This window comes from Streptomyces sp. NPDC044984 (assembly GCF_040646935.1).
Taxonomy (GTDB): Bacteria; Actinomycetota; Actinomycetes; order Streptomycetales; family Streptomycetaceae; genus Streptomyces.
Window position 1 is genome coordinate 1 of sequence record NZ_JBEZBE010000042.1, and the last position, 56,814, is coordinate 56,814.

General features: G+C 73.2%; 51 protein-coding genes and 1 rRNA gene (1 of these 52 only partly in view). 36 read left to right on the forward strand and 16 right to left on the reverse strand.

Translation table 11 applies throughout. The features are described 5' to 3' along the window. Positions 1–92: ribosomal RNA gene (gene rrf, locus AB0A94_RS33010) — 5S ribosomal RNA — on the forward strand; the annotation flags it as partial. A gap of 86 nt (positions 93–178) precedes the next feature. On the opposite strand, the gene AB0A94_RS33015 is transcribed toward rrf, so the two are convergent. Further along, entirely contained in the window at positions 179–1,069 is an 891-nt protein-coding gene (locus AB0A94_RS33015; RefSeq protein WP_361749959.1) for a hypothetical protein, read from the reverse strand. A gap of 60 nt (positions 1,070–1,129) precedes the next feature. Here AB0A94_RS33015 and AB0A94_RS33020 point away from each other — a divergent pair, with 60 nt between their 5' ends. Further along, positions 1,130–1,852, forward strand: coding sequence for a hypothetical protein (locus tag AB0A94_RS33020; protein ID WP_361749947.1), 723 nt, complete (start codon positions 1,130–1,132; stop codon positions 1,850–1,852). Between the two features lie 58 nt (positions 1,853–1,910). Here AB0A94_RS33020 and AB0A94_RS33025 read toward each other — a convergent pair whose 3' ends face one another. Continuing rightward, positions 1,911–3,200, reverse strand: a complete 1,290-nt coding sequence (locus AB0A94_RS33025) for a DUF1015 domain-containing protein (RefSeq protein ID WP_361749816.1) — start codon at positions 3,198–3,200, stop codon at positions 1,911–1,913. Positions 3,201–3,273: 73 nt separating this feature from the next. On the opposite strand from AB0A94_RS33025, the gene AB0A94_RS33030 reads away from it, so the two are divergent. From AB0A94_RS33030 to AB0A94_RS33045, 4 genes are all read left to right on the forward strand, one after another. Then, a complete protein-coding gene (locus AB0A94_RS33030; protein WP_361749819.1) occupies positions 3,274–4,302 on the forward strand; it encodes an HAD hydrolase-like protein in 1,029 nt (342 codons plus the stop codon). A 152-nt stretch (positions 4,303–4,454) separates the two neighbouring features. Further along, the gene (locus tag AB0A94_RS33035) at positions 4,455–5,498 is read left to right on the forward strand and encodes an iron chelate uptake ABC transporter family permease subunit (RefSeq protein ID WP_361749822.1); all 1,044 of its coding nucleotides are present in this window, start codon (positions 4,455–4,457) and stop codon (positions 5,496–5,498) included. After that, positions 5,495–6,532, forward strand: a complete 1,038-nt coding sequence (locus AB0A94_RS33040) for an iron chelate uptake ABC transporter family permease subunit (protein ID WP_361749824.1) — start codon at positions 5,495–5,497, stop codon at positions 6,530–6,532. The genes AB0A94_RS33035 and AB0A94_RS33040 overlap by 4 nt, the downstream gene beginning before the upstream one ends. Then, positions 6,529–7,410 carry an ABC transporter ATP-binding protein gene (locus tag AB0A94_RS33045; RefSeq protein WP_361749827.1) on the forward strand — a complete coding sequence of 294 codons (882 nt, stop codon included), beginning with the start codon at positions 6,529–6,531 and terminating at the stop codon, positions 7,408–7,410. The genes AB0A94_RS33040 and AB0A94_RS33045 overlap by 4 nt, the downstream gene beginning before the upstream one ends. Here the strand turns inward: AB0A94_RS33045 and AB0A94_RS33050 are convergent. Then, on the reverse strand, positions 7,394–7,741 hold the full coding sequence (locus tag AB0A94_RS33050) for a sterol-binding protein (RefSeq protein ID WP_361749830.1): 348 nt from the start codon (positions 7,739–7,741) through the stop codon (positions 7,394–7,396). The two genes, AB0A94_RS33045 and AB0A94_RS33050, sit on opposite strands and share 17 nt — an antisense overlap. Positions 7,742–7,783: 42 nt before the next feature. On the opposite strand from AB0A94_RS33050, the gene AB0A94_RS33055 reads away from it, so the two are divergent. The 5 genes from AB0A94_RS33055 (at position 7,784) to AB0A94_RS33075 (ending at position 13,043) form a co-directional block, all read left to right on the forward strand. Then, entirely contained in the window at positions 7,784–8,071 is a 288-nt protein-coding gene (locus AB0A94_RS33055; RefSeq protein WP_361749833.1) for a hypothetical protein, read from the forward strand. A gap of 7 nt (positions 8,072–8,078) precedes the next feature. Further along, positions 8,079–8,894 carry a TlyA family RNA methyltransferase gene (locus tag AB0A94_RS33060; RefSeq protein ID WP_361749836.1) on the forward strand — a complete coding sequence of 272 codons (816 nt, stop codon included), beginning with the start codon at positions 8,079–8,081 and terminating at the stop codon, positions 8,892–8,894. Further along, positions 8,891–9,796, forward strand: coding sequence for an NAD kinase (locus AB0A94_RS33065; protein ID WP_361749839.1), 906 nt, complete (start codon positions 8,891–8,893; stop codon positions 9,794–9,796). The genes AB0A94_RS33060 and AB0A94_RS33065 overlap by 4 nt, the downstream gene beginning before the upstream one ends. Before the next feature lie 187 nt (positions 9,797–9,983). Further along, entirely contained in the window at positions 9,984–11,726 is a 1,743-nt protein-coding gene (gene recN, locus AB0A94_RS33070) for a DNA repair protein RecN (RefSeq protein WP_361749842.1), read from the forward strand. 195 nt (positions 11,727–11,921) lie between these two features. Further along, positions 11,922–13,043, forward strand: a complete 1,122-nt coding sequence (locus AB0A94_RS33075; protein ID WP_361749845.1) for a glycosyltransferase family 4 protein — start codon at positions 11,922–11,924, stop codon at positions 13,041–13,043. 15 nt (positions 13,044–13,058) lie between these two features. Here the strand turns inward: AB0A94_RS33075 and AB0A94_RS33080 are convergent, their stop codons facing one another. Beyond that, a complete protein-coding gene (locus tag AB0A94_RS33080) occupies positions 13,059–14,690 on the reverse strand; it encodes a PucR family transcriptional regulator (RefSeq protein WP_361749848.1) in 1,632 nt (543 codons plus the stop codon). Between the two features lie 275 nt (positions 14,691–14,965). After that, positions 14,966–16,768 (reverse strand): glycoside hydrolase family 15 protein, encoded by a 1,803-nt coding sequence (locus tag AB0A94_RS33085; protein ID WP_361749950.1) that lies wholly within the window; start codon positions 16,766–16,768, stop codon positions 14,966–14,968. Between the two features lie 461 nt (positions 16,769–17,229). Here AB0A94_RS33085 and AB0A94_RS33090 point away from each other — a divergent pair, with 461 nt between their 5' ends. The 12 genes from AB0A94_RS33090 (at position 17,230) to AB0A94_RS33145 (ending at position 31,007) form a co-directional block, all read left to right on the forward strand. Further along, the gene (locus tag AB0A94_RS33090; protein WP_361749851.1) at positions 17,230–18,897 is read left to right on the forward strand and encodes a CTP synthase; all 1,668 of its coding nucleotides are present in this window, start codon (positions 17,230–17,232) and stop codon (positions 18,895–18,897) included. 109 nt (positions 18,898–19,006) lie between these two features. Beyond that, entirely contained in the window at positions 19,007–19,633 is a 627-nt protein-coding gene (locus tag AB0A94_RS33095; protein WP_361749854.1) for an NUDIX hydrolase, read from the forward strand. A gap of 163 nt (positions 19,634–19,796) precedes the next feature. Then, positions 19,797–21,854 (forward strand): tetratricopeptide repeat protein, encoded by a 2,058-nt coding sequence (locus AB0A94_RS33100; protein WP_361749857.1) that lies wholly within the window; start codon positions 19,797–19,799, stop codon positions 21,852–21,854. 145 nt (positions 21,855–21,999) lie between these two features. Further along, positions 22,000–23,115, forward strand: coding sequence for an alanine dehydrogenase (gene ald, locus AB0A94_RS33105; RefSeq protein ID WP_361749953.1), 1,116 nt, complete (start codon positions 22,000–22,002; stop codon positions 23,113–23,115). 411 nt (positions 23,116–23,526) lie between these two features. Continuing rightward, positions 23,527–24,663, forward strand: coding sequence for a ParA family protein (locus AB0A94_RS33110; RefSeq protein WP_361749860.1), 1,137 nt, complete (start codon positions 23,527–23,529; stop codon positions 24,661–24,663). After that, positions 24,648–25,202 (forward strand): hypothetical protein, encoded by a 555-nt coding sequence (locus AB0A94_RS33115; protein ID WP_361749863.1) that lies wholly within the window; start codon positions 24,648–24,650, stop codon positions 25,200–25,202. Before AB0A94_RS33110 ends, AB0A94_RS33115 begins: the two co-directional genes overlap by 16 nt. A gap of 18 nt (positions 25,203–25,220) precedes the next feature. Next, entirely contained in the window at positions 25,221–26,609 is a 1,389-nt protein-coding gene (locus tag AB0A94_RS33120; protein ID WP_361749866.1) for a segregation/condensation protein A, read from the forward strand. Continuing rightward, positions 26,606–27,259 (forward strand): SMC-Scp complex subunit ScpB, encoded by a 654-nt coding sequence (gene scpB, locus AB0A94_RS33125; RefSeq protein WP_361749869.1) that lies wholly within the window; start codon positions 26,606–26,608, stop codon positions 27,257–27,259. Before AB0A94_RS33120 ends, scpB begins: the two co-directional genes overlap by 4 nt. After that, on the forward strand, positions 27,259–28,374 hold the full coding sequence (locus AB0A94_RS33130) for a pseudouridine synthase (protein WP_361749872.1): 1,116 nt from the start codon (positions 27,259–27,261) through the stop codon (positions 28,372–28,374). The genes scpB and AB0A94_RS33130 overlap by 1 nt, the downstream gene beginning before the upstream one ends. Positions 28,375–28,506: 132 nt before the next feature. Beyond that, a complete protein-coding gene (locus AB0A94_RS33135; protein WP_361749875.1) occupies positions 28,507–29,226 on the forward strand; it encodes an NUDIX domain-containing protein in 720 nt (239 codons plus the stop codon). Next, a complete protein-coding gene (locus tag AB0A94_RS33140; protein ID WP_361749878.1) occupies positions 29,223–30,251 on the forward strand; it encodes an ADP-ribosylglycohydrolase family protein in 1,029 nt (342 codons plus the stop codon). The genes AB0A94_RS33135 and AB0A94_RS33140 overlap by 4 nt, the downstream gene beginning before the upstream one ends. Positions 30,252–30,254: 3 nt before the next feature. Then, positions 30,255–31,007 carry a nucleotidyltransferase domain-containing protein gene (locus AB0A94_RS33145; protein WP_361749881.1) on the forward strand — a complete coding sequence of 251 codons (753 nt, stop codon included), beginning with the start codon at positions 30,255–30,257 and terminating at the stop codon, positions 31,005–31,007. Here the strand turns inward: AB0A94_RS33145 and AB0A94_RS33150 are convergent. Beyond that, positions 30,933–31,676, reverse strand: a complete 744-nt coding sequence (locus AB0A94_RS33150; RefSeq protein ID WP_361749884.1) for a nucleotidyltransferase domain-containing protein — start codon at positions 31,674–31,676, stop codon at positions 30,933–30,935. The two genes, AB0A94_RS33145 and AB0A94_RS33150, sit on opposite strands and share 75 nt — an antisense overlap. 22 nt (positions 31,677–31,698) lie before the next feature. Further along, on the reverse strand, positions 31,699–32,124 hold the full coding sequence (locus tag AB0A94_RS33155; RefSeq protein WP_361749887.1) for a Rieske (2Fe-2S) protein: 426 nt from the start codon (positions 32,122–32,124) through the stop codon (positions 31,699–31,701). 197 nt (positions 32,125–32,321) lie between these two features. Here AB0A94_RS33155 and aroH point away from each other — a divergent pair, with 197 nt between their 5' ends. The 5 genes from aroH (at position 32,322) to der (ending at position 36,825) form a co-directional block, all read left to right on the forward strand. After that, positions 32,322–32,684 carry a chorismate mutase gene (gene aroH, locus AB0A94_RS33160; protein ID WP_361749890.1) on the forward strand — a complete coding sequence of 121 codons (363 nt, stop codon included), beginning with the start codon at positions 32,322–32,324 and terminating at the stop codon, positions 32,682–32,684. After that, positions 32,681–33,766: a prephenate dehydrogenase gene (locus tag AB0A94_RS33165; protein ID WP_361749893.1), complete on the forward strand. Its 1,086-nt coding sequence runs from the start codon at positions 32,681–32,683 to the stop codon at positions 33,764–33,766. Before aroH ends, AB0A94_RS33165 begins: the two co-directional genes overlap by 4 nt. Before the next feature lie 156 nt (positions 33,767–33,922). After that, positions 33,923–34,609 (forward strand): (d)CMP kinase, encoded by a 687-nt coding sequence (cmk, locus tag AB0A94_RS33170; protein WP_361749895.1) that lies wholly within the window; start codon positions 33,923–33,925, stop codon positions 34,607–34,609. Then, entirely contained in the window at positions 34,606–35,253 is a 648-nt protein-coding gene (locus AB0A94_RS33175; protein WP_361749897.1) for a lysophospholipid acyltransferase family protein, read from the forward strand. The genes cmk and AB0A94_RS33175 overlap by 4 nt, the downstream gene beginning before the upstream one ends. Positions 35,254–35,331: 78 nt before the next feature. After that, positions 35,332–36,825, forward strand: coding sequence for a ribosome biogenesis GTPase Der (der, locus tag AB0A94_RS33180; protein ID WP_361749900.1), 1,494 nt, complete (start codon positions 35,332–35,334; stop codon positions 36,823–36,825). A gap of 60 nt (positions 36,826–36,885) precedes the next feature. Here the strand turns inward: der and AB0A94_RS33185 are convergent, their stop codons facing one another. Together AB0A94_RS33185 and AB0A94_RS33190 are read right to left on the reverse strand one after the other, a co-directional pair. Then, on the reverse strand, positions 36,886–37,266 hold the full coding sequence (locus tag AB0A94_RS33185) for a hypothetical protein (RefSeq protein ID WP_361749903.1): 381 nt from the start codon (positions 37,264–37,266) through the stop codon (positions 36,886–36,888). A gap of 98 nt (positions 37,267–37,364) precedes the next feature. Then, positions 37,365–38,147, reverse strand: coding sequence for a hypothetical protein (locus AB0A94_RS33190; protein ID WP_361749906.1), 783 nt, complete (start codon positions 38,145–38,147; stop codon positions 37,365–37,367). Between the two features lie 539 nt (positions 38,148–38,686). Here AB0A94_RS33190 and AB0A94_RS33195 point away from each other — a divergent pair. Further along, positions 38,687–39,334, forward strand: coding sequence for a transglycosylase family protein (locus AB0A94_RS33195; protein ID WP_361749909.1), 648 nt, complete (start codon positions 38,687–38,689; stop codon positions 39,332–39,334). Between the two features lie 51 nt (positions 39,335–39,385). Here the strand turns inward: AB0A94_RS33195 and AB0A94_RS33200 are convergent, their stop codons facing one another. The 3 genes from AB0A94_RS33200 to AB0A94_RS33210 are packed head-to-tail and all read right to left on the reverse strand — an operon-like array spanning position 39,386 to position 43,624. Next, positions 39,386–40,048, reverse strand: a complete 663-nt coding sequence (locus tag AB0A94_RS33200) for an ATP-binding cassette domain-containing protein (protein WP_361749912.1) — start codon at positions 40,046–40,048, stop codon at positions 39,386–39,388. After that, positions 40,045–43,158, reverse strand: coding sequence for an ATP-binding cassette domain-containing protein (locus AB0A94_RS33205; protein ID WP_361749915.1), 3,114 nt, complete (start codon positions 43,156–43,158; stop codon positions 40,045–40,047). The genes AB0A94_RS33200 and AB0A94_RS33205 overlap by 4 nt, the downstream gene beginning before the upstream one ends. A 10-nt stretch (positions 43,159–43,168) precedes the next feature. Beyond that, the gene (locus tag AB0A94_RS33210) at positions 43,169–43,624 is read right to left on the reverse strand and encodes a hypothetical protein (protein ID WP_361749918.1); all 456 of its coding nucleotides are present in this window, start codon (positions 43,622–43,624) and stop codon (positions 43,169–43,171) included. 82 nt (positions 43,625–43,706) lie between these two features. Here AB0A94_RS33210 and AB0A94_RS33215 point away from each other — a divergent pair, with 82 nt between their 5' ends. Beyond that, complete coding sequence (locus AB0A94_RS33215) at positions 43,707–44,273, forward strand: hypothetical protein (RefSeq protein ID WP_361749956.1); 567 nt, start codon at positions 43,707–43,709, stop codon at positions 44,271–44,273. Beyond that, positions 44,242–45,540 carry an ABC transporter substrate-binding protein gene (locus AB0A94_RS33220; RefSeq protein ID WP_361749921.1) on the forward strand — a complete coding sequence of 433 codons (1,299 nt, stop codon included), beginning with the start codon at positions 44,242–44,244 and terminating at the stop codon, positions 45,538–45,540. The genes AB0A94_RS33215 and AB0A94_RS33220 overlap by 32 nt, the downstream gene beginning before the upstream one ends. Before the next feature lie 212 nt (positions 45,541–45,752). Here the strand turns inward: AB0A94_RS33220 and ctaD are convergent, their stop codons facing one another. After that, a complete protein-coding gene (gene ctaD, locus AB0A94_RS33225) occupies positions 45,753–47,444 on the reverse strand; it encodes a cytochrome c oxidase subunit I (RefSeq protein ID WP_361749923.1) in 1,692 nt (563 codons plus the stop codon). Positions 47,445–47,868: 424 nt separating this feature from the next. On the opposite strand from ctaD, the gene AB0A94_RS33230 reads away from it, so the two are divergent. Then, the gene (locus tag AB0A94_RS33230) at positions 47,869–48,084 is read left to right on the forward strand and encodes an I78 family peptidase inhibitor (protein WP_361749926.1); all 216 of its coding nucleotides are present in this window, start codon (positions 47,869–47,871) and stop codon (positions 48,082–48,084) included. Between the two features lie 72 nt (positions 48,085–48,156). On the opposite strand, the gene AB0A94_RS33235 is transcribed toward AB0A94_RS33230, so the two are convergent. Together AB0A94_RS33235 and AB0A94_RS33240 are read right to left on the reverse strand one after the other, a co-directional pair. Next, positions 48,157–49,158, reverse strand: coding sequence for a phosphatase PAP2 family protein (locus AB0A94_RS33235; RefSeq protein WP_361749929.1), 1,002 nt, complete (start codon positions 49,156–49,158; stop codon positions 48,157–48,159). A gap of 238 nt (positions 49,159–49,396) precedes the next feature. Further along, entirely contained in the window at positions 49,397–50,782 is a 1,386-nt protein-coding gene (locus AB0A94_RS33240; RefSeq protein WP_361749932.1) for a glycosyltransferase family 39 protein, read from the reverse strand. Between the two features lie 262 nt (positions 50,783–51,044). On the opposite strand from AB0A94_RS33240, the gene AB0A94_RS33245 reads away from it, so the two are divergent. Then, entirely contained in the window at positions 51,045–52,646 is a 1,602-nt protein-coding gene (locus AB0A94_RS33245) for an MFS transporter (RefSeq protein WP_361749935.1), read from the forward strand. Between the two features lie 110 nt (positions 52,647–52,756). Beyond that, a complete protein-coding gene (locus AB0A94_RS33250) occupies positions 52,757–53,947 on the forward strand; it encodes an acyl-CoA dehydrogenase family protein (RefSeq protein WP_361749938.1) in 1,191 nt (396 codons plus the stop codon). Positions 53,948–53,983: 36 nt separating this feature from the next. On the opposite strand, the gene AB0A94_RS33255 is transcribed toward AB0A94_RS33250, so the two are convergent. Beyond that, positions 53,984–54,421: a cell division protein SepF gene (locus AB0A94_RS33255; protein ID WP_217130399.1), complete on the reverse strand. Its 438-nt coding sequence runs from the start codon at positions 54,419–54,421 to the stop codon at positions 53,984–53,986. 300 nt (positions 54,422–54,721) lie between these two features. Between AB0A94_RS33255 and AB0A94_RS33260 the strand changes: the two genes are divergently transcribed. Further along, on the forward strand, positions 54,722–55,918 hold the full coding sequence (locus AB0A94_RS33260) for a DUF5685 family protein (RefSeq protein ID WP_361749941.1): 1,197 nt from the start codon (positions 54,722–54,724) through the stop codon (positions 55,916–55,918). A gap of 300 nt (positions 55,919–56,218) precedes the next feature. After that, on the forward strand, positions 56,219–56,814 hold the 5' portion of the coding sequence (locus tag AB0A94_RS33265; protein WP_361749944.1) for a S1 family peptidase. Its footprint extends 310 nt past the window's final position; the window shows 596 of its 906 coding nt (coding positions 1–596); the start codon lies at positions 56,219–56,221; its stop codon lies beyond the right edge, outside the window.

Below are 56,814 nucleotides of genomic sequence, written 5' to 3' on the forward strand. Positions count from 1 at the left end.
CGCCCGGTTACATTCCGAACCCGGAAGCTAAGCCTTACAGCGCCGATGGTACTGCAGGGGGGACCCTGTGGGAGAGTAGGACGCCGCCGAACAATCTTTGGAAGGACCCCTGGTCACCAGCGTTCAGCTGGGGCCAGGGGTCCTTTTTTATTTATGCTTGCAGTACCGAAGACAGGAGTCACCGATGTCCACCAACTCTTCCGACGACCGACCGGAACGCGATCAGCGGCGACGGGACAGTGGTGACCGTCCTGAGCGCTCCGACCGTGGTGGCCAGCGTGGCGGCGGCCCTGGTCGAGGCAATGACCGCGACCGTGGCTTCCGGCGGGACGACCGTGCCGGTGGCCGGCCGGAACGTGGTGGTTTCCGCGGACGGGACGACAACCGTGGCGGTGAGCGCGGTGGTTACCGTGGCCGTGACGACCGTCGTGACGACAGCCGCGGTGGCGAGCGTGGTGGTTTCCGTCGGGATGACGACCGGGGTTACGGCCGCCGCGACGACCGACGCGACGACCGACGCGACGACCGGCGCGACGGCGAGCGCGGTGGCTTCCGTCGCGAGGACAGCCGTGGCCGTGACGACCGCGGTGGTTTCCGTGGCCGTGACGACAGCCGTGGCGGTGAGCGTGGTGGCTTCCGTCGTGAGGACAGCCGTGGCCGTGACGACCGCGGTGGTTTCCGTGCCCGTGACGACCGTCGCGACGACCGGCGAGGTGACGAGCGCGGTGGTTTCCACCGTGACGACACTCGTGGTGGGGAGCGTGGTGGCTTCCGTCGTGAGGACAGCCGTGGCGGGGGCCGGGGAGACTTCCGTCGCGACGACAGTCGCGGTGGTGAGCGCGGTGGTTTCCGCGGCCGTGACGACCGTCGTGACGACAGCCGCGGTGGCGAGCGTGGTGGCTTCCGTCGGGATGACGACCGGGGTTACGGCCGCCGCGACGACCGGCGCGATGACCGGCGCGACGGCGAGCGCGGTGGCTTCCGTGGCCGTGACGACCGCGGGCGTGGGCCTCGGCGTGACGACCGTGGTGGGCGGCCCGGTGGGTTCCGGGGGCGGGACGACCGGCACGGTGGCGGGCGGTTCCGTGAGGACCGGGACCGCGACCGGGACCGTGAGCCGATCAAGCGGCTGCCGATCCCCGAGGACGTCACGGGCGAGGAGATCGACAAGGACGTACGGCAGGAGCTGCAGAGCCTGCCCAAGACGCTCGCGGAGGACGTCGCCAAGAACCTGGTGATGGTGGCCCGGCTGATCGACGAGGACCCCGAGGGCGCGTACGGCTACTCCAGGGTGGCCCTGCGGCTGGCGTCGCGTGTCGCCGCCGTACGGGAGGCCGCCGGGTTCGCCGCGTACGCGAACCAGAAGTACGCCGAGGCGCTCGCCGAGTTCCGGGCCGCGCGACGGATGACCGGGACCGTGGAGCTGTGGCCCCTCATGGCCGACTGCGAGCGCGGGCTCGGCCGGCCGGAGAAGGCACTGGACATGGCCGGGGCCCCCGAGGTGCAGAAGCTGGACAAGGCGGGGCAGGTCGAGATGCGGCTCGTCGCGGCCGGCGCCCGGCGTGACATGGGTCAGCTGGACGCGGCGATCGTGACGCTGCAGAGCTCCGAGCTCGCGTCCAACTCGGTCCAGCCGTGGACCGCGCGGCTGCGTTACGCCTACGCCGACGCGCTGCACGCCGCCGGCCGGAGCGGCGAGGCACGGGAGTGGTTCGCCAAGGCAGTGGAGGCCGACCGGGACGGCAGCACGGACGCCTCCGACCGGCTGGCCGAGCTGGACGGCGTGGAATTCGTGGACGCCCTCGGTGAGAACGAGGCCGACGACGCCGCGAACGAGGACGACAAGGACTGACGTCCGAGGCACAAGGCGGGGATGAAGGGGCGGGTCTCCACGGAGGCCCGCCCCTTCGTCACAGGTCGAGCGCGCGCAGGACCAGGCCCGACGCGGGCTTCGGGCCGAACGACGTCGACTTGCGCGGCATCGTGACGCCCTGGCGGGCGAGGTCGCGGACGACGTCCTCATGCACCGGGTGCATCAGGACGGCCGTTCCGCCGTCGCGTTCCGCCTTCTCGACCGTGGCCGCCGTGTCGTGGATGTAGGCGATGTGGGCGGGGGAGTCGGGGACGCCCCAGACGTGGTCCAGGAGCGTGGCGTGCAGGACCGTCGCGTCGAGGGTGCGCCAGGCCGCCGGGCGGTCCCTCGGGATCGTGCGGGCCAGCAGGTCCGGGTCCGGGCGGTCCACGAGGTGGAAGGCGCCGTCCCCGGCGAGGAGGAAGGCGTTGCCCGCCGAGGCGGTTTCGGCGAGGACGTTCACGGCCTCGGTGAGCGGTGCGTCGAGGCGGCGGACGCGGAACAGGCCGTCGAGTGCGGTCACGGCGTCCGCGACCGGCAGGTCGTGCAGCAGGCGGTGGATGGCGCGGACGCGCAGGGGGTAGCGGGCCGTGTCGACGAGGAGGACCAGCCCGTGGTCCCAGGGGCCGGGGGAGGGACGCTCCGCGCGCAGGCGCCGGTAGGTCGCCCAGCGGTGGTGGCCGTCGGCGATGAGGGCCTGGTGACCGGCGAGTTCGCGCTGAACGGCGGTCAGGTCGGCGGGGTCGGTGACGGACCACAGGCGGTGGTGGAAACCGTCCTCCGTGGTGGTCGCCAGGAGGGGCGGCCGTTCCGCCGTGCGCTCGATCACGTCGGCCGTGGCACCGGCCGAGCCGCCGCCCCGGTAGGTGAGCAACAGCGGTTCGAGGTTGGCCGAAGTGGCCCGCATCAGGTCCGCGCGGTCGGCGACGATGTGCGGCATGACGTCCTCGTGCGGCAGGACGAGCCGCTCCTCGGGGTCGGAGACGCGCAGCGCGCCGATGATGCCGCGCTGCACCATGCCGTCGCCGTCGCGCTGCTCGTAGACGTACAGGCCCGGTTCCGGGTCGGCGGTCAGGATCCCCTCCGCGCGCCAGCGGCGCAGCGTGTCGGCGGCCTGGGCGTTGCGTGCCTCGGACGTGCCGGCCTCGGGCAGGATCAGCCGGACGATGTTGTGCGGGTCGGCGGATTGGAGGTGGTGCAGGCCGTCGGGGCGGACGACGACGTCGTACGGCGGGGATGTCACGGCGGCCAGGCTGCCGACCCGGTCCGGGTCGTAACGAAGGCCTCGGAACGGGGTGAGTTCCAGGCCCCGGGGCGCCTTTGCCGTCGAGTGACCTGCAGTGTTCATCCCGGCATCGTACGGGTGCCGGTGGCATGGGGGATGATGCGGGGGAAAGCCGTCGAACGAGGAGCGATGCGGAATGAGCCGGAGCGTCAGGACGAGTCCCGAGGCCAGTGGGCAGGCCCTGAGCGAGGCGTACGACACGGCGCTGCTCGACCTCGACGGTGTGGTGTACGCGGGCGGGAGCGCGATCGTGCACGCGGTCGAGTCGCTGGCCACGGCCCGCGAGGGCGGTATGCGTCTCGCCTACGTGACCAACAACGCCCTGCGCACCCCGGACGTCGTGGCCGCTCATCTGACCGAGCTGGGGATACCGGCGGAGGCCGGCGACGTCATCACCTCCGCCCAGGCGGTCGCGCGGCTGGTCGGTGAGCAGGTGCCGCAGGGCGCCCGGGTGCTGGTGATCGGCGGCGAGGGGCTGCGGGTGGCGCTGCGGGAGCGAGGGCTCGTGCCGGTGGAGTCGGCGGACGACGACCCGGTGGCGGTCGTCCAGGGGTACGGCGGGCCCGAGCTGCCGTGGGGGAGGTTCGCCGAGGCGTCGTACGCCGTGGCGCGCGGGCTGCCGTGGTTCGCGTCCAACACCGACCTGACGATTCCCAGCGGCCGGGGCATCGCCCCGGGCAACGGCGCGGCGGTGGAGGTCGTACGGATCGCCACGGGCGCCGAACCGCAGGTCGCGGGCAAGCCGCTGCCGCCGATGCACCGGGAGACGATCCTGCGGACGGGTGCCGAGCGGCCGTTGGTGGTGGGGGACCGGCTGGACACGGACATCGAGGGCGCGTTCAACGGCGAGGTCGACTCGCTGCTGGTGCTGACCGGTGTGACGGACGGCGCGCGGCTGCTCGCCGCGCCGCCGCAGCACCGGCCGACGTATGTCGACGCCGATCTGCGCGGGATGCTCACCGGGCAGCCGGAGGTCGTCGGGGCGGGCGAGGGGTTCCGGTGCGGTGGCTGGACGGCGACGGCCGGGGCCGGGGCACTGGAGCTGGAGGGCGGCGGCGGCGCGCTGGACGGGCTGCGTGCGCTGTGCGCGGCGGCGTGGACGGCGGCCGGGGACGGCGTGTGCGAGCTGGACGGCGGGAAGGCGCTGGCACGACTGGGGCTGTGAGCCCCCGCGTATCCCGTGCCTCCCCGCCCCCGCGCCTCCCGTGTCCCCCGGCTCCCCGGACCGGGGAGCCGGACCCGGGAAACCGGGGAGCCGGGCCAAGGAGCCGGACCCGGGAATCGTGATCGGCGGGGAGGGTAGGCTAACCTAACCGCGTGTTGGTCGAGAGTCCCCCCGAACAGCGCGCGGAGACCGCCCCCGCGCCCCCGAACCGCCGGGCGATACGCGTCCTCGGGCTGCTCGTCTCCGCCGTGATCCTGGTGCTCGTCGCACTGGTGAGCATCGCGGTCGGGGCGAAGGAGCTGTCCCTGGAGCAGGTCTGGCACGGCCTGTTCGAGGACTCGGGCACCTACGGCGACGTCGTCGTGGCCGACAGGCTGTCACGAACCGTCCTCGGAGTGCTCGCGGGAGCCGCGCTCGGCCTGGCGGGATCGGTCCTTCAGGCGCTCACCCGCAACCCGCTGGCCGATCCCGGACTGCTCGGCCTCAACGCGGGCGCGTCCGCCGCCGTGGTCACCGCCATCACCTTCTTCGGCGTCACCTCGCTGTCCGGATACGTGTGGTTCGCCTTCTTCGGCGCGGCGGCCGTCGGCGCGCTGGTGTGGTTCCTCGGCGGCAGCCGGGGCGCGACACCGGTGCGGCTGGTGCTCGCCGGCACGGCCATCAGCGCGGCGCTGTACGGCTATCTCCAGGCCGTCATGATCCTCGACGACGCGGCGCTCGGCAGGATGCGCTTCTGGACGGTGGGTTCGCTGGCCTCGGGAACCGACTCGACCGTCACCCAGGTGCTGCCGTTCCTGCTCGCCGGCTCCCTCCTGGCGCTGGCGCTCGCCCGGCCGCTCAACGCGATGGCCATGGGCGACGACACCGCCAAGGCGCTCGGCGCCCACCTCAACCGCACCCGCGCGCTGTCCATGCTCGCCGCGACCGTGCTGTGCGGGGCCGCGACCGCCGCCTGCGGGCCGATCGTCTTCGTCGGCCTGATGGTGCCGCACATCGTGCGCTCCTTCACCGGACCCGATCTGCGCTGGATCCTGCCGTACGCCGCGGTCCTGTCGCCCGTGCTGCTGCTCGGCGCCGACGTCATCGGCCGGATCGTGGCCCGGCCCGCCGAACTCCAGGTCGGCATCGTCACCGCGATCCTCGGCGGCCCGGTCTTCATCTTTCTCGTACGACGGCGGAGGACGGCCCAGCTGTGAAGACCAACCGCGCGGTGCGGACTCCCGGCGGCCTCTCGGTCCGGCTGGACGTGCGCGCCCTCACCGTCGTCGTCCTGCTGCTGCTCGCGGCGCTCGCCGCGAGTGTCGTGCTGATCGGCACCGGCGACTTCCCGATCCCCGCCGCCGATGTGCTCAGGACCCTCGTCGGCGAGGGGAACGCCGGCCAGGAGTTCATCGTCAACGAACTGCGGCTGCCCCGGGTCCTGGTCGGGCTGCTCGTCGGCGCCTCCCTCGGGCTCGGCGGCGCGCTGTTCCAGTCCGTCTCCCGCAATCCGCTGGGCAGCCCGGACGTGCTCGGCCTCGGACAGGGGGCGACGGCCGGCGCCCTCACGGTGATCGTGCTGTTCTCCGGAACCGCCAACCAGGTCGCCCTCGGCGCGCTCGCCGGCGGACTGGTGACCGGTTTCGCCATCTACGTGCTCGCCTGGAAGCGGGGCGTGCACGGATACCGTCTGGTCCTGGTCGGCATCGGCGTCTCGGCGGTCGTCACGGCGGTCAACGGCTATCTGCTCACCAAGTCCGACATCGTCGACGCGGCCCGCGCGGTCGTGTGGATGACCGGATCCCTCGACGGCCGGGACTGGGACCAGGTCTGGCCGCTGCTCGCCCTGTGCGCCGTCCTCGTACCGCTCGTGCTCGCCAACTCGCGCGGCCTGCGGATGATGGAGATGGGCGACGACGTGTCGTACGCCCTCGGCGTGCGCGTGGAGCGCGTACGGCTGCTGCTGATGCTGTCGGCCGTGCTGCTCACCGCGTCCGCGACCGCCGCCGCCGGACCGGTCAGCTTCGTCGCGCTCACCGCGCCCCAGCTGGCCCGGCGGCTGACCCGTTCGCCCGGCCCCAACCTGGCCGCGTCGCTGTGCATGGGCGCCGCCCTCCTGGTCACCGCCGACTGGGTGTCGCAGCGGGCGTTCGGCGCCGAGCAGCTGCCCGTGGGCGTGGTCACCGGTGTGCTCGGCGGTGTCTATCTGCTGTGGCTGCTGGTCACCGAGCGCAAGGCGGGCCGGATATGAGCGCCGGCAGCACCGCCGGCAGCGGGACGAACCACCGAAGGAGCACCGTGAACCGACTGTCCGCCGAGAACGTCACCCTGGCCTACGACCAGCGGGTCATCGCCGAACAGCTGTCGGTGGAGATACCGGACAACTCCTTCACCGTGATCGTCGGCCCCAACGCGTGCGGCAAGTCGACGCTGCTGCGGGCGCTGTCGCGGATGCTCAAGCCGAGCGAGGGGCGCGTCCTGCTCGACGGGCAGGTCATCCAGTCGATGCCGGCCAAGAAGGTGGCCCGCACCCTCGGCCTGCTGCCCCAGTCGTCCATCGCGCCCGACGGCATCACCGTCGGCGACCTGGTGGGCCGCGGCCGGTACCCGCACCAGGGCCTGCTGCGCCAGTGGTCCGCCGAGGACGAGCGCGTCGTCCAGGAGTCGATGGCCCGCACCGGCGTCGCCGAGCTGGCGGAACGCTACGTCGACGAGCTCTCCGGCGGTCAGCGGCAGCGTGTGTGGATCGCCATGGCGCTGGCCCAGCAGACCCCGCTGCTGCTCCTCGACGAGCCGACCACGTTCCTCGACATCCAGCACCAGATCGACGTGCTCGACCTCTGCGCGGACCTGCACGAGGAGCAGGGGCGCACCCTCGTCGCCGTCCTGCACGACCTCAACCACGCCGCCCGGTACGCCACCCACCTCATCGCCCTGCGCGGGGGGAAGGTCATCGCCCAGGGCGCCCCGAAGGACATCGTCACCGCCGGTCTGGTCGAGGAGGTCTTCGGACTGCGCTGCCAGGTCATCGACGATCCCGAGACGGGCACCCCGCTGGTGGTGCCGGCGGCCCGCACGGCACGGGCGAGGGGCACGGCCGAGAAGGTGGGCGCTACAGAAGCTTCCTGAGGCGGAACAGGTCGCGCAGCCCCGCCTCGAGCCGCACCCGGCCCGAACCCCAGGCCCTGGCGAAGTGCAGTTCGCCGTCGACCAGGGCCACCAGGTCGTCGCCCGTCATCACGAGCCGTATCTGCGCCCTCTCGCGCGGCGGGCCGGGGAAGGTCTCGTGCACCTCGATCCGGCCGCCGGTGAGCCGGCCGGCGAAGGTCACGTCCAGGTCGGTGATGCGGCAGCTGACCGAGCGGTCCATCGCCGCGGCCGCGCGGACGTCCCCCTCGGCGCTCGCCATGCTGTCCGAAAGCTTGTCGAGTGCGGTACGGCACTCCTCGATCGTGGCCATCGCGGACGACGGTACCGCAGCCGTTCGCGGTAGCGTCGGGGCATGAACGACGCAGTGCCGGAGGCGGAGGGCACGGACCCGGGCCCCATGCAGCCGCCGCCCGGGAACGGGCCCGCCGCCCCCGCGCCCCTGAACGTGCCGCGCACCCCCACCGGCCACCCCGAGGTGGACGCCCGTGTGGAGCGGCTGGCCGACGCCGACCACCTCACCACGGACGGCCATGTCGAGGTGTACGAGGATGTACACCGGGGGCTGCGCGACGCGCTCACCGCGCTCGACGCCCGCCCGGGACCTCCGGGGCCCCCACGGCCTCACGAACACAGGAGCTGAACCGAACGTGGCAGGAGTCGCACGCCGCCGTCTCGACGCGGAGCTGGTCCGCCGTAAGCTCGCGCGCTCGCGTGAGCACGCCAGCCAGCTGATCGCCGCCGGGCGGGTCAGCGTCGGCAGGACGGTCGCCACCAAGCCCGCCACACAGGTGGAGACCGCCGCCGCGATCGTCGTCGTCGAGGACGCGGGCGACCCGGACTACGTCTCGCGCGGCGGCCACAAGCTGGCCGGTGCCCTGGACGCCTTCGTGCCGCGGGGGCTGGTCGTCGAGGGGCGGCGGGCGCTCGACGCGGGCGCCTCCACCGGTGGCTTCACCGACGTCCTGCTGCGGGCCGGGGCCGCGCACGTGGTCGCCGTGGACGTCGGATACGGACAACTCGCCTGGTCTCTGCGGAACGATGAACGCGTCACCGTCAAGGACCGTACGAACGTACGGGAGTTGACGCTCGAGGTCATCGATGGGGAGCCTGTGGATCTTGTCGTGGGGGATCTGTCCTTCATCCCGCTCGGACTGGTGCTGCCCGCCCTGAAGCGGTGCGTGAAGCCGGACGCCGACCTGGTGATGATGGTGAAACCGCAGTTCGAGGTGGGCAAGGAGCGGCTGGGCAGCGGCGGGGTCGTCCGCAGCCCGCAGCTGCGCGCCGAGGCCGTGCGCGGGGTGGCCGACAGGGCCTGGGAGCTGGGACTCGGAGCGAAGGGCGTGACGGCGAGTCCGCTGCCCGGGCCCTCCGGGAATGTCGAATACTTCCTGTGGCTGCGGGCCGGGGCTCCGGAACTGGACCCGGCCGACGTTGACCGTGCTGTGGCGGAGGGGCCGCGTTGACACAGAACCGAGCTCGTACTGTTTTCCTGCTGGCCCACACCGGGCGGCCCGCGGCCATCCGCAGCGCCGAGCTCGTGGTCAAGGGCCTGCTGCGCTCCGGCCTCGGGGTGCGGGTCCTGGAGGACGAGGCCCGCGACCTGCCGCTGCCGGACGACGTGGGGACCGTCAAGGAGGCCACCCCGCAGTGCCTGGACGACTGCGAACTGCTGATCGTACTGGGCGGTGACGGCACGCTGCTGCGCGGCGCCGAGTTCGCCCGCGCCTCCGGGGTGCCCATGCTGGGCGTCAACCTCGGGCGGGTCGGCTTCCTCGCCGAGGCCGAGCGGGACGACCTGGACAAGGTGGTCGACCGGGTGGTGAACAGGGCGTACGAGGTCGAGGAGCGGATGACCGTCGACGTCGTGGTGCACCGCAACGGCGACATCGTGCACACGGACTGGGCGCTGAACGAGGCGGCCGTGCAGAAGGTGTCCGCCGAGCGGATGCTGGAGGTCGTCCTGGAGATCGACGGGCGGCCGGTCACCGGGTTCGGCTGCGACGGGATCGTGTGCGCCACGCCGACGGGTTCGACGGCGTACGCGTTCTCCGCGGGCGGGCCCGTGGTGTGGCCGGAGGTCGAGGCGCTGCTGATGGTGCCGATCTCGGCGCACGCGCTGTTCGCCAAGCCGCTGGTGACCTCGCCGGACTCGGTGCTGGCGGTGGAGATGCTGCCGCACGTCCCTCCGGGGGTGCTGTGGTGTGACGGGCGGCGGACCGTCGAGCTGCCGGTCGGGGCGCGGGTGGAGGTGCGGCGGGGGGCCGTGCCGGTGCGGTTGGCCCGGTTGCACCATGCCTCGTTCACCGACCGGTTGGTCGCGAAGTTCGCGCTGCCCGTGTCCGGGTGGCGTGGGGCGCCGCACTAGGCGCGGCCGGGCGCGGCGCCCCGGATCCCCGCGTCCGCGGGGAGCAACGTATCCGGAACGCATACGGCCGGACCACCCCCGCTGCAGCGAGGAACACCCGTTCAACGGGCGAACCCGTCGGCGGGTCACGGCCTGCGGTGACGCCGGACGGGCGGGGCGGCGTCGCACACCACGTGCGAAACCTCGTATGGTCGGGGACGTGCTTGAGGAGATGCGGATACGGTCGCTCGGGGTCATCGACGACGCTGTTGTCGAGCTGTCGCCCGGCTTCACCGCCGTCACCGGTGAGACGGGCGCGGGCAAGACCATGGTGGTCACCAGCCTGGGCCTGCTGCTGGGTGGACGGGCGGATGCGGCCCTGGTGCGGATCGGCGCGAAGAACGCGGTCGTCGAGGGACGGATCACCGTGCCCGAGGGCGCCGCGGCCGCCGTGCGCGCCGAGGAGGCCGGGGCCGAGCTCGACGACGGGACGCTGCTGGTCAGCCGGACCGTTTCCGCCGAGGGGCGGTCACGGGCGCACCTCGGCGGGCGGAGCGTGCCCGTGGGGGTGCTGGCCGAGCTCGCCGACGAGCTGGTGGCCGTGCACGGGCAGACCGACCAGCAGGGGCTGCTGAAGCTGTCCCGGCAGCGGCAGGCGCTCGACCGGTACGCCGGGTACGCGGTCGCCGTGCCGCTCGGCAAGTACGCCGAGGCGTACAAGCGGCTGCGGACCGTGGCCACGGAGCTGGAACAGATCACCACGCGCGCGCGTGAGCGGGCCCAGGAGGCCGACCTGCTGCGCTTCGGGCTCGAGGAGATCGCCGCGGTGGAGCCCCGCGCGGGTGAGGACGTGGAGCTGGCGGAGGAGGCCGAGCGGCTCGGGCACGCCGAGGCGCTGGCGTCCGCCGCGGCACTCGCGCACGCCGCGCTCGCGGGCAATCCGGAGGACCCCGAGGGCGTGGACGCCGGGACGCTCGTCGCGGGCGCACAGCGGGCCCTGGAGGCCGTACGGGCGCACGATCCGGCACTGGCCGCGCTCTGCGACCGGATCGGGGAGGTCGGGATCCTGCTGCGCGACGTGGCCGGGGAGCTGGCGGGGTACGCCGACGACCTGGACGCCGATCCGCTGCGCCTGGCGGCCGTCGAGGAGCGGCGGGCCGCGCTCACCGGGCTGACCCGGAAGTACGGCGAGGACATCGCGTCGGTGCTGGCGTGGGCCGAGCAGGGCGCCGCGCGGCTGACCGAACTGGACGGTGACGACGAGCGGATCGGGGAGCTGACCGCCGAGCGCGACGCGCTCCGCGCGGAACTGGGCGTCCTGGCGCAGGAGCTGACGGACGCGCGGACGGAGGCGGCGCAGCGGTTCGCGTCGGCGGTCACCGCCGAGCTGGCCTCGCTCGCCATGCCGCACGCGCGCGTGTCGTTCGACATCCGGCAGACCGAGGACCCGGAGGGCGTCGAGGTGGGCGGGCGCACGGTGGCCTACGGGCCGTCGGGCGTGGACGAGGTGGAGCTGCTGCTCGCCCCGCACCCCGGGGCGCCGCCCCGGCCCATCGCCAAGGGCGCGTCGGGCGGTGAGCTGTCGCGCGTGATGCTGGCCGTGGAGGTGGTGTTCGCGGGCACGGACCCGGTGCCGACGTACCTCTTCGACGAGGTCGACGCCGGTGTCGGCGGCAAGGCGGCGGTCGAGATCGGCCGGCGGCTGGCGAAGCTGGCGAAGACGGCGCAGGTCGTGGTCGTCACGCACCTGCCGCAGGTGGCCGCGTTCGCCGACCGGCAGCTGCTGGTGGAGAAGACCAACGACGGCTCGGTCACCCGGTCCGGTGTGAAGGTGCTCGAGGGCGAGGAGCGGATCCGGGAGCTCTCCCGCATGCTCGCCGGCCAGGAGGACTCGGAAACGGCCCGGGCCCACGCGGAGGAACTGCTGGCGACGGCGAGGGCGGACGTGTAGCCGCGGGGCCGCGGCGGGTGAGGTTCTTTCACTCGTGTGGGTGAAATGTGGTCCTGTGCGGACCCGGGCTCGGGACGTCGGCGTCGCCGGAACGGCCGTACGGGCTGGCATCCTTGACGGAGTACGGCGAGGAACTCGCCCGATCCTCGCGTAGGTTCTTCGGGACCGCACGAACCGAACCAGGAGCCCGGCCACGTGACCCCCGCGAGCAGTCACTCACCGCTGCGCACCGTGCAGGTGCTGGGCGGTGGCAACGCCGCCAGCAGCGCCCATGTGCGCTCGCTGGCCGCGGGGCTCGTCGCCAGGGGCGTGCGGGTCACGGTGTGCGCCCCCGTCGAGGCGGATCACACCTACGACTTCACCGGCGCCGGCGCCGACCACGTGCACGTGCCGCGCAGCAGCGACCCGGGGTCGGTGGCCGCGCTCCGGGTCGCCTGCACGGGCGCCGACCTGGTCCACGCGCACGGGCTGCACGCCTCCTTCCGCACCGTGCTCGCCCTGAGCGGACGGCGTACCCCGCTCGTCGTCACCTGGCACGACCGGGCGCACGCCGACGGCCCGCGCGCCCACTTCCTGCGCGTCCTGGAGCGGCGGGTCGTCAAGGCGGCCGCCGTGGTGCTCGGGACGACCTCCGCCCTCGTCGACCGGGCGCGCCGCGCGGGCGCGCGCGACGCCCGGCTGGCCGCCGTGTCCCTCCCCGGTCGCCGCCCCTCCCCGGCGCCGGACGACCCCGACCGGCTGCGGTCCAAGGCGCGGGCCGAACTCGGTGCCATCGGCCGCCCGTTGCTCATCGCCGTCGGCTCCCTCGACCGGCACCGGGGCTACGACGTCCTGCTGGACGCCGCACACGCGTGGCGGCGCCTCGACCCCGTACCGCTGGTGGTGCTCGCCGGGGAGGGGCCGCTGCGCGGCGAACTCCAGCGCAGGATCGAGGACGAGGAACTGCCGGTCCGGCTCGTCGGCCGGCGCGACGACGTCACCGAGCTGCTGGCCGCCGCCGACATCGCGCTGCTGCCGAGCCGGTGGGAGTCGCGCTCACCGCTCGCCCAGGAGGCCCTCCACGCGCGCGTGCCGCTCGTCGCGACCGCCGTCGGCGGCATCCCCGAACTCGTCGGCGACGCCGCCGAACTCGTCCCGTACGGCAACGCGCGGGCGCTCGCGGACGCCGTCGTACGGCTGCTGGACGATCCCGGCCGCCGGGAACTGCTCGGGGAGCGGGGCGTGCGGCAGGCCGCCACCTGGCCGACCGAGGACGAGACGGTCGCCCAGGTGCTGAGCGTGTACGACGAGCTGACCCGGCCCCGGCCCCTGAGCTGAGGCCGGCCGGCGCGGTCAGGGCACGTGCCGCCGGGCGCGCAGGGCCAGGCCCAGCGCCAGGACCGTGTGCGGGTCGTCGAGGTCGGTGGCCAGCAACTCGCCGATGCGGGCGAGCCTGTTGTAGAGCGTCTGCCGGTTCAGGTGGAGTTCGCGGGCCGTCTCCGCCTTGCGTCCGGCGTGCGCCAGATAGCTCTCCAGGGTGGGCAGCAGGGGCGGCTTGGAACGGCGGTCGTGGTCCAGCACCGGGCCGATCGCGCGGTCCACGAAGTCCGCCAGGTCCGGGTGGTCGCGCAGCCGCCACAGCAGCAGGTCGATGTCCAGCCGCCGGGCGTCGTACCAGGGGCGGTCCGGCAGCCCCTGCGCCGCCGTCGCCGTCTCCGCCGCGTGCCGCAGGCCCGTCGGGGCCGCCGCCCAGCCGCCGGCCGGCCCGACCACCACGACGGGCGGACGGCCCCCGGGCCGCAGCATCCCCGCCCGCTCCACGCCCGCCCGCAGCGCCGCCGCCACCCGGTCCGCGACCGCCGGCCGTTCGGCCTCCGCGCGCAGGCCCAGCAGCAGCGGCACCCGCCCCTCCACCGGCCGCACGCCCAGCAGGACGGGCACCCCGAGCGAGGCCAGTTCCTCGCCCACCGCGCGGGCCAGCACCGCCCAGCCGCCGCCCTGCGGGGACAGCGCGTCGCCGAGCCGCATCACCACCGGCAGCAGCGGTCCGGAGCCCGGCCTGAAGCCCAGCACGCGCGCCTGCGCGGGCGCGTCCGCCGCGCCGACGCGGCCCTCGGCGAGGTCGGTGAGGAAGTCCCCGCGCCCCCGCGCCGCCAGCTCCTCCTCCTGACGTGCCTGCATCAGCACCACGGCGAGCAGGCCGGCCGCCCGCTCGGCGGCCATGCGGTGCACCGGTTCCGGCGCGCTGCGCACCGGAAGCAGCACCAGCCGCGCCCGTACGCCGCCGCTGCCGGGGCCGCCGCCGGGCACGTCCACGAGCGCCGAACCGGCCGGTGGGTCGTCCCGGTGCCGGTCGCGCAGCCCCTCCCACACCTGGAGCGGGTCCGCGCCCTCGGGTCCCTCACCGGCCGCGTACAGCAGCCGGCCGTCGGTCGTCTCCAGGAACACCGGGTTGCCGGTGAACCCGGCGAGGATCTCCAGCACCCGGGGGACCCCGCCGCCGCCCAGCAGCGCCCCGGTGCACCGGCGGTGCACCTCCTCCGCGCGTTGCAGCAGCGCGTAGTGCCCGTTGACGATCTCGGTGTGGATCTCCTCGGTGACCGCCACGAACGGCACCTCGCGGTGCAGCTGGACCAGCGGCAGCCCCGCCGCCCGGGCCGAGTCGACGAGGGCGGCGGGCAGCCGGGAGAAGCGCGGGCCGAGCTCGACGACGAGGGCCGCGATGCCCCGGTCGGCCAGCGTGCGCACGAACGCCCGCTGGTCGGCCGGGCGGGTGCCGAACCCGTACCCGGTGGTCAGCAGCAGCTCGCCGCCCTTGAGCAGCGAGGCGATGTGGGGCACCTCACCGGCGTGCACCCAGCGCACCGTGCGCCCCAGCCGGTCGGCGCCCGCCACGACCTCCGGCAGCCCACCGCGCAGCCCGGGCAGCTCCAGCGCCCGCCGCACGGTGATCCCGGCGCCCCGGGTGTCGTATCCGCTGTCCATACCCCCGGACGCTACCCGCGCGGGCGATCCCCGGGCGCACACGGGCCCCGTCCGCCCGCCGGCGACCGCGTCCCGGACGACGGTTCCGGTCCGGACACCGCCCCGCTGGTCCCGCCGGCGGTCGCGGTGACGCCGCTCCGCGCCGGACGCTGCGGTACGGCGGCGGCTGGTACGGCACCGGCGCCGACGACCCGGGGCGATTCGCCGAGGCGAGAGAGCGGGTCGCGGCCGAGGTCGTGCCGCGACCCGCCTGATGACGCCGTCGCCGGGAGACCTCAGCCCCCGTACGCCCCCGAGGCCGTCAGCCGCAGGGCCGTGTCGATGAGCGGCACGTGGCTGAAGGCCTGCGGGAAGTTGCCGACCTGGCGCTTCAGGCGCGGGTCCCACTCCTCCGCCAGCAGGCCGAGGTCGTTGCGCAGGGCGAGCAGCTTCTCGAAGAGCTTCCGCGCCTCGTCCACCCGGCCGATCATCGCCAGGTCGTCCGCCATCCAGAACGAGCAGGCGAGGAACGCGCCCTCGTCGCCCGGCAGGCCGTCGACGCCCTCGTCCTTGCCCTCCGTCGGGTAGCGCAGGATGAACCCGTCGGACGTGGACAGCTCGCGCTGGATCGCCTCGACGGTGCCGATCACCCGCTTGTCGTCCGGCGGCAGGAAGCCCACCTGCGGGATCAGCAGCAGGGAGGCGTCCAGCTCCCTGGAGCCGTAGGACTGCGTGAAGGTGTTGCGTTCCTTGTCGTAGCCCTTCTCGCACACGTCCCGGTGGATGTCGTCGCGCAGCCGCTTCCACTCCTCCAGCGGGCCGTCGGCGTCGCCGGACTCGATCAGCTTGATGGTGCGGTCGACGGCGACCCAGGCCATCACCTTGGAGTGCACGAAGTGGCGGCGCGGGCCGCGCACCTCCCAGATGCCCTCGTCCGGCTCCTGCCAGTGCTTCTCCAGGTAGCGGATCAGCTTCAGCTGGAGCAGCGAGGCGTAGTCGTTGCGGGCCAGACCCGTCATGTGGGCGAGGTGCAGGGCCTCGGTGACCTCGCCGTACACGTCCAGCTGGAGCTGGTGCGCGGCGCCGTTGCCCACCCGGACCGGGGCGGAGCCCTCGTAGCCGGGCAGCCAGTCCAGCTCCGCCTCGCCGAGCTCGCGCTCACCGGCGATGCCGTACATGATCTGCAGGTTCTCCGGGTCGCCCGCCACCGCGCGCAGCAGCCACTCGCGCCAGGCACGGGCCTCCTCGCGGTAGCCGGTGCGCAGCAGCGAGGACAGGGTGATCGCCGCGTCCCGCAGCCAGGTGTAGCGGTAGTCCCAGTTGCGGACGCCGCCGATGTCCTCGGGCAGGGAGGTGGTGGGCGCGGCCACGATGCCGCCGGTCGGGGCGTACGTCAGCGCCTTGAGCGTGATCAGGGAGCGGATCACGGCCTCGCGGTAGGGGCCGTGGTACGTACAGTGCTCCACCCACTCGCGCCAGAACTCCTCGGTCGCCTCCAGCGACTGCTCGGGCTCCGGCAGCGGCGGCGGCTGCTTGTGCGAGGGCTCCCAGGAGATGGTGAACGCGATCCGCTCGCCCGGCGAGACCGTGAAGTCCGCGTACGTGGTCAGCGACTCGCCGTAGGTCTGCGCGGAGGTGTCGAACCACACGGAGTCCGGGCCCGCGACGGCGACCGTGCGCCCCTCGTGCCGGTGCACCCACGGGACGATCCTGCCGTAGGAGAACCGCATCCGCAGCGCCGAGCGCATGGGCACCCGGCCCGAGACGCCCTCCACGATCCGGATCAGCTGCGGGGCGCCGTCGCGCGGGGGCATGAAGTCCGTCACCCGGACCGTGCCGCGCGGGGTGTCCCACTCCGACTCCAGGATCAGCGAGTCGCCGCGGTAGCCGCGCCGGGTCGCCCGTGGCGGCTCGGCGTCGTCGGCGTGCGCGGGACCCAGCCGCCAGAAGCCGTGCTCCTCGGTGCCCAGCAGGCCGGCGAAGATGGCGTGCGAGTCGAAGCGGGGCAGGCACAGCCAGTCCACCGTGCCGTCACGGCAGACCAGAGCGGCGGTCTGCATGTCTCCGATGAGTGCGTAGTCTTCGATGCGCCCGGCCACGTGCAACTCCAGTCGAACGGCCACGTCACCCCGCGAGGGGGTTGTCGCTGATGCGGTCAAGGGGTCTGGGAATACGTCGTTGAGCTGTGAAGCAAAGCAGTCGCTCGGCGGTGAACGCAAAGCGCCAATCCATGCTCAACGAACTGACGAGCTCACGTTGTTCCGGAGGTCACGGGCGGGGGTGGTGCCGTTCGGCCGGCCGGGCTCGGCAGCGAGTGTCCGAGCAGGATACGACGCACGTAGATGATCTGTGTGTCGCTCCGGGCAACCCGGCCCCGCCGAACGAGTGAGCAAGGGGTGCGGGTCCCGTGTGCGGTGCTCGCCCGTGGCGGCGCGTGCGCGGAGCGTGGCCGGACGCCATCCCCGCGCCGCGCTGATACGCTGGTAGCCCGTGGACCAGTGGGCGAGAAAGCCCCGGAACCGCACCCACAGACCGCGACCACGGGAGCCCCCTCTTGGCCATGCCGCCCGCTGCTTTCCGAAACAGCACAGCCTCGACGACCAAGCACATCTTCGTCACCGGGGGTGTCGCCTCCTCGCTCGGCAAGGGGCTCACCGCCTCCAGCCTGGGCATGCTGCTCAAGGCCCGGGGCCTGCGCGTCGTGATGCAGAAGCTGGACCCGTACCTCAACGTCGACCCGGGGACGATGAACCCCTTCCAGCACGGTGAGGTGTTCGTCACCAACGACGGCGCCGAGACCGACCTGGACATCGGCCACTACGAGCGGTTCCTCGACCGCGACCTGGACGGCTCCGCCAACGTCACCACCGGCCAGATCTACTCGACGGTGATCGCCAAGGAGCGGCGCGGCGAGTACCTGGGCGACACCGTGCAGGTCATCCCGCACATCACCAACGAGATCAAGCACCGCATCCGCCGCATGGCGACCGACGAGGTCGACGTGGTGATCACGGAGGTCGGCGGCACGGTCGGCGACATCGAGTCGCTGCCGTTCCTGGAGACCGTCCGCCAGGTCCGGCACGAGGTCGGCCGGGACAACGTCTTCGTGGTGCACATCTCGCTCCTGCCGTACATCGGTCCCTCGGGCGAGCTGAAGACGAAGCCGACCCAGCACTCGGTCGCCGCCCTGCGCAACATCGGTATCCAGCCGGACGCGATCGTGCTGCGCTGCGACCGTGAGGTGCCGACCGCGATCAAGCGGAAGATCTCGCTGATGTGCGACGTCGACGAGGCCGCCGTGGTCGCCTGCCCCGACGCCCGCTCGATCTACGACATCCCGAAGGTCGTGCACTCCGAGGGCCTGGACGCCTATGTCGTGCGCAAGCTGGACCTGCCGTTCCGGGACGTGGACTGGACGACCTGGGACGACCTGCTCGACCGCGTCCACAACCCCGACCACGAGGTCACCCTCGCCCTGGTCGGCAAGTACATCGACCTGCCCGACGCCTACCTCTCGGTCACCGAGGCGCTGCGCGCGGGCGGCTTCGCCAACAAGGCCCGCGTGAAGATCAAGTGGGTCACCTCCGACGACTGCAAGACCCCGGCCGGCGCCCAGGCGCAGCTCGGCGACGTCGACGGCATCTGCATCCCGGGCGGCTTCGGCGACCGCGGTGTGCTCGGCAAGGTCGGCGCGATCAAGTACGCCCGGGAGAACCGGATCCCGCTGCTGGGCCTCTGCCTGGGCCTGCAGTGCATCGTGATCGAGGCCGCGCGCAGCCTCGCGGACGTCTCGGACGCCAACTCCACCGAGTTCGACCCGGGCACCACCCACCCGGTGATCTCCACCATGGCCGAGCAGCTGGACATCGTCGCCGGTGAGGGCGACATGGGCGGCACCATGCGGCTCGGCATGTACCCGGCCAAGCTGGCCGAGGGCTCGATCGTGCGCGAGGTGTACGACGGCAAGGAGTACGTGGAGGAGCGCCACCGGCACCGCTACGAGGTGAACAACGCCTACCGCGCGGAACTGGAGAAGAAGGCAGGCATCGTCTTCTCCGGCACCTCCCCGGACGGCAAGCTCGTCGAGTACGTCGAGTACCCGCGCGAGGTCCACCCGTACCTGGTCGCGACCCAGGCGCACCCGGAGCTGCGCTCGCGTCCGACCCGTCCGCACCCGCTCTTCGCGGGCCTGGTGAAGGCCTCGGTCGAGCGGAAGATCTCGAAGTAACGCACCGGTTGTACGGTTGCCGGGGTGCGCACCTCCAGAAGGTCCGCACCCCGGCTGCTTTTTTCGCGCGGGGCACGCGCACGACCGCCGTACGTTCGGGAGGACAGGCATGACGATCAAGGACACCCCGGAAGTGTGGGAGATCCGGGCGACCGAGACCCCCTTCACGGGCAACAAGACCTCCGTCCGCACCGACGACGTGGTCATGCCCGACGGGACCGTGGTCCACCGCGACTACCAGGTCCACCCCGGGTCCGTGGCCGTCCTCGCCCTCGACGAGGCCGACCGGGTGCTGGTGCTGCGCCAGTACCGCCATCCCGTGCGCCACAAGCTGTGGGAGATCCCGGCCGGCCTGCTCGACGTCCCCGGCGAGAACCCGCTGCACGCCGCCCAGCGCGAGCTGTACGAGGAGGCGCACGTCAAGGCGGAGGACTGGCGGGTGCTGACCGACGTCTACACCACGCCCGGCGGCTGTGACGAGGCCGTACGGATCTTCCTGGCCCGGGGGCTGTCCGAGGCCGAGGGCGAGCGCTTCGAGGTCGAGCACGAGGAGGCCGACATGGAGCTGGCCCGGGTCCCGGTCGAGGAACTGGTGCGCGGTGTGCTGGCCGGCGAGCTGCACAACAACTGCCTGGTGGTGGGCGTCCTCTCGCTGGTCGCCGCGCGGGCCGGGGACGGCCTGGACGCGCTGCGCCCGGCTCAGGCGCCGTGGCCGGCACGTCCGTTCGAGGCCTGATCCCGTCCCGCGCACACGGTGGTATGACCATCGGCTGATCCGATCGGGGGATGTGCCCGCCGCGCTCCACCGGGAACGTCGCAGAGCGTGAACTAGGCTCTGGAAAACGCCCGGTCCGGAGTCCCGGCGGGCTTGCGCGCGCGGTGGGACGGGAGTGAGGCCCGTGACGGATCAGGCGGTGGACCCAGACGGTGTGCGGCTCCTTCGGGACGCCGCCGACGAGGGTCGATTCCTGGGCCGTACGAGGGAGCTGAAGGAGTTGCGCGCCGACATCGAGCGCGCGGGACTGGACACCCTCTCCGGCCGCAAGGCGCCCCGCGCGCGCGTGCTGCTCATCGCCGGCCGGCCCGGCTCCGGCCGGAGCGCCCTCGCCGGGGAACTCGTGCGCCAGGTCGCCGACCGCTACCCCGACGGCGTGCTGCGCGCCCGGCTGAGCGAACCCGACGGCACCCGCGTGCCCGTCGGGCGCGTCGCGCGGGAGCTGCTCGACGCGCTGGAGGCGCCCGCCCCCGCCGGGGCCGACGAGGACGAACTCAGCGAGGCGCTGCGCACCGCGCTGGCCGACCGCCGGGTGCTGCTCCTGCTGGACGACGCGGCCGACGCCGAGCAGGTCGACGCGCTGCTGCCGGACAACCCGGACTGCCTGGCCGTCGCCGTCTCCTCGGGGCCGCTGACCGGCATCGCGGACGTCCGCCCCTGCACCCTCGGCGGCCTCGACACCAAGTCCGCGGTGGAGGTGCTGTCCCGGTTCACCGGCTCGGTGCGCATCACGGTCGACCCCCGGGCCGCCGAGCGGCTCGCCGAGCAGTGCCAGGGCCAGCCGGCCGCCCTGGTGCTGGCCGGGGGCTGGCTCGCCGCCCGGCCCAAGGCCGCCGTCGCCGACCTGGCCAGGCAACTGCACACGGACCCCGGCCAGGACACCGTCGTCAGCCGGGTCCTGAGGCTCGTGCACGCCTCGCTGCCCGCGTCGGCCGCCCGCACCCTGCGGCTGCTCAGCCTCGCCCCGGCCGGTCTGGTCGACCCGCACACCGCCGCCGCCCTCGCGGGCTGCTCGGTGGAGTCCGCCCGCACCACCCTGGACGACTTCGTCGCCCACGGGCTGCTCCACCCGGTGGGCTCGGAGCTGCCGCAGTACGAGGTGCCCCGCTGTCTGCAGCCCCTGCTGAGCGCACTCGCCGAGGACCACGAGCGGCCCGCCGAGCTGCAGCTGGCCCGCGCCCGGATGCTGGAGCGGACCGTACGGCTGCTCCAGTCGTGCCGGGCCATCACCGAGACCGACAGCCTCCGGGCGCGCGAGAAGCTCCTCGGCATGCCGCGCGCCCTGCGCTTCCCGGCCCCGCGGGCCGCCGCCGACTGGCTGCGCGTGCGCCGTCCCGCCCTGCTGGCCGCCGCGCGGCTCGCGGTCGCCGACGGGGAGCTGGACACCCTCGCCCGGCGCCTGATGTCCCAGCTGGCGCGGGCCATGGTGGCCCATTTCGGCACCCGGGCCGCCGCGAGCGACCTGTACGACATCCACGGCCTGGTCCTCGACGTCGCCGAGCGCCGGAACCTGCCCCGCGAGCGGGCGGCGGCCCTGCTGAACCTGGGCGACCTCGACGCCCGCACCGGCCGCACCGCCGACGCCCTGGGGCGCTACCGGGCCGCGCTGGACGCCGGACGCGAGGCGAACGACCCGTACGCGACCGGCCGCGCGATGGAATCCGTGGGCGGCGCCCATCTGGAACTCGGGGACTACGACCGGGCCGCCGACTGGTTCGGCCGCGCCCTGGCCGAGCGGCTGGCCCGCGGCGAGCACGAGGACGCCGCCCGGCTCTACGGCCGCATCGGCGCCGCCCACACCTACGCCGGCCGCTACGGCGAGGCGCTGCGCAACTGGCGCGCGGCCGTCGCCGGACACCGCAGGCACGGGGACGTGGCCGCGCAGGCGCGGGCGCTGAGCGAACTGGCCCGGGTGCAGGAGTACGCGGGACGGCTCGACGAGTCCCTGCGCACCTGCCAGGAGGCGGTGGACTGGGCGTGCCGGGCCGAGGACACCCGCCTGCAGGCCGCGCTGCACCTGCGGCTCGCCGATTCCTTCGAGCGCCTCGGCGACCCCGCGTCGGCCGCGCTGCACCGGGGCACGGCCGAGCGCATGCTGGCAGAAGAGGCCCTGGAGGACGACTTCGAGCCGGAACATGGAGCTAACGCCTGCGAAATCCGTAGCTCATCCATCGAAGATTGATGCAATGAAAGGCTAGACAGCGGGAACACCTTCATTAAACTGGCTCTGCCGCACCATCTCCTGCGGTCTCTCCCGGTGTGCCCGCGTGTGCCCGGGTATGTGCAGTGATACCCCCATACCCTCTGAGCCAAGGACCGTGATCGACGTGAAGGTCGGCATCCCCCGCGAGGTCAAGAACAACGAGTTCCGGGTGGCCATCACCCCCGCCGGCGTGCACGAGCTGGTGCGCCACGGCCACCAGGTCGTCATCGAGCGCGGCGCCGGTGTCGGCTCCTCGATCCCGGACGGCGAGTACATCGCCGCGGGCGGGCAGATCCTGGACACCGCCGACGAGGTCTGGGCCGCCGCCGACCTGCTGCTGAAGGTCAAGGAGCCCGTCGCGGAGGAGTACCACCGCCTGCGCAAGGACCAGACCCTCTTCACCTACCTGCACCTGGCCGCGTCCAAGGAGTGCACGGACGCCCTCCTGGAGTCCGGCACCACCGCGATCGCCTACGAGACCGTCGAGCTGCCGAGCCGCGCCCTGCCGCTGCTCGCCCCGATGTCCGAGGTCGCGGGCCGGCTGGCCCCGCAGGTCGGCGCCTACCACCTGATGCGCGCCAACGGCGGCCGCGGTGTGCTGCCCGGCGGTGTCCCCGGCGTGCTGGCCGGCAAGGCCGTCGTCATCGGCGGCGGCGTCTCCGGCTGGAACGCCGCGCAGATCGCCATCGGCATGGGCTTCCACGTGACCCTGCTCGACAAGGACATCAACAAGCTCCGCGAGGCGGACAAGATCTTCGGCACGAAGATTCAGACCGTCGTCTCCAACGCCTTCGAACTGGAGAAGGCCTGTCTGGAGGCCGACCTCGTGATCGGCGCGGTCCTCATCCCCGGCGCCAAGGCCCCGAAGCTGGTCACCAACGAGCTGGTCTCGCGGATGAAGGCCGGAAGTGTCCTTGTCGACATCGCGATCGACCAGGGCGGCTGCTTCGAGGACTCCCACCCGACCACGCACGCCGAGCCGTCCTTCAAGGTCCACGAGTCGGTGTTCTACTGCGTCGCCAACATGCCCGGCGCGGTGCCCAACACCTCCACCTACGCCCTCACCAACGCCACGCTGCCGTACATCGTCGAACTCGCCGACCGCGGTTGGGTGGAGGCACTGCGCCGCGACCCCGCGCTCGCGAAGGGCCTCAACACGCATGACGGCAAGGTGGTTTACAAGGAGGTCGCCGAGGCGCACGGCCTGGAGCACGTGGAGCTCGCCTCGCTGCTCGGCTGAGCCGCCGAGGCGGTAAGTCGACCAAGTCGCCGACCGTCGAAGGCGATACGTCAACATATGTCGTCAACGTCACGTGTCAGGCCGGACCTTGTCCTCGGGGTCCGGCCTGATGTGTGTATGGTCACGTCCTGGTTCCGGGGCAACTCGCCTCGAACGTAACCCTTCTCCCGATTCGCACACCCGTGAAACCTGCCGTGCGACGGCCGTACGCCCTTGACAGAGGGATGTTTCATTGCCGACACATCGGGCCGGGTCCGGCGGATTGTGTTGCTGCGAACGGTCGACACGCCATAGAGTCGCCAATCGTCGGCATGGTGCCACGCTGACCTGTCTAGAAGTTTCCTGGTCACCAAGGAGGTAAGACGACTTGTGAATGAGTCGACATTTACTCCCGGGGGTGGTCAACCAGGAATGCCTGCGCCGGACCAGGGGCCCGCGGGATCCGCTGCTGTCGGCTCCGTTGCTGTGCGCACCTTCGCAGCCCACCGGAGTCACCGGACTTCGGTGGTGACTCAACCAGCACCCCAGAGCATGGATGGCCATCACGTGAACGCCATGGCCGGCGACGGAAGTGGCGCGCCCCACAACCATTTCGCCGACTACGACGAACTGCCCGAGGGGCACTTCTACGACCCCGACGCCGAGTACGAGCCCGATCCCGAGTACGCGGCCACGCTCGCGCCCGACGCGGCGCGCCAGCGCCGTGAGCGCGTCGGCCCGACCGGGCGCCCGCTGCCGTACTTCCCGATCCCGGGTCCGCTGACCGACCACGGTCCCGCGAAGATCATCGCGATGTGCAACCAGAAGGGCGGCGTCGGCAAGACCACGTCGACCATCAACCTGGGCGCCGCGCTCGCGGAGTACGGACGCCGGGTGCTGCTCGTCGACTTCGACCCGCAGGGCGCGCTGTCGGTCGGTCTCGGCGTCAACCCGATGGAGCTCGACCTCACCGTCTACAACCTGCTCATGGAGCGGGGCATGGCGGCCGACGAGGTGCTGCTGAAGACCGCGGTCCCCAACATGGACCTGCTGCCCAGCAACATCGACCTGTCGGCGGCCGAGGTGCAGCTGGTGAGCGAGGTCGCGCGCGAGTCCACGCTGCAGCGGGCGCTGAAGCCGCTGATGGACGACTACGACTACATCGTGATCGACTGCCAGCCCTCGCTCGGCCTGCTCACGGTCAACGCGCTGACCGCAGCGCACAAGGTGATCGTGCCGCTGGAGTGCGAGTTCTTCGCGCTGCGCGGTGTGGCGCTGCTGACCGAGACCATCGAGAAGGTCCAGGAGCGGCTCAACCCCGACCTGGAGCTCGACGGCATCCTCGCCACCATGTACGACTCGCGCACGGTGCACAGCCGCGAGGTGCTCGCGCGGGTGGTCGAGGCGTTCGACGACCACGTCTACCACACGGTCATCGGGCGCACGGTCCGCTTCCCGGAGACCACGGTCGCCGGTGAGCCGATCACCACGTACGCGTCCAACTCCGTCGGTGCCGCCGCCTACCGCCAGCTCGCCAGGGAGGTGCTCGCCCGGTGTCACGCCGAGTGAGTCTGCCGGGGGCCGACGAACTCTTCCGTACGACAGGGGGGATGGCGCTCCAGGCGTCGACCCCCAGGCGCCAGGCCAACGGCGACGCCCGTGTCCCCGCACCCGCGGGGGAGGGCGACGCGGCGGCGGCCGCCGTGGAGGACGCGCCGCAGTCGGTGCCCGCGCAGGGCGGCGACGGCGAGGGCGCGGAGCACGTCGCGGCGGACGCGGAGCCGGACGGGGCCGGGGAGTCCCGCAACCGCGACGCGGCGGGCTCCGGGCGGCGCCAGGCGGCGCAGGACGGCGCGGCCCAGCGCAAGCGGGGGCGAGCGGCGTCGCGGCGGCCCAGCGGCCGTGAGCGGCACGACGAGAAGATCACCGTGTACGTGTCCGCCGAGGAGCTGATGGACCTCGAACACGCGCGCCTGGTGCTGCGCGGCGAGCACGGGCTGGCGGTGGACCGGGGCCGGATCGTCCGCGAGGCGGTCGCCGTGGTCCTCGCCGACCTGGAGAGCCGCGGGGACGCCAGCATCCTCGTACGACGTCTCCGGGGACGGTAGCGGTAGCCTGCGGAGGCCATGACCTCGTACGACGCACCCGCCCCCGGCAACCGGCCGAACCGCCGCACCCTGGGCCGGGGCCCGGGAGCGGTCCCGCCGGCGCCCGCGCCGGCCGCACCGACGGCGCCGCCGGACGACCCGGCCGCCGAGCCGGGTCCCGTGCGGCGGGCGCCCGCGGCGGAGGCGGACGCCGAGTCCTCCGCCGAGGTCCCGTCCCCGGTCGAGCCGGAGGGCGGCACGGTCGCCGGATCGGAGGAGCCGGGTCCGGGGCCCCTGAGGCGTCCCTCGCCGGTGGAGCCGGTGGCCGCGTCGGAGGACGGGACCGTCGTGCCCGGGGAGGCGGGGTCGAAGGCCGGCCCGGCGATCGTGGAGCGGGCGGGCGCCGGGACGTTCCCCGGAGGGCCCTCACCGCTGGAGCAGGGGACGCCACCGGTGCGGGAGGCGGTCGTGGAGACCGCCGCGCGTGCGCCGCACCCGGCGGCGGGGCCGGACGCCCCGGCCGTCGGCGGGACGGCGGGCGTGCCCGGCGCACCGGGACCCGCGGTGGCGGAGGCGTCCGGGGCCGGGACCGGCGCGATCGACGCCGGCGAGGACGACGACGGGCGGTTCAAGGTCCGGCTGGCGAACTTCGAGGGGCCGTTCGACCTGCTGCTGCAGCTGATCTCGAAGCACAAGCTGGACGTCACCGAGGTCGCGCTGTCCAAGGTGACCGATGAGTTCATGGCGTACATCCGGGCCATGGGGCCGGACTGGGACCTGGACGAGACGACCGAGTTCCTGGTCGTGGCGGCCACGCTGCTCGACCTCAAGGCGGCCCGGCTGCTGCCCGCCGCCGAGGTGGAGGACGAGGCCGACCTCGCCCTCCTCGAGGCCCGGGACCTGCTGTTCGCGCGGCTGCTGCAGTACCGCGCGTACAAACAGATCGCCGACATCTTCAGCCGGCGCCTCGACGACGAGGGCCGCCGCTATCCCCGTACCGTCGGACTCGAACCGCACCACGCCGAGCTGCTGCCCGAGGTCGTCATCAGCATCGGAGCCGAGGGCTTCGCCCGGCTCGCCGTCAAGGCGATGCAGCCCAGGCCCGAGCCGCAGGTGTACGTCGACCACATCCACGCGCCGCTGGTCAGCGTGCAGGAGCAGGCCGGGATCGTCGTCGCCCGGCTCAGGGAACTCGGCGAGGCGAGCTTCCGGGCCCTCGTCGGGGACACGGACGACACCCTGACCGTCGTGGCCCGGTTCCTCGCCCTGCTGGAGCTGTACCGCGAGAAGGCCGTCGCCCTCGACCAGGAGACCGCGCTCGGCGAGCTGACCGTCCGCTGGACCGGCGGGGACGGGGACGCCGCACCGACGGTCACCGACGAGTTCGACCGGCCGCCGGAGCAGCCCGAGGAGGAGAGGAAACCGTGAGCGAGGAGACGACCGGGACCACCGCGGGGCCGCGCGCCGTCGCGGAGCTCGACCTCAAGCCCGCCCTCGAGGCGGTCCTCATGGTCGTGGACGAGCCCGCGACCGAGGAGCACCTGGCGAAGGTACTGGAGCGCCCGAAGCGCCAGGTCGCGGACGCGCTGCGCGAGTTGGCCGACGAGTACACCGTCCAGGGCCGCGGCTTCGAGCTGCGCCTGGTCGCGGGCGGCTGGCGCTTCTACACCCGCCCCGAGTACGCCGCCGCCGTCGAGGGCTTCGTCCTGGACGGCCAGCAGGCCCGGCTCACCCAGGCCGCCCTGGAGACCCTCGCGGTCGTCGCCTACCGGCAGCCGGTCAGCCGCAGCCGCGTCTCCGCCGTGCGCGGAGTCAACTGCGACGGCGTGATGCGCACCCTCCTGCAGCGCGGTCTGATCGGGGAGGCGGGCACGGAACCCGAAACAGGTGCGATCCTGTACACGACGACGAACTACTTCCTGGAGCGGATGGGCCTGCGCGGTCTGGACGAGCTCCCGGAGCTCGCGCCCTTCCTCCCGGAGGCGGAGGCGATCGAGGCCGAGACGCTGGAAGCGGTCCCGTCGTTCGATCCGGGCGCCCCGGATTCCGAGGACGCAGACGACAAGACGGAACTTTGATGCGAAGCAGCAGCGGCAGGAACAGCAGCGGAAACAACGGCGGGAGCCGTGGTGGCAACAGCGGCGGCCGCGGCGGGAGCGGCGGTGGCCGCGGTGATCACCGCGGTGCCGGCAACAACCGAGACGGCAGGCAGGGCGGTCGTCCGAAGAAGCCGCGCCCGGAGGAGCGGCGCTACGACGTGGGCCCCGGCGCCACCCAGGAGGGTCCCAAGTCGGGCCGCGGCCCCACGGCCCGCGGAGGCGCCAAGGGCGGGCCGAAGAAGCCCCTGCAGCGGGGGCGCTCGGTCCCGGCCACGTCCCGCGAGTACGAGACGCGGGCCGAGGAGCGCAACCGCGAGCGGTACGCGGGCAAGAAGGACGTCAAACTGCCCAAGACCTTCCCCGGCGCCGAGCAGGAGGGCGAGCGGCTGCAGAAGGTGCTCGCCCGCGCGGGCTACGGCTCCCGGCGTGCCTGCGAGGAGCTGATCGAGCAGGCGCGCGTCGAGGTCAACGGCGAGATCGTCCTCGAGCAGGGCAAGCGGGTCGACCCGGAGAAGGACGAGGTCAAGGTCGACGGCCTGACCGTCGCCACCCAGTCGTACCAGTTCTTCTCGCTGAACAAGCCCGCCGGTGTCGTCTCCACCATGGAGGACCCAGAGGGGCGGCAGTGCCTCGGTGACTACGTCACCAACCGCGAGACCCGGCTCTTCCACGTCGGCCGGCTCGACACCGAGACCGAGGGCGTCATCCTGCTCACCAACCACGGCGAGCTGGCGCACCGGCTGACCCACCCCAAGTACGGCGTGAAGAAGACGTACCTGGCGGCCATCGTGGGCCCGATCCCGCGCGACCTGGGCAAGCGGCTCAAGGACGGCATCCAGCTGGAGGACGGTTACGCGCGCGCGGACCACTTCCGGGTCGTCGAGCAGACCGGCAAGAACTACCTCGTCGAGGTGACCCTGCACGAGGGCCGCAAGCACATCGTGCGCCGGATGCTCGCGGAGGCCGGTTTCCCGGTCGACAAGCTGGTGCGCACCGCCTTCGGGCCGATCACCCTGGGCGACCAGAAGTCGGGATGGCTGCGGCGGTTGTCGAACACCGAGGTCGGGATGCTGATGCAGGAGGTCGACCTCTAAGGACTGCCGGCCTCCAGGGACTGCCGGCCTCCAGGGGCTGCCGACCTCCGAGGGTTGCCGGCCTCGGAGGGCTTGTGCGCCCGACCCGCACCCCCTTTAATAGTCACTGCGACTATTAAAGGGGTGCGGGTCATGGACGGCTACGACAAGTACGCCTTCGAGCCCTTCGCCGTCACCGTCGACCTCGCCGTGTTCACCCTCCGCGCGGGCGCGCTGCACGTGCTGCTCGTCGAGCGCGGCCAGGAGCCGTACGCCGGACGGTGGGCGCTGCCCGGCGGCTTCCTCCGGCCGGACGAGTCCGCCGAGAGCGCCGCGCGGCGCGAACTGGGCGAGGAGACCGGGCTGACGGACGTGTCCGGACCGCATCTGGAGCAGCTGCGGACCTACAGCGAACCCGGCCGCGACCCCCGCATGCGGGTCGTCTCCGTCGCCTTCGCCGCCCTCCTGCCCGACGCCCCCGAGGCGCACGGCGGCAGCGACGCGGCGCAGGCCCGCTGGACGCCGTACGACTCCGCGCGGGAGCTCGCCTTCGACCACGACAGGATCCTGGCCGACGCGCGGGAACGCGTCGGCGCCAAGCTCGAGTACACCTGCCTCGCCACCGCCTTCTGCCCGCCCGAGTTCACCCTCGGGGAGCTGCAGCAGGTCTACGAGACCGTGTGGGGCACCGCCCTCGACCGGCCCAACTTCCGGCGCAAGGTGCTCGCCACCCCGGGCTTCGTCGAAGCCGTCCCCGGCGCCGCGCGCCTCACCGGCGGCCGGGGCAAACCCGCCGCCCTCTACCGCGCGGGCACCGCCACCGCCCTCCACCCGCCGCTGCTCCGGCCGACCCCGGAAGGACGCCCCGCATGACCACGACCACGACCACCGTCACCAAGCGCGCCGCCACGGGAGCGCTCACCGGACTCGCCCTCGGGGACGCGCTGGGCTTCCCGACCGAGTTCAACGACGTGCCGTCGATCCTCGCGAAGCTCGGGCCCTGGCGCGAGATGGACCTGCCGAAGCCTGCGATCGTCACGGACGACACCCAGATGACCCTCGCGCTCGGGCGGGGGCTGCGGACGGCCATGGACCGCGGGCCGCTCACCCCGAAGCGGCTGGAGCGGCCGGTGCGCGAGGAGTTCGTGGAGTGGTACCGCTCGCCCGAGAACAACCGCGCCCCCGGCAACACCTGTCTCAAGGCCTGCCACCTGCTGGCCCGCGAGGACCGGCCCTGGCAGGACGCCAGCCAGATCGGCTCCAAGGGCTGCGGCGCCAACATGCGCGTCGCCCCCATGGGCCTGGCCCCGGGCCTGACCGACGAACAACGCGCGGGCGCCGCCCAGTTGCAGTCGGCCCTCACCCACGGCCACCCCACCGCGCTCGCCGCCTCCGACCTCACCGCGCACGCCGTACGGCTGCTGGCGGAGGGCGCCGAGCCGACCGGCCTGATCGGACGCTTGCGTTCCTACGCCTACGACAACCGCACCCGCTACCACGAGTCCTGGCTCGGCGACCTGTGGACCCGCGCCCAGGACCCCACCCCCGAGCACTTCATCGCGCGCGGCTGGGACGAGTGCCTGGAGGTCCTGGAGCGCCTCCGGGACGCCGTACGCACCGTCTCGCCCGAGACCGACCCGTGCCTGGCCACGGGGGAGGGCTGGATCGCCGAGGAGGCCCTGGCGACCGGTCTGCTCTGCTTCCTCCTCTTCGTCGACGAACCCCTCACCGCCCTGCGCCGGGCCGCCTGCACCGCGGGCGACTCCGACTCCATCGCCTGCCTCACGGGCGCCTTCGCCGGCGCGTACCTGGGCGCGGACGCCTGGCCGGCCGGCTGGGCCGACCGCATCGAGTACCGGGGTGAGCTGCTGGCGCTGGGCACGCTCTGGGACGCTTGAGCCATGACCGACGCCCTGGACCTCGACCTGAGCCCGGTGATCGCCGAACAGCCCGACCCGGTGCTGTTCGCCACCGTCTCCGGCGCGCACCTGTACGGCTTCCCGTCCCGCGACTCCGACGTGGACCTGCGGGGCGTGCACCTGCTGCCCGCCGCCGACCTCGTCGGGCTGCGCGAGCCGGACGAGACCCGGTCCCGGATGTGGGTCAGGGACGGCGTCGAGATGGACCTGGTCACGCACGACCTGCGCAAGTTCGTCCGCCTGATGCTGCGGCGCAACGGCTATGTGCTGGAGCAGCTGCTGTCCCCGCTGGTCGTGCACACCACCGACGCCCACCGCGAACTGGCCGCGCTCGCCCCCGCTGTCCTCACCAGCCACCACGCCCACCACTACCGGGGATTCGCGCAGACCCAGTGGCGGCTGTTCGAGAGGACCGGCGAACTCAAACCGCTGCTCTACACCTTCCGGGTGCTGCTCACCGGCATCCACCTGATGCGCTCCGGCGAGGTGCAGCCCCATCTGCCCACCCTCGCCGGGGAGGTCGACGCCGCCCCGGACCACCTGCCGGAGCTGATCGCCGCCAAGGCGGAGCGCGAGCACGGGGACGCCGCCGTCGACCACGCACGCGTGCGGGCCGACGTGGAGCGGCTGCACGGCGTGCTGGACGAGGCGCAGGCCGCGTCAGCCCTGCCCGACGCCCCCACCGCGTACGACGCCCTGCACGACCTCGTCGTACGGATCAGGCTGGAGGGCTGAGGCGCGGCGGGCGCGGACGAGGAAGTCCTCCACCCGGCGGCGGTCCGGCTCCTCGGGCAGCGGACTGCGCCGGGCGGCCTCCGCGCCCTCCTCCGCCAGCCGGGTCATCCGGGACTCCACCTCGGACCAGGACACCTCGCCCCGCTTCACCGCGAGCAGGGACTCGCGGTCCTCGCCCACGTCGATCGTGAGGACGCCCGTGCGGAGCAGGTCGCGGGCGCTGATCAGCAGGCGGAGCAGGTGCATCGCGTGCTTCCAGCGCGGGGCGCCGTGCGCGCGGACGTCCGCCTCCAGCTTGCGGCGCTGGCCGTGGGCGTACCGCGTGAAGGTCTCGTGGACCCCGCGGGAGAGGAACGCCCCGCGCAGGGACAGCAGTTCGCGGCCGGTGGCGTCGGCGTACTCCACCAACGGGGAGTGCAGGCACTCCAGGATGTTGGGGTTGGCGCGCAGGGCCAGCTCGCAGAAGCGTTCCAGCTCCCAGCTGAACTGCTCCTCGGCCGGGCCCTCGACGTGCGTCGGCGGCTTCTCGAAGCGCCAGAACAGCGGCGTGGGCGCGAGGAAGACGCCCCGGCGGTCGGTGTCGCTGCCCTCGGTGGCCAGACCGAAGGCGCGCGAGCCCATGACGCAGGCGTAGATAGTGTGGTCGCCGACCAGGGTCTCGGGGCGCATGCCCGGGAGCGTACGCGGTGGATCACGCCCGGCGGATCGAATTTCCCTCCACCGTGATCGGCTCCTCGGGCAGGGGCCGGGCCGCGGGGCCCCGCTCCACCGAGCCGTCGGCGATCCTGAACCGGCTGCCGTGACAAGCGCAGTTGATCGTGCCGTCCGCGACGTCGGCCACGACACAGCCCTGGTGGGTGCAGATCGCCGAGAAGGCCTTGAAGCCGCCCTCCTCGGGCTGGGTGACCACGATCTTCTCGTCCGCGAGGACCGTGCCCCCGCCCACCGGGACGTCGGCGGTCGAGATCAGCTCCTGCCCGGCGGTCTCCGGCGGGGCGCCGTCCCCGTCGCCGTCCCTGCCGTCCGAGCCGTTCCCGCCGTCCGAGCCGCAGCCGGCGGCCAGCGCCGCCGCGCCCGTCGCGAGAAGAACCGTGCGGCGCGTCGCACGAGGGGTCATGTCATCACTCCCGGAGGTCGCGGTTCCCGCATCCTGACACCGAATGTGCCGAACGAGAAGCAACCTACGACAAAGCGTCGCAAACCGCGCGTATCACCCGTCTCAGGGTGCGGGCATCCGGCACCGCCCCCCGCGCGGGCTGACTACGCTGGACGACCGAACAGCAGACACGCACGTCAGCAGCAAGGAGCATCGTCGTGGCGGTACGCGCGGTCCGGGGGGCCGTCCAGTTGGAGCGGGACGAGGCCGGTCACATGGAGGAGCGGGTCGGCGCGCTGCTCACCGCGATCCTGGAGCGCAACAGCCTGCACACCGACGACCTGATCAGCCTCTGGTTCACGGCCACGCCCGACCTGCACAGCGACTTCCCGGCCGCCGCCGCCCGCAAGCTCGGCATCGTCGACGTCCCCCTGATCTGCGCCCAGGAACTGGACATCGAGGGCGCCATGCCCCGCGTCGTCCGAGTCCTCGCGCACATCGACTCCGACCGGCCCCGCGCCGACGTCGCGCACGTCTACCTCGGCGCGGCGGCCGCCCTGCGCAAGGACATCGCCCAATGAGGACCGCACTCGTCATCGGCACCGGACTGATCGGCACGTCCGCCGCCCTCGCCCTGTCCCAGCGGGGCGTCGCCGTCCACCTCGCCGACCACGACCCGGAGCAGGCCCGTACGGCCGCCGCGCTGGGCGCCGGCACGGACGAGACGCCCGACGGGCCGGTCGACCTGGCGATCGTCGCCGCCCCGCCCGCCCACGTGGCCGACGTGCTCGCCGACGCGATGCGGCGCGGTGCGGCACGCGGCTACGTCGACGTCGCCAGCGTCAAGGGCGGACCGCGCCGCGAGCTCCAGGAGCGCGGGCTCGACCTGGCCCCGTACATCGGCACCCACCCGATGTCCGGCCGCGAGCGGTCCGGTCCGCTGGCCGCCACCGGGGACCTCTTCGAGGGGCGCCCCTGGGTGCTCACCCCGACCCGGGACACCGACACCGAGGTGCTGAACCTCGCCCTGGAGCTGGTCTCGCACTGCAGGGCCGTGCCCGTCGTCATGGACGCCGACGCCCACGACCGGGCCGTGGCCCTCGTCTCCCACATGCCGCACCTGGTGTCCAGCATGGTCGCCGCACGCCTGGAGCACGCCGAGGAGGCCGCCGTACGACTGTGCGGGCAGGGCATCCGGGACGTGACCCGGATCGCCGCCTCCGACCCCCGGATGTGGATCGACATCCTCTCCGCGAACCCCGGGCCGGTCGCCGACCTGCTCACGGACGTCGCCGCCGACCTGGAGGAGACCGTGCGCGCCCTGCGCGCGCTGCAGTCCTCCGACGAGGACAAGCGCCGCGAGGGCAGCACCGGCATCGAGGACGTGCTGCGCCGCGGCAACGCCGGCCAGGTCCGCGTCCCCGGCAAGCACGGCTCCGCGCCGCGCGTCTACGAGACCGTGCCGGTGCTCATCGACGACCAGCCCGGCCAGCTGGCCCGCATCTTCGCGGACGCCGAGCGCGCCGGCGTCAACATCGAGGACGTCCGCATCGAGCACGCCACCGGACAGCAGGCCGGTCTGGTCCAGCTCATGGTGGAGCCCAAGGCGGCCCCCGTCCTCACGGCGGGGCTGCGGGAGCGGGGCTGGGCGATCCGGCAGTGACGGACCGGGGCGGGGAAGGCCCGGAGGCGGTCCTTCCCCCCCCCGAAGGGCCGGATCGTCCGCTTGTCGGAAGGGTTCCGGGAGGCCGGTAACCTGGTGCGGGGCGTGTCCGCGCCCCGCACACACCACTCCACCGCACCAGGAAGGTGTTCCCCCGTGGAAAACGGCGCCGCCCAGCCCGTGATTGTCGCCATCGACGGCCCCTCCGGCACGGGCAAGTCGAGCACGTCGAAGGCCGTGGCGGCGCAGCTCGGCCTGAGCTACCTGGACACCGGCGCCCAGTACCGGGCCATCACCTGGTGGATGGTGACCAACGGCATCGACATAGACGACCCCTCCGCGATCGCCGCCGTCGCCGGCAAGCCCGAGATCGTCTCCGGTACGGCTCCCCAGGACCCGACGATCACCGTCGACGGCGTCGACGTGGCCGGCCCGATCCGCGGACAGGACGTCACCTCCAAGGTCTCCGCGGTCTCCGCGGTCCCCGAGGTGCGGACCCGGATCACCGAGCTGCAGCGGTCCATCGCCGCCTCCGCCGTCACCGGCATCGTCGTCGAGGGCCGCGACATCGGCACCACCGTGCTGCCCGACGCCGACCTCAAGATCTTCCTCACCGCCAGCGCGGAGGCCCGGGCCGCCCGCCGCAGCGGCGAGCTCAAGGGCGCCGACCTGCACACCACCCGCGAGGCCCTGATCAAGCGGGACGCGGCCGACGCCGGCCGCAAGACCTCCCCGCTGGCCAAGGCCGACGACGCGATCGAGGTGGACACCACCGACCTCACGCTCCAGCAGGTCATCGAGTGTGTCGTCACCCTCGTCGAGGAGAAGCGGGCCGGGAAGTGACCGACGTACCATCGGTGCGCGGCGCCGAGGTCGGCCGGCGCATCGGCGTCGGCCTGATGTACGGGCTGTTCAAGCCGCGTGTGCTGGGCGCCTGGCGGGTGCCCGCGGCCGGCCCGGTGATCTTCGCCGTGAACCACTCCCACAACGTCGACGGCCCCATGGTCATGGGCGTGGCGCCCCGGCCGACGCACTTCCTGATCAAGAAGGAGGCGTTCGTCGGCCCGCTCGACCCGTTCCTGACCGGCATCGGCCAGCTGAAGGTGGACCGGCACAGCACCGACCGCACGGCGATCTCCCGGGCGCTGGGCGTGCTGGAGCAGGGCGGCGTCCTCGGCATCTTCCCCGAGGGCACCCGGGGCGAGGGCGACTTCGCCGCGCTCCGCGCGGGGCTCGCGTACTTCGCCGTCCGCAGCGGCGCGCCGATCGTGCCGGTCGCCGTCCTGGGAAGTTCCGAGCGGTCGGGACGGTTGATAAAGGCACTGCCTCCGCTGCGCTCCCGCGTCGACGTCGTCTTCGGCGACCCCTTCGACGCCGGTGACGGCAGCGGCAGACGTACGCGCAAGGCGCTGGACGAGGCGACCGAGCGCATCCAGAAGCAGCTCACCGCGCACCTGGAAAACGCCAGGCGCCTCACCGGGCGCTAGGCGACACTGAGTAGTGGATCAGCCCCGTGCACGGGGCGTTCCACCGATCACCACGATGAACGCAGAGGTACGGACTTCATGAACGACCACATCCAGCCCGACGGCTCGGACGCGTACGAGGGTGCGCACGAGCACGACCACGGGGCGCTGGGCGATGCCGAGTTCGCGGAGTTCATGGAGCTCGCCGCGGAGGAGGGCTTCGACCTCGAGGACGTCGAGGGCGCCCTCGAGGCGGCGGGCCACGGTCCGCTGCCCGTGCTCGCCGTCGTCGGCCGTCCCAATGTCGGCAAGTCGACCCTGGTGAACCGCATCATCGGCCGCCGTGAGGCGGTCGTCGAGGACAAGCCGGGCGTCACCCGCGACCGCGTCACCTACGAGGCCGAGTGGGCGGGCCGCCGCTTCAAGGTCGTCGACACCGGCGGCTGGGAGCAGGACGTCCTCGGCATCGACGCCTCCGTGGCCGCCCAGGCCGAGTACGCCATCGAGGCCGCCGACGCGGTCGTCTTCGTCGTCGACGCCAAGGTCGGCGCCACCGACACCGACGAGGCCGTCGTCCGGCTGCTGCGCAAGGCCGGCAAGCCGGTCGTGCTGTGCGCCAACAAGGTGGACGGCCCGAGCGGCGAGGCCGACGCGTCCTACCTGTGGTCCCTGGGCCTCGGTGAGCCGCACCCGGTCTCCGCGCTGCACGGCCGCGGCACCGGCGACATGCTGGACCAGGTCCTGGAGGCCCTGCCCGAGGCCCCGGCGCAGACCTTCGGCACCGCGGTCGGCGGCCCGCGCCGCATCGCCCTGATCGGCCGTCCCAACGTCGGCAAGTCCTCGCTGCTGAACAAGGTCGCGGGCGAGGAGCGGGTCGTCGTCAACGAACTCGCCGGCACCACCCGTGACCCGGTCGACGAGATGATCGAACTCGGCGGCAAGACGTGGAAGTTCGTCGACACGGCGGGCATCCGCAAGCGCGTCCACCTCCAGCAGGGCGCCGACTACTACGCCTCGCTGCGCACCGCCGCCGCCGTCGAGAAGGCGGAGGTGGCCGTCGTCCTCATCGACGCCGCCGACTCCATCTCGGTGCAGGACCAGCGGATCGTCACCATGGCCGTGGAGGCGGGCCGGGCCCTCGTCCTCGCGTTCAACAAGTGGGACACCCTCGACGAGGAGCGCCGCTACTACCTGGAGCGAGAGATCGAGACCGAGCTCGGTCAGGTGGCGTGGGCGCCCCGGGTGAACGTCTCGGCCCGCACCGGCCGGCACATGGAGAAGCTGGTCCCGGCCATCGAGACGGCCCTGGAGGGCTGGGAGACCCGGGTCCCGACGGGCAGGCTGAACGCCTTCCTCGGCGAGCTGGTCGCCGCCCACCCGCACCCCGTGCGGGGCGGCAAGCAGCCGCGCATCCTGTTCGGCACCCAGGCCGGCACCAAGCCGCCGCGGTTCGTGCTGTTCGCCTCCGGCTTCATCGAGGCCGGCTACCGGCGGTTCATCGAGCGCCGGCTGCGGGAGGAGTTCGGCTTCGAGGGGACGCCGATCCACATCTCCGTGCGGGTGCGGGAGAAGCGCGGCAACAAGAAGAAGTAGCCGACGGCAGACATGACGAAGGGGCGGTCCCGGTGGGGCCGCCCCTTCGCCGCGCCCGGGTCAGGCGCCCCTGCGCGGGGCCGGCGGCAGTCCGGCCGGCACGTGGTGCATCCCGGAGGCGGGCCGGCCGACCGTGCCGACCCGCTGCCACTGCGGTCCGGTGCCCTGGCGGCCGACGCTCACGAGGGAGGCGCCGAACGTGCTCGAGCCGTGGCCGCCGTACGAGTCCGTACTGCGCGGGATGTTCCCGAAGGCGGTGAAGCCCAGTTCCTCCTCGCCGCTGCGGTCACCCGGCAGCGAACGGAAGGACTTGACGTACTCGGTGTAGAGGGCGTCGTAGATCGGCGTGGCCGAGAGGCCGCTCCGGGAGCCCTGCGCCGGGCGCACGGGTGCGGGGACCGAGGCGAGGGACTGGCGGCGGGGAACGTCGTATGCGTGCACGTATGTCCAAACGACCCCGTGCCGTAAGGGATGCGGCTCTTTTGCGGCATTCGCCGTCGGTGTTCCGTCGGGTGCCGGCCGGGCGCCGGCGGAGTCGGTCAGAGGCCGGCGAGGGGGAGTGCCGCGGCGACGAGCTTCCCGTTCGCCGCCGCCTTGTCCAGCGCGTCGCGCAGCAGGTCCTCGCGCGGCTGGCGGCCGATCGAGCCGACCGGGGCCGCGAACATCAGCACCTGCTGGTGCTTGTTGGCGGCCGACCGCCAGCCGTCGGTGACCTGGAGCGGCTGGTGCGCCTGCCACCAGGCCACCGGACGGCCGCCGTGGGGGTTCGGCTGGAGCACGGCGTGCAGCTGCCCCGCGGCGAGCAGGACCGACCAGCCGTGCAGCGCCGGCGGTACGGCCGACAGCTCGGTCAGGGGCATGAAGCCCTGCTCGATGAGGAGCGGCAGGAAGTCGTCGCCGGCCCCGGGCGAACCGGGCCGTGCGACCGGCGCGGTCGGCTCCACGACCAGCGCCGGGTGCAACTCCCCGGAGATCAGGACCAGTCCGCTGGTCACTCCGAGCACGGCCTGTTCGGGGGCGGCCTGCGCGGACGCCGGTTCCCCGGTGTCGCCGCCGATGGCCCGCACGGCTCCCTGGAGCTGTTCCTCGGTGACCTGGACGACCTGCGAGGGCAGGCAGCCGGCGTGGGCGAAGGCGAGGACGGCGGTCTCGTCCCCGATGAACAGGACGGTGCTGGTGCGCTCCTGCTCCGGGTCGCCCGGGGTGCGGCAGGAGGTGCAGTCGTAACTGCCCGGGGCGGACTCCCCGGCGAGCAGGCGGGCTGCTTCTTCGTCGCCGATCTCGGCGCGTACCTCGTCGCTGACGTCGAGCATGCGCGGCACGGGTGGCTCCCTCGGGATGCGGTGCGTGGCGAGGCCGGGTGGCTCCCGGCCCGTGGTCCGGGTGGGTCCCCGGCTCATGCAGAAGACAACGGGCGATCTGTGGCGGTAGTCACGCCCCAGGGCGAACGGAATCGAACCATCCAGCGCGCACGGTCACGCTCGGCGCGGAACCGGCCACTCATCGTCAACTCCTCGCTGTCGCAGTGCCGTTGAAGGGGTGAAGTGGCTCACAGGGTGCCCCGTGTGCTGGTCGACAAATCCCGAAATCAGGGAATGAAATGGGTGGCCGAAAATCGCCGCTACTCGAGGTAAGGGGCAACTGGCCTGGTGCGACGGGGCGTTGGTTGATCCCGGCGCCGGGGGCTCCTTAGATTCCTCCGCCGTGTGCAACGAGCACCGCTCGGGTACGTCCGCCGACCACACCGCACGGCACCACCGCACGACCCGGAGGCGGACGGGGCGAGCGCGGCCCACGCGTCCCATGACGCGGTGGGCGGCGCTCCGCCTCGGGGACCCCGAGTCCTTCGGGAAGGACTTGTATGTCCGCATGTGCCGACAACACCCGCGACCACGTCCGCACGGCCCGTACGGCGGCCGTTCTGGCCGGCGCGGCACTGCTCGCGCCCCTCGGACTGCTCGCCGCGGCCGGGACCGCCACGGCGGCGGACGGCGGAGTGTGGGACCGCATCGCCCAGTGCGAGAGCGGCGGCGACTGGCACATCAACACCGGCAACGGCTACTACGGCGGGCTGCAGTTCTCCGCCGCCACCTGGCGCGCCTACGGCGGCACGGCCCACGCGCCGACGGCCGACCGGGCCACCAGGTCCCAGCAGATCGCGATCGCCACGAAGGTGCAGCGCGCCCAGGGCTGGGGCGCCTGGCCGACCTGCTCGGCACGCGCGGGAGCGGCCGGGAACGCACCCGCCGCGGACCCGGTGACCGCGGAGCGAACCCCGTCGGAGCAGCCGAAGCAGTCGAAACCGTCGGAGCCGGCCAGGACCCCGGCACCGTCCGGGCACACGGACCGGGGCGCGTCCCGCGGCGACCACACCGTCCGCGCGGGCGACACGCTGAGCGGGATCGCCGCGCGGTACGGCACGAGCTGGCAGCGCCTGTACGAGGCCAACCGGTCCGTCATCGGCGGGGACCCCGACGTGATCGTGCCCGGGCAGCGCCTCGACGTCTGAGCCGCCCCCCGCCCGGGACACGGGCCCCGTCCGGCCGGCCCCGGACGGGGCCTACGGCCGCCGCGCGGAGGCGGACCGGCCGAGTTCGCCGGCCTCGCCGGCGAACACCACCGCGCCCCGGCGCAGCACGTACACGAAGGCGGGCCGGCCGTGCAGGGCGGGCGGCAGCCGCTGCTCGGCGACGACCACGCACGCGTCGAGCGCGGCCAGCAGCGCGTACGTACGGGCCGCGACCGCCGGCGACATGCCCTGGGCGGGCTCGTCGACGAGCGCCACGCGCACGCGCGGCGCCAGCGCCCGGCACAGGGCCAGCATCCGCTGCTCGCCCCCGGAGAGCGTGCCGGCCCGGCGCTCCAGCAGCGGCCGCAGCCGCGGGTAGGCGTCGAGGGCGCGAGCGGGGTCGGGGAGGGCGAGGGCGAGGTTCTCCCGCACGGTGAGGGAACCGAACACCGCCCGCCGCTCCGGCACCAGGCACAGCCCGCGCCGGGCCCGCTCGTACGCCGGTACGCCGGTCACGTCCAGCCCGTCCCACACCACGGCCCCGCCGGACAGCGGCACGTCGCCGGCCAGCGCGCGCAGGGCGGTCGTACGGCCGGAGCCGTTGCGGCCCAGCAGCACGGTGAGGCCGGGGCCGGGCGCGACGAGGGTGACGCCGTGCAGGGCCTCCAGGGGGCCGTGGCGCACGCGCGCGTGGCGCAGGGCGATGGTGGTCACGGGCCGGCCGCCTCCCCGAGGGCGTCCAGGACGTTCCCGGGCGGCCCGGAGGCGACGACCCGGCCCGCCGCCATCACGTGCACGACGTCGGCGAGGCCGGCGACCAGGTCGAGATCGTGCTCGACGACCAGGAGCGCCATGCCGTCGGCGGCCAGCGCCCCCAGGACCCGGGCCAGCGCGGTGACCTCGGCGGTGTCGAGACCGGCGGCGGGTTCGTCGAGCAGCAGCACGCGCGGGGCGGCGGCGAGGGCCCGCGCGAGTTCCACCCGGCGCAGCGTCCCGGTGGGCAGCCCGGCGGCGGGCCGCGCCCGCATCGGCCCGTCGAGCCCGAGGAGCCGCAGCGTCCGCTCCACCGCGCCGGGATCGGGCAGCCGGCCCTGCTCGGCGCCGACGCGCACGTTCTCGGCGACGGTCAGCGTCGGGAAGACCGCCAGTTGCTGGAACGTCCGCGCGATCCCGAGCCGGGTGCGGGCGTGCGCGGGCCGCCGCGTGATGTCCCGCCCGCCGAGCGAGACCGACCCCCGCGCGGGGCGCAGGGTCCCCGCCAGACAGTGGAACAGCGTGCTCTTCCCGGCGCCGTTGGGTCCGACGACGGCGGTCACCCGCCCGGCCGGGACGTCCAGGTCCACCCCGTCCAGCGCGGTGAACCCGCCGTACCGGACACGCAGACCGCGGGCGGCGAGCACCGGGGGGCCGGGGGCCGGTGCGGGGGGTTCGGCGTGCCGACGCCCCACCGGGGCCTCGCCCCCGCCCCCACGCACCGGCGCGGGGGCGCCCGGCGCCGGGGGCCGGTGGGGCGCGTGCGGCTCCGCGGAGCGGCGCGCCGGGGCGGGCGGCGCCCCCCGGCCGGGCAGTTCCCGGGCCCGCCCGGTGGGGCGTTCGTCCTCGGTGGTCTCCCGGCCCGTGCCGTTCCGCCGTCGTGCGGGCTCGTGGCCCGGTGGCCCCTCGGCGGCCGGTTCTCCTTCGCGCGGGTGCCCCGGCGGCCGTCCGGCGGGGCGTTCGTCCTCGGTGGCTTCTGTGCCGTCCCGCCGTCGTGCCGGGCCGTCGGCAGGCCGGCCCGCCGACGCTCGCGGTCCACCGGTGGCTGCGGGGCGGCCGAGGGCCTCCGTGCCCGGCTCGCCGGTCCGGGTGGCGGTCCGTTCCGGCATCCCGGTCCGGAAGCCGGTGCCCTGTGCGCCGGCCCGGGCGCCCGGGCCCGGCCCGGCGCCCGTCGCCGTCGCGCCCGCCGGGACCCGGGGCGGCCCTGGCGGCGGTCCCGGAGGGTACGGGCGGGCACGACGGCGTGCGGCCGAGGGGGCCGGTGCCGGGCGGAACCGGACGCGGAGCCGGTTCGCCGCGTCGCGCAGGGCCTCGTGGGGGCCGTCCGGGAAGCGGCCGGACAGGACCGCCAGGACGCCGATCACCGCCGCTGCCACGCCCCCGCGCGTGCCCGCGTCCAGGCCGACCAGGAGGGCCGCCGCGAGGAGGGCGCCCAGGGCGCTGTCGGCGCCCAGGACCACCACCGCGGCGAACCACAGCAGGCCCCGCACGGGGTCGTACGCGGCAGGGTCGAAGGCGCGCAGCCCCATGCCGAGCATGCCCCCGCCGAGCGCGGCCAGCGCGGCGCCGGAGACGAACGCGAGGAGTTTCAGCGACGGCACGCGCACGCCCGCCGCCCGTGCCCCCGCCTCGTGGTCACGCACCGCCGCCAGGGCGCGGCCCGTGCGGCCCCGGCGCAGGGCCCGGGCCGCGAGGAGCGCGCCCGCCAGGAGGACCAGTTCCAGGACGTAGTACGCCCGGTCGCCGTCGAAGCCCGCCGGGCGGCCCAGGGACAGTCCGGACGTGGCGTACGGCTGGTCGAAGACGAACCGGCTCACCCCGACGCCCACCGCGAACGTCGCCAGCGCCAGCGCGAGCCCCCGGCGGCCGATCGCCGGCCAGCCGGTCAGCACGCCCAGCGGAGCGACCAGCACGACCGCCACCGCGAGCGCGGCCAGTTCCGGCAGCCGGGGCAGGCCGGGGAAGCGGCCGGCCGCCAGCAGCGCCGTGAAAAGGGCGCCCAGACCCGCGTACGCCGCCTGCCCGAGCGAGATCTGCCCGCCCCGGCCGGTGACGACCACCAGCGACAGCAGCACCACCCCGAGCGCCGGCACCTGCACCGCCGTGTGCAGATCGCGCCCGGCGAAGCCCAGCGGCAGCAGGAACAGCACCCCGGCCACGAGCCAGGCGCCCGGGGGAGCGGACGCCCGCGCGGTGACGGGGCGCGGCGGCGCGTCGCGCGTGCCGACTCCGGGCAGCACGAGGGTGGCGACCAGCAGCGCCACGACGAAGAGGTTGGCGCCGACCGCCTGCAGCAACGGCTCGCCCCACCCGGACGGGTGCAGCCGCGTCAGCTGGCTCTGCGCCACCCCGACGCCGAGCGCGACGACCACCGCCACCGTCAGGCCGCGCATCCGCGCGGCGACCGCGACCGCCACCACCTCCATCACGAGCAGCGGCAGCCCGTACGGGTCGAGCCGCACGTACGGCGCCAGCAGCACGCCGGTCAGACCGGCCGTGAACGAACCGAACGCCCAGCCCGCCGCCGCCACCCGGTCCGCGTCCACACCGGCGAGCACGGCCAGCCGGCGGTCGTCCACGACGGCCCGCAGCTCCCGCCCGAACCGCGTCCGGCGGATCACCGCCCCGACCCCCGCGGCCAGCACCGCCACCACCGCCAGCTGTCCCCACGGCTCCGCCGCCACCAGCACCGGCGCGTCGTCCCGCGCCCCCTGCCCCCACACCAGCGCCGCCCCGCCCACCAGCAGCACGAACACCCCGAGGGACGCCACCAGCGTCCGCGCCGGATCGCCGCCCCGCACGGACAGCGGCCGGAACACGAACCGCTCCAGCACCACCCCGATCCCCGGCGCCACCACCAGCAGCGTCAGCGCGGCGGCCCACCACAGCGGCCAGCCCCGGTCGACCACCAGGCCGCGCAGCACATAGGCGCACACCATCGCGATCGCGCCGTGCGCGAAGTTCAGCACCCCGGTCGCCCGGTACGTCACGATCAGGCCGATCCCGGTGAGCGCCGCCGCGGCGCCGACCGACAGTCCGGCCAGGGTGAGGTCGTACGTCAGCGAGGACATCGGCGAGGCTTCAGCCGGTCTCTTCGGCGGGTTCGCAGATCGGGCAGGGCCCCAGCCCACCGCCCGCGACCAGTTTCTCGTCCACCGGAACCGCCTCCGCCTTCCCCGCGACCAGCGGGCAGTCCGCGCGGTGCCACAGGGTCCCGCCCGGCACCATCAGCATCTCCCCGCCGACGGCCACCGGCCCGTCGGCCGGCCGGCCCGGATCACCGGCAGACAGGCCGTACGGCTCCTCCGCACGGGTGGCGGCGCTCGCGCCCCGGCCGTGGGCGAGCAGCACCGCCCCGGCGACGATCAACGCGGCTCCGGGAATGGTGCCGGAAGCCAGGTAGGGCAGCTGCCGTTCGGCGTGACGCTCGCCCGAGACGCCGTACCAGCCGATGACGCACAGCACCGCGCCGGCGGCGAGCGCGAGCCGGCCCGCCCAGAGGACGGGGTGCGCGATCCGCTGCCGGGCTGTCCGCATGGTTTGCACTATGCCCCTTGGAGGCCGACCCTGAAAGCACCGGACGTACAGGGTCCGGACCGACACCCGATTGGTGAGCCAGATGGTTCTCGGCAATGACATCGGGCGGGGGAACGCGAGGGCGGGGCGCGGCCCACGGACGGCGGGACGGGGCACGGCGCTGGCCGCCGCCCTGTTCCTGGTCCTGGCGCCGGGACTCGCGGCGTGCGGCGGCGACGGCGGTGGCGGCGAGCCTTCCACGCCGCCGGCGGACCGGACGACGAGCGCACCGGGCAGCGCGCCCGCGAACCAGGCGGCGGCCGAGCAGGAGATCCGGCAGAACTGGGAGAAGTTCTTCGACCCCGAAACCCCGGTGGACGAGAAGAAGAAGCTCCTGCAGAACGGCGAGCTGCTGGGACCGGTGCTCGAGGCGTTCAGCGGTGACAACCGCGTCGGACAGGTGAAGGCGGAGGTCACCGAGATCGCGTTCATCTCACCGACCGAGGCGGACGTGACGTTCACCCTGACCCTCAGGGGCGCCACCGCCCTCCCGGACGCCTCCGGCGTCGCCGTCGACGACGACGGCACCTGGAAGGTGTCCGTCAAGTCCCTGTGCGCGCTGGTGCAGCTGAGCGGCGATGGCTCACCACCGGACGTTCCGGGCTGCTGAGGCACTGGCCGCGGCCGTGCTCCTCGCGCTGACCGCGGCCTGCGGCAGCCGCCTGCCGGAGAGCGACTTCGAGCACGACGACCGGCAGTCCGGGGCCGCCCCGGGCGCCGGCGAGCCGATCCGCGTCGGCATCGTCACCAGCGCCACCAGCCCGGTCGGCGGCAGCGCCTTCACCGGCCCGCGCGACGGCGCGAAGGCCTGGTTCGACCGGCTCAACGCGCGCGGCGGCATCGACGGCCGGCGCGTCGAGGTGCGGCTGTGCGACGACGGCGGCAGCGGCGCCGGCAACAACGAGTGCGTGCACGAGCTGATCGACGAGGAGAAGGTCGTCGCCCTGGTCGCCACCACCGCCCTGGACTACGCGGGCGCCCCCCGCGTCTCCCGCGCGGGCGTCCCCGACGTCGGCGGCCAGCCCATCGGCGCCGCCTACGACACCTATCCGCACCTCTACGGCGTCTACGGCAGCGAGGCGCCCAGGAACGGCACCCCCGGCTGGGACGGCAAGCTGTACGGCGGCACCGAGGTCTACCGCTACTTCAAGCGCGAGCACGGCGCCCGTACGGCCGCCGTCGTCTCCTACAACCAGTCCGCGTCCGCCGCCTACGCCCGCCTCGTCGAACGCGGCCTGAAGGCCGAGGGCTACGAGGTGGTCACCGAGCGGGTCGACTTCGCGCTGCCCAACTTCCGAGCGGTGGCCGCCGACCTGAAACAGCAGGGCGCCGACCTGGTCTTCGACGCCATCGACGGCCACGGCAACGCCCGCCTGTGCCGGGCCATGGACGACGTCGGCGTCCGGGTCACCGCCAAGGTCACCAACGTGCAGAACTGGACGTCCACCGTCGCCGAGGACCACGAGGACGCCCCGCACTGCCGCAACGCCCTGTGGGCCACCGGCTCCAGCCGCAACTTCGAGGACACCGGCCATCCGGCCGTGCGCGAGTTCCGGGACGCCACCGAGGACCTGGAGACGCACTCCCAGTGGCAGCTGGAGGGCTGGGCCGCCGCCCGCTGGTTCACCGACGCGGCGAGGTCCTGTGCCCGTACGGGCATCACGCGCGCGTGCGTCGACGCCCACGTCGGCCGTGCCCGGGACTACACCGCGGGCGGACTGCTGCTGCCCGTCTCGTTCCGGCGGTCGCCCGAGCCGCCGGCCACCGGCCGGACCTGTCTGTCCGTGGCCCGCTGGCGGGACGGCGAGGGCTGGGTGTCGCAGGGCGACATGAACCGCACCTGCTTCACGGTGCCGCAACTGGCCTACGAGCCCTGACGCCCGCCCCTTCAGGACAGTGGCCGTCCGCGACGGCCGGCAGACTCGCCCGCACATGGGAGACCTCGGCACGCCTGCCGCGCCTGCTGTCCCTTCCACGCACGCGTACGCCTCGCACGCCGTGATCCGGCTGCCGGTGTCCGCAGAGGAGGCCGCCGAGCGGATCTCACCCTCCACCGGCATGCTGGAGCCGGCCGGGCTGATCGACGCGGTCAGAGCGGCTCATGGCCGGCTTGCTCGCTCTTCGGCTCGGGCTGGGACGTCACGGCCGCGTACTCCGGATGGTTCATGTCGAACGCCGGAGACTCCGAACGGATCCGGGGCAGCGTCGTGAAGTTGTGCCGGGGCGGTGGACACGAGGTCGCCCACTCCAGGGAGCGCCCGAAGCCCCAGGGATCGTCGACCTCGACCTTCTCGCCGTACCTGGCCGTCTTCCAGACGTTGTAGAGGAACGGCAACGTGGACATGCCGAGCAGGAAGGAGCCGATGGTGGAGACGGTGTTCAGCGCGGTGAAGCCGTCCGCCGCCAGATAGTCGGAGTAACGGCGGGGCATGCCCTCGGCGCCCAGCCAGTGCTGCACCAGGAACGTGGTGTGGAATCCGATGAACAGCGTCCAGAACTGGATCTTGCCGAGCCGTTCGTCGAGCATCTTGCCGGTGAACTTGGGCCACCAGAAGTAGAACCCGGCGAAGGTCGCGAAGACGACGGTGCCGAAGACCACGTAGTGGAAGTGCGCGACGACGAAGTACGAGTCCGTCACGTGGAAGTCCAGGGGCGGCGACGCCAGCAGCACCCCGGTCAGCCCGCCCAGGAGGAACGACACCAGGAACCCGGTCGCCCACAGCATCGGTGTCTCGAAGGACAGCGACCCCTTGATCATGGTGCCGGTCCAGTTGAAGAACTTCACCCCCGTGGGCACCGCGATCAGGAAGCTCATGAAGGAGAAGAACGGCAGCAGCACGGCGCCGGTGGCGAACATGTGGTGCGCCCACACCACCATCGACAGGCCCGTGATGGCCATGGTGGCGCCCACCAGCGTCAGATAGCCGAACAGCGGCTTGCGGCTGAAGACCGGGATGATCTCCGTGACGATGCCGAAGAACGGCAGCGCGATGATGTAGACCTCGGGGTGGCCGAAGAACCAGAACAGGTGCTGCCACAGGAGCGCTCCGCCGTGGGCGGCCTCGAAGACCTGTGAACCGAACCGCCGGTCCGCCTCCAGCACCAGCAGCGCCGCCGCGAGCACCGGGAACGCCAGCAGGATCAGGATCGACGTGAACAGCGTGTTCCAGGTGAACAGGGGCATCCGGAACATCGTCATCCCGGGGGCGCGCATCCCGACGATGGTGGCGATGAAGTTGACCGCGCCGAGGATGGTGCCGAAGCCGGACAGCGCGAGGCCCATGATCCACAGGTCCGGGCCGAGGCCGGGCGAGTACTCCATGCTGTTCAGCGGCGCGTAGGCGAACCAGCCGTAGGCCGCCGGGCCCCCGGTGACCACCAGCGAACCGAGCACGATCAGCCCGCCGAAGAGGAACAGCCAGTACGAGAACATGTTCAGCCGCGGGAAGGCCACGTCGGGCGCCCCGATCTGCAGCGGCATCAGCTCGTTGGCGAACCCCGCGAAGCTGGGCGTCGCGAACAGCAGCAGCATGATCGTGCCGTGCAGGGTGAACATCTGGTTGAACTGCTGGTTGTCGATGATCTGCAGCCCGGGCCGGGCCAGTTCGGCGCGCATCAGCAGTGCCATCACGCCGGCGATCAGGAAGAACACGAACGCCGTGATCAGGTAGAGGTGGCCGATCTTCTTGTGGTCGGTGGTGGTCAGCCAGTCGATCACCACCTGCCCGCGCCGCTGCCGGCGCGCCGGTCGCGCCGCCGCCCGGACGGTCTGCGTCCCCATCGCTCGCCCCTTCGCTCCTCGCGCGCCGGGCCCCGCCGGGAGCCCGCGCCACATGTACCCCGGGCCCACGCCATGATGCTCGCCCCTGCCGGTCCCCGACAGGGGACGTGGCGGATCATGTGACGGAAACGCGTATTTTCTGTGCGCACCGACCTGTGTGGTCATGTGCGGCGGCGGAAAAGGAATGGGGCCCGGGAGCGCGTCCTCCGGCACTTTCCGCCGGAGTTAATCGGGCCCGTGGCGTGACACGCGGTAATTGCGTTCGAATACCTGCGGAAGGCGTACCGAACCGGCCGTTCGGGTGACGGTCACCGTCGTGAACGCCTGTCGTGATCTTGTGACAGAAGTGTGACCGCCGACGGATCCGGCCCGGTGTTCCCGCTTCCGGCTTCCCCGCTCCCGGGCCAGGGCATAGCGTGGCCGCATGGCACCCATTCCGACACCCTCCGCGGAACCCCACGACAGTCCGGACGTCTACGTCGGCCTCACGGCGGACCGGGCCGAGCACCTCGCGCGGGAGCGCGGCTGGTCGACGGTGCGGGCGCTGCCCCCGGGGGCGATCATCACCATGGAGTACCGCGCGGGCCGGCTGAACTTCGAGGTGAGGGACGGCCTGGTGGCGCGCGCCTGGAAGGGCTGACGCACGGCGACGGCCCCGGTTCCCTCGCCGGAACCGGGGCCGTGGCGTGCGCGGCGGACGCCGCGCCGTCCGTCAGGGACGGGTGGCCGAGGTCGTACCGCGCGGGTGGCGCTCCGTGTGCGGCGGGCGGCGGCTGCCCGCCGGGGTGACCGGGGAGCGCTCCGCGCGGGCCGTGTGCGGCCCGGGCGCCAGGTAGGCGGGTGACCGGGAGACCGGGCGACCCGTGGGAACCGGCTCGGGAGCCGTGTCCGGGCGGTCAGCGAGCGGCTTGAGGACGACGGGCTGTCCGGGCGGGCCGGCCTCCGCCGTGCCTCCCCTGTGTGCCCGCCAGCGGGTGCGCAGGCCGAAGATGCGCGTCTCCGCGCGGGCGATCATCGGCTCGAACCACGGCAGTGCCAGCAGGATCAGCAGGCCCGCGACCCAGCCCAGGATCACATCGCTCAGCCAGTGCGTCCCGATGTAGACGGTGGACAGCCCGACCCCGAGCGAGGTCACGGCCGACAGTGCGGACAGCCAGCGGCGCGCTCTCGGGGTGGAGGCCAGATAGGCCAGGATTCCCCAGGTCACCACGGCGTTGGCGGTGTGGCCGCTGGGAAATATATCGCCGCCGAGCCACATCTCGTTCGAGCCGATCTCGGTCGCGTAGTGCGGTCCGAGGCGTCCCATGCCGTACTTCGCGGCACCGACCGTGACGTTGAGCAGCAGCAGGGAGACGCCCAGGGCGAGCAGCGGGCGCAGGGTGTGCTGCCGCCAGGAGCGCCAGCCCAGCCAGGCCGCCACCATCACCGCCGTCGGGCCGCGCTGGCCGAGGACCACGTAGTAGTCGACGAAGGCGTGGATCTCGGACCACTGCTGGTAGGGGCGGAAGAACATCACCTGCCAGTCCAGCCGGACCAGCCAGGAGGTGATCAGCACGGCCCACACGATCGCCAGATAGAAGGCCAGACCGGCGGCGAACAGCACCACCCGGTGCCGGCTCATTCGCGGCACGCCGATGTGAGCCGGTCGTTCCGGCTCACGATCCAGCCTCGCGAACACCCGGTCCAGACGGGTGGGCTTCCGTTCGGTACGCACCCAATCGACGTTACAGCGATTGAGTGCGGGACCCCGTCGAATCAGGCGCTTTGTGATGACGATGTGATGTGGCATTCCTCTCAGGGGGGCCTTTATCGCCGGTGAATCCGCAAAGTCCGGATGCCGTGGACTTCAATTCCTTTGATCATTCCGGAGGGGGGTTTTATCGCGCTTTTGAATTCGTTCACCGGGGGCTGGTGCGGAATTTCCTTGTCGCTCATCGTCCGTTCCGGGACGGTCAGGGCGGACCGGAGCCGTTCAGCCAGAAGGCCCCGTACACCGCCGAGGCCGCCGCGACCGCCCCCACCACCGGCGCGGACCTGGGCGTACGCAGCCGGGCCAGGGCCAGGGCGAGGGGCAGCAGCAGGGGGAAGGCGGGCAGCAGCAGCCGCGGTTTCGAGCCGAAGTAGCTCGACGCGCACAGGGCGAGCGCGGTGACGACCCCGGCGTACACCAGCAGGGGGAGCGGCTGGCGCTGCCGTACGCAGACGACGTACAGCCACACCACGAGGCCGACGCCGGCCACCAGCCCGAGGCCCGCCAGGGCGGACGGGAACGACGTGAACATGGCGGCGACGAAACGGGCGAAGGCGTAGCCCCCGTCGAAGCCGTTCCGCCATCCGGCCTGCACGTCGAGATATCCCAGCGGCCCGTCGCCGGTGCGGTGCCCGACCCACAGGACGTAACCGGCGGCTCCGAGGGGCGCGAGGAGCATGCCGAGCACCCGGCGCAGGCGCACGCCGGAGGTGTCCGTCGCGTGCGGGGCGCCCTCCGGTGCCCCGAGGCGCCGGGCGTTCGCGGGAGCGTCGGCGCGTTCCCCGGCCCGCGCGCCGTCCTCCGGCACCGCGCTGCGATCTCGCGCGAAAGAAGTGCGGTCCCGCGCGGAGGCGTGCCCTCGCGCGGAGACGTGCTCCCGCGTGGAGACGTGCTCCCGGGTGGTGGAGGCGCGTTCCCGCGTGGAGACGTGTCCCCGCATGGAGGCGCGTTCCCGCAGGAACGCGGCGATGCCCGCCGCCCACACCGCCGCGACCACCGCCAGCCCCACCGGGCGGGTCAGCCCCGCCAGGCCCGCCAGGACGCCCGCCGTCACCCAGCGCCCCGTCAGCACGGCGTACAGCGACCACGCGGCGAGCGCGGTGAACAGGGACTCGCTGTACGCCATCGACTGCACGATCCCGACCGGCAGCACCGCCCACAGCAGCACCGCGCACACCCCGGTCCGGCGCCCGTACACGTGGTCGGCCACCGCGAAGATCCCCCAGGCCGCCGCGAGCGAGGCGAGCGCGCTCACCACGAAGCCGCCGTCGGCGTACGACAGCGGGGACACCGCCGCCACCAGCCGCTCCAGCCACGGGAGCAACGGGAAGAACGCCAGGTTGGAGTGCACGTCCCCGTTGGGCAGCCGCACCTCGTAGCCGTACCCCAGCTCGGCGACCCTCGTGTACCAGAGCGAGTCCCAGCGGGCGGTCAGCAGGGTGTACGCGTCCTTGCCGCGCGCCCCGCTCCACAGGGCCAGCACGACCAGGCCCAGGGCACGCACGGCGGCGTACCCGAGGAGCGCCGGCGCGGCCCGGCGCAGTGCTCCGGGGCGGACCGGGGCGCCGCGCGCGTCGAGATCGTTCACGCGCCCGATTATCGACCCGGCGGGGAACCGGCCGACCCGGCGGGGCGTGTGACCCCGACGGGGGAGTGGTGTACGCCACACCGATCCGCCGGAGCTGTGAGACGCCCGCCACTCGACCCCGGCTCCCACTCGCGTACTCTGACGTGTCACTCGCCGCTCGCCGCGCGGACCGGAGACCACCGCTCCTCTCCGGCCGCGTCACGGGGGAGTCCCCGACCCCGTGAGCCCGCCGGTCGCGAGGGAACATCTGGGAGGTACGTACATGTCCGGGACGACCACGGCCGCCGCGCTGCGCCGTCGGGCGGCCGGGGCCGGTGCCAACCGCTGGGTGGTGCTCGTCGTCCTCTGCGTCAGCCTGCTGCTGGTCGCCGTCGACGCCACCGTGCTGCACGTCGCGGTCCCCGCCGTCACCGAGGACCTGCGGCCCGGCGCGATGGAACTGCTCTGGATCGTCGACGCCTACCCCTTGGTCTGCGCCTCGCTGCTGATCCTCTTCGGCACCCTCGGCGACCGGATCGGCCGCAGACGCGTCCTGCTGCTCGGCTACACCCTGTTCGGCGTCGCCTCCGGCATGGCGGCCCTCGCGGACAACGCCCAGGTGCTGATCGTGGCGCGGGCGCTGCTCGGTGTCGGCGGCGCGATGATCATGCCGGCGACGCTGTCGATCCTGCGCCAGGTCTTCCCGGACCGGCGCGAGCGGGCGCTCGCCATCGGCCTCTGGAGCGCGGTCGCCGCCGTGGGCGCGGCGGTCGGCCCGCTGCTCGGCGGCTTCCTGCTGGAGCACTTCTGGTGGGGCTCGGTGTTCCTGGTCAACATCCCGTTGATGCTGGTCAGCCTCCCGGTCGGGTGGCTCCTGCTGCCCGAGTCGAAGGGCGCGGGCGACGGCCCCTGGGACGTGGCCGGCGCGCTGATGGCCGCCGTCGGACTGTTCGCGGTGGTCCTCGGGGTGAAGCGGCTCGGCGGCGGTGCCGTCGGCGTGTGGACCGTGCTGCCGCTGCTCGTGGGCGCCGGACTGCTGACCGCCTTCGTGCGCCGGCAGCGGCGCCGCGCGCACCCGCTGGTCGACCTGCGGATGTTCGCCCGGCCCGCGTTCAGCACGTCGGTGGGCTGCATCGTGCTGGCGATGCTCGCCCTGGTGGGCCTGGAGCTGATCGCGGCCCAGTACCTCCAGCTCGTGCTCGGGCTCTCCCCGCTGGAGACCGGACTGCGCCTGCTGCCGCTGACGATCGCGGCGATGGCGGCGGGCCTGGCGGGCGCGCGGATGCTGCGCCGGTTCGGCCCGCGCCGCATGGTCTGCTCCGGCTTCTGCCTGACGGCCGCCGCGGTGGTGGTCCTGACCGCGATGGGCGGACAGGACAACGCTCCGCTGCTGCTCACCGGTTTCGTCCTGCTCGGCTTCGGCCTGGAGACCACGCTGTTCGGGGCCTACGAGTCGATGCTCAGCGAGGCGCCGCCGGACCGGGCCGGCGGGGCGGCCGCGATCGGCGAGACCTCCTACCAGCTGGGCGCCGGCATCGGGATCGCCCTCCTCGGCAGCGTGATGAACGCGGCCTACGCACCCGGCCTCACCGGCGTACCCGGGGTGTCCGCGGCGGCGTCCGCGGCGGCCTCGCACTCGCTGGGGGAGGCCTACGAGGTGGCCGACCGGCTCGGCGGGCCCGCCGGGACCGCCCTGCGCCATGCGGCGCGCCACTCCTTCGTGCACGGACTGCACGTGACCCTGCTGGTGAGCGCGGGTCTGCTGCTGCTCGGGGCGGCGATGGCGCTGCGCCTGCCGCGGGTGATGCAGTGCGACCCGCCGGCCGTGCAGGTGCCCGCGCCGCGGGAGGCCACGGAGCGCCGGGTCCCCGAGCTGAAGGTGTGAGCCGTCTCCCGCACCGGCCGGGTGGACGTGCGGGAGACCGCGTCGTACCGTCGCCCCGAGCCGTGACTAGCAGCGCTAGTTAACCCCGGACCAGCCCCGGAGGGTGCCCCATGTCCGTGTCCGCGAAGTTGCCCCCCTTCGACCCCGCCGACCCCCTCGGCCTCGACGACCTGCTGGAGCCGGAGGACCTGGCCGTCCGGGACACCGTGCGCACCTGGGCCGCCGACCGCGTGCTCCCGCACGTCGCCGACTGGTACGAGCAGGGCGAGCTGCCCGGCATCCGGGAGCTGGCCCGGGAGCTCGGCGGCATCGGCGCGCTCGGCATGTCCCTCGACGGCTACGGCTGCGCGGGCGCGAGCGCCGTCCAGTACGGACTCGCCTGTCTGGAACTGGAGGCGGCCGACTCCGGGATCCGCTCCCTGGTCTCCGTGCAGGGCTCACTGGCCATGTACGCCATCCACCGGTTCGGCAGCGAGGAGCAGAAGCGGCGGTGGCTGCCCAGGATGGCGTCCGGCGAGGTCATCGGCTGCTTCGGGCTCACCGAACCCGACCACGGCTCCGACCCGGCCTCGATGCGCACCCACGCCAAGCGCGACGGCGGGGACTGGGTGCTCAACGGGCGCAAGATGTGGATCACCAACGGGTCCGTGGCCGGGATCGCCGTGGTGTGGGCGGGGACCGAGGACGGGATCCGCGGCTTCGTCGTGCCCACCGACGCCCCCGGCTTCTCGGCGCCCGAGATCAAGCACAAGTGGTCGCTGCGCGCCTCCGTCACCAGCGAGCTGGTCCTCGACGACGTACGGCTGCCCGCCGACGCCGTCCTGCCCGAGGCGACCGGCCTCAAGGGCCCGCTCGGCTGCCTGTCGCACGCCCGGTACGGGATCGTCTGGGGCGCGATGGGCGCCGCGCGGAGCTGTTTCGAGGCGGCGGTCGACTACGCGAAGTCACGGGAACAGTTCGGGCGGCCCATCGGCGGCTTCCAGCTGACCCAGGCCAAGCTCGCCGACATGGCGGTCGAACTGCACAAGGGGATTCTGCTCGCCCACCATCTGGGGCGGCGCATGGACGCCGGCCGCCTGCGTCCCGAGCAGGTCAGCTTCGGCAAGCTCAACAACGTCCGCGAGGCCATCGACATCTGCCGCACGGCCCGCACGATCCTCGGTGCCAACGGGATCTCGCTCGAGTACCCGGTGATGCGGCACGCGACCAACCTGGAATCGGTGCTCACCTACGAGGGCACCGTGGAAATGCACCAGCTCGTGCTGGGCAAGGCGCTCACCGGACTCGACGCCTTCCGGTGAGCCTCCGGGGAGGCGGGGCCGGTGAACGGCCCCGCCTCAGCTCTGGTTGAAGAAGCCGTCCGACCGGTGCGCGGCCGGATCACCGCTGACGACCTCGGTGTCGGCCGGGCTGAGCAGGAACACCCGGCTGGAGACGCGCTCGATGGAACCGCGCAGACCGAAGATCAGGCCCGCGGCGAAGTCGACCACGCGCTTGGCGTCACCGGCGTCCATGGCCGTGAGGTTCATGATGACGGGAACGCCCTCGCGGAACAGCTCGCCGATGGCGCGGGCGTCCCGGAAGCTGTCCGGGGTGACCGTGCCGATCCGGCGGCCCCTCTCCTCTGCGACGTCCGCGGCCACCTTGACCCGCGGATCGGTGACCCAGGCCTCGCCGGGCTCGGTCCCGTCGGAGTAGTCGTCGTCGTAGTAACGCTCGTCTTCGTTGTCGTCGACGAGGCCAAGCCAGGCACTCGCCTTGCGTACCGATCCCATGGACGCCTCCTCTCACAGCGGTCTTTTTTTGCTTTCCGCATCCCTATGGTCGTCCATGATGCGGACGTCGCGCCAAGTGGATAGACGCCGCGCGGGGGGTTTGTGACGGTACTGGTGCACAGCTGATCCGTCGAGAGCCCGGGTTTCCCAAGGGTCTTGGTGTAAACGGCTGCTGACTGTGAGTGAAATATGATTCTTCGCGGCGTACGGGTGAGGCAGGGTGCGTACGGGTGAACGCCGGGCCGATACGATGCCGCCGCTCAACGTCGTACGACTGCACGGGGGAACGTCGTGTTCGGAATGGTCAGGCCGTGTCGGCACCGGCTCGGGGAGAAGCTCACCGCCCAGTGGACGGCCCATTTGTGCGGGCTGTGCCTCGCGTTGCGCGGGGACCACGGACAGCTCGCGCGGATCGTCACCAACTACGACGGGCTCCTCATATCCGTTCTGACGGAGGCTCAGGCGGAACGTCCCGACGCGGGACGGCGCACCGCGGGGCCGTGCCCGCTGCGCGGCATGCGCACCGCGTCCGTCGCGCACGGTGAGGGCGCGCGGCTCGCGGCGGCCGTCTCCCTCGTCCTCGCCTCCGCCAAGATGCGCGACCACGTCGCCGACGGCGACGGGATGCTGGCGCGCAAGCCGGTCGCGTTCGCCGCGCGCCGGGTCGCGGCGAGCTGGGACCGGGCGGGAGCGCGGACCGGTTCGGACGTCGGGTTCGACACCGCCGTCCTGGTCGACGCCGTGGACCGGCAGACCGGCATCGAGACCCTCGCCGGGCCCGGCACCCCGGTCCTCACCGTCACCGAGCCGACCGAGACCGCGACGGCCGCGGCCTTCGCGCACACCGCGGTGCTGGCCGGCCGGCCGCACAACGCCGTGCCGCTCGCGGAGGCCGGACGCCTCTTCGGGCGCCTCGCGCACCTCCTGGACGCAGTGGAGGACCGGGAGGCCGACGCCGCCTCCGGTGCCTGGAACCCGCTCACCGCCACCGGGACCCCGCTCGAGGAGGCCCGCCGGCTCGCCGACGACGCGGTGCACGGCATTCGGCTCGCCCTGCGCGAGGTGGACTGGGCGTCCGGGGTTTCCCCGGGAGGGCACAGCTCCGACGGCGGTCTCGCGCACCGGCTGCTCGTCCATGAACTGCCCAACTCCGTCCGTCGCGCCTTCGGTACGGTCTCCTGTGCCCACGGAACCGGCCCCTACGCGCCTTCCGGCATCCCCGGCGGCCCCGGCGCCCCGCTGCCCCCCGAGCCGCCGCGCCGCGACCGGCGCGGGCTGCTGGCCGGCTGCGCCGTGTGGCTGGGGCTCGCCTGTACGTGCCAGCTGTGCTGCGGCACCTACGAGGACCCCTGGAGCGGGGAGCGCAAGGAGGGGCCCTGCACCAACTGCGACTGCAGCGGGTGCGGCGACTGCTGCAACTGCTGTGAGTGCTGCAACTGCTGCGGTGAGGACGGCTGCTGTGACGGGTGCGACTGCGGCTGTGACTGCGGCTGCTGACCGGGCCGACCATCCGGAGGGGCGAGTTCCGGACATCGCGCGAGCGTTCGACCGGTCGTGCCGCGGGTGTGACCACCGGTAATGCGATCCCGTACGCGGACCAAATCTCCTAGACGGTTCAAAGGTTGACGGCCGAAAGGCACCCTTGCGCCGAACGGTCGGTCGGTCGAATACTCGCTTCCCACAGCGCTTGTCAGGAGCACGACGTGTTCGGAATCCGGGCACCCGGCTTCCTGGCTGCGCCTCACGGGCCCACAAACCCCACGAGGGCCCCCTACTTCCTTTGTGGAGGAACGAGAAGTGAGGATCAAGCGCACCACCCCCCGCAGCGGCGTCTCGAGACGGACTCGGCTGATCGCCGTATCCACCGGACTCGTGGCCGCTGCCGCGATCGTGGTCCCCAGCGCGAACGCGGCCGAGACCCCCACCACCTTCAGCTCCGCCGAGCTCAAGAGCGTGAGCGGCTCGGTGCTGAAGGCCGATGTCCCGGGCACCGCCTGGGCCGTCGACAGCAAGACCAACCGGGTGCTGCTCACCGTCGACAGCACCGTCTCCCAGGCCGAGATCAACAAGATCAAGCAGCAGGCCGGGGACGACGCCGACGCGATCACCGTCAAGCGCACCCCGGGTACGTTCAGCAAGTTCATCCAGGGCGGCGACGCGATCTACTCGAGCAGCGGCCGCTGCTCCCTCGGCTTCAACGTCCGTTCCAGCAGCGGCGTCGACTACTTCCTGACCGCCGGTCACTGCACCGAGGGCGCGGGAACCTGGTACGGCAACTCCAGCCGCACCACGGTGCTCGGCTCGACCGCCGGCACCAGCTTCCCGGGCAACGACTACGGCATCGTCCGGTACACGGGCTCCGTCAGCCGGCCCGGCACCGCGAACGGCGTGGA

Excerpts from the sequence above, each read along its gene's own strand:
- AB0A94_RS33210 (WP_361749918.1), bottom strand. The coding sequence starts at position 43,624 with ATGCGGACAGCCCGGCAGCGGATCGCGCACCCCGTCCTCTGGGCGGGC.
- AB0A94_RS33120 (WP_361749866.1), top strand. The coding sequence starts at position 25,221 with ATGACCTCGTACGACGCACCCGCCCCCGGCAACCGGCCGAACCGCCGC.
- AB0A94_RS33030 (WP_361749819.1), top strand. The coding sequence starts at position 3,274 with ATGAGCCGGAGCGTCAGGACGAGTCCCGAGGCCAGTGGGCAGGCCCTG.
- AB0A94_RS33025 (WP_361749816.1), bottom strand. The coding sequence starts at position 3,200 with ATGAACACTGCAGGTCACTCGACGGCAAAGGCGCCCCGGGGCCTGGAA.
- AB0A94_RS33095 (WP_361749854.1), top strand. The coding sequence starts at position 19,007 with ATGACGATCAAGGACACCCCGGAAGTGTGGGAGATCCGGGCGACCGAG.
- AB0A94_RS33050 (WP_361749830.1), bottom strand. The coding sequence starts at position 7,741 with ATGGCCACGATCGAGGAGTGCCGTACCGCACTCGACAAGCTTTCGGAC.
- recN (WP_361749842.1), top strand. The coding sequence starts at position 9,984 with ATGGTCGGGGACGTGCTTGAGGAGATGCGGATACGGTCGCTCGGGGTC.
- ctaD (WP_361749923.1), bottom strand. The coding sequence starts at position 47,444 with ATGGGGACGCAGACCGTCCGGGCGGCGGCGCGACCGGCGCGCCGGCAG.
- AB0A94_RS33250 (WP_361749938.1), top strand. The coding sequence starts at position 52,757 with ATGTCCGTGTCCGCGAAGTTGCCCCCCTTCGACCCCGCCGACCCCCTC.
- AB0A94_RS33045 (WP_361749827.1), top strand. The coding sequence starts at position 6,529 with ATGAGCGCCGGCAGCACCGCCGGCAGCGGGACGAACCACCGAAGGAGC.
- AB0A94_RS33245 (WP_361749935.1), top strand. The coding sequence starts at position 51,045 with ATGTCCGGGACGACCACGGCCGCCGCGCTGCGCCGTCGGGCGGCCGGG.
- AB0A94_RS33110 (WP_361749860.1), top strand. The coding sequence starts at position 23,527 with ATGCCTGCGCCGGACCAGGGGCCCGCGGGATCCGCTGCTGTCGGCTCC.
- der (WP_361749900.1), top strand. The coding sequence starts at position 35,332 with ATGAACGACCACATCCAGCCCGACGGCTCGGACGCGTACGAGGGTGCG.
- AB0A94_RS33165 (WP_361749893.1), top strand. The coding sequence starts at position 32,681 with ATGAGGACCGCACTCGTCATCGGCACCGGACTGATCGGCACGTCCGCC.
- AB0A94_RS33130 (WP_361749872.1), top strand. The coding sequence starts at position 27,259 with ATGCGAAGCAGCAGCGGCAGGAACAGCAGCGGAAACAACGGCGGGAGC.
- AB0A94_RS33230 (WP_361749926.1), top strand. The coding sequence starts at position 47,869 with ATGGCACCCATTCCGACACCCTCCGCGGAACCCCACGACAGTCCGGAC.
- AB0A94_RS33055 (WP_361749833.1), top strand. The coding sequence starts at position 7,784 with ATGAACGACGCAGTGCCGGAGGCGGAGGGCACGGACCCGGGCCCCATG.
- AB0A94_RS33080 (WP_361749848.1), bottom strand. The coding sequence starts at position 14,690 with ATGGACAGCGGATACGACACCCGGGGCGCCGGGATCACCGTGCGGCGG.
- AB0A94_RS33255 (WP_217130399.1), bottom strand. The coding sequence starts at position 54,421 with ATGGGATCGGTACGCAAGGCGAGTGCCTGGCTTGGCCTCGTCGACGAC.
- AB0A94_RS33260 (WP_361749941.1), top strand. The coding sequence starts at position 54,722 with ATGGTCAGGCCGTGTCGGCACCGGCTCGGGGAGAAGCTCACCGCCCAG.
- AB0A94_RS33215 (WP_361749956.1), top strand. The coding sequence starts at position 43,707 with ATGGTTCTCGGCAATGACATCGGGCGGGGGAACGCGAGGGCGGGGCGC.
- AB0A94_RS33145 (WP_361749881.1), top strand. The coding sequence starts at position 30,255 with ATGACCGACGCCCTGGACCTCGACCTGAGCCCGGTGATCGCCGAACAG.
- AB0A94_RS33135 (WP_361749875.1), top strand. The coding sequence starts at position 28,507 with ATGGACGGCTACGACAAGTACGCCTTCGAGCCCTTCGCCGTCACCGTC.
- AB0A94_RS33205 (WP_361749915.1), bottom strand. The coding sequence starts at position 43,158 with ATGTCCTCGCTGACGTACGACCTCACCCTGGCCGGACTGTCGGTCGGC.
- AB0A94_RS33150 (WP_361749884.1), bottom strand. The coding sequence starts at position 31,676 with ATGCGCCCCGAGACCCTGGTCGGCGACCACACTATCTACGCCTGCGTC.
- AB0A94_RS33155 (WP_361749887.1), bottom strand. The coding sequence starts at position 32,124 with ATGACCCCTCGTGCGACGCGCCGCACGGTTCTTCTCGCGACGGGCGCG.
- AB0A94_RS33220 (WP_361749921.1), top strand. The coding sequence starts at position 44,242 with ATGGCTCACCACCGGACGTTCCGGGCTGCTGAGGCACTGGCCGCGGCC.
- AB0A94_RS33195 (WP_361749909.1), top strand. The coding sequence starts at position 38,687 with ATGTCCGCATGTGCCGACAACACCCGCGACCACGTCCGCACGGCCCGT.
- AB0A94_RS33140 (WP_361749878.1), top strand. The coding sequence starts at position 29,223 with ATGACCACGACCACGACCACCGTCACCAAGCGCGCCGCCACGGGAGCG.
- AB0A94_RS33090 (WP_361749851.1), top strand. The coding sequence starts at position 17,230 with ATGCCGCCCGCTGCTTTCCGAAACAGCACAGCCTCGACGACCAAGCAC.